Source organism: Bacillus sp. MSP13, assembly GCF_000815295.1.
GTDB lineage: Bacteria > Bacillota > Bacilli > Bacillales > Bacillaceae > Bacillus > Bacillus vallismortis.
The window spans coordinates 1-56,442 of sequence record NZ_JXAQ01000003.1 but is presented as its reverse complement, the minus strand read 5'-3'; the positions used below and the strand labels follow the sequence as shown (position 1 = coordinate 56,442).

Below are 56,442 nucleotides of genomic sequence, written 5' to 3'. Positions count from 1 at the left end.
TCAAACAAATATGAAATAGATCCGATGGGGGGAATTAATGCAGAGGGTTATTTGAATGGTAACAAAGAAAAAGAGTTTTGGGGAATTTATGATAATTCAAATGACACTATAACTTCATCGTATGTTGATGCTAAAGAAAAGCCAGAGTGGAAGGATAAACCATGTGAGTATTAAAACATACCCCCTCACAAATAATGTGAAGGGGTTATGTTCTTGGTCTTTCTTCTCTCCACTTTTTATGCCTTCTCATACCTCATCAAAAATCAACATAACAATAATCAAAACAAGTGAAAGAAAAAATTTTCTCTTACACTAACAGTTTATTGCTTTTCAAAACTCATTAGTATTTTCAAAGGTTCGTATCTTTCTTAATTCTATTCAATAAATTTAAAAAACTATATGTTATTCCAACCACAGTTTAATAAAAAAGGATGGTTTTATGAAAAAGTCCATAATTGTCCTAATAATAACAATTTTTATTTTAACATTTGGGGGGCTATTTATGAAACATAAATATGATGAAAATCGGGAAGCCGGAGCAAAAAAGAAGAATTGTATTCTTTGGCTAAAAAAAGAATGAATGATTTTATTGAAACAAACTATAAAGATATCCAGTCAATTGAATACACCAATGATTATGAAATAAATTCAATGGGTGGTATTTCAATTAATGGCTATTTAAACGGGAACATAGACAAAAAAATTTGGGGAATATACGATAAGGCAAATGATGAAGTTGGAGTATTCAAAGTAAATGCTACCCGAAAACCCGAATGCAAAGATAAGGTATGCGAGTATTAAGTAAAAAAATGCTCTATCCAGTTAAGCATTCAGCTTGTAGAGAAAACTTTGTTTTGTACTGTTTCTTTGGGTTTTCAGCTGATTTCAAAAACTGAAAAAGAGCTCCACAGACCTAGCCCTGCTTGTCTAGGTAAACTCATTTATGGCGTCCTGATCTTGTAGAGCTTCTTTCCGTTTTGTATTGCTGCGATCTTTAATGAATTCATCTAATGCTTCCTGTTGTTCTTGGAGCTATTTCTTCAGGTCTTTGAATTGAGCTTTCGCTTCGTCAGAATCATCCATTGAAAGCTTATTAATTTTATCTTTGGTTTCCTGGATGGCTTGATTCTTTTAGTTACTTCTGATACTCAGCCTTCATCTTCTTTGTCGATTTCATGTCGCTTTCCAGTAATCAAACTACATTCGATAGATATGGCCATGTAACAAAAAATCAGCTGATGAGACAGCTGAACTATTCAACAATGTTGACCCTAAAAAGAGATATGGTCAATGAATTTTGAAGCCGCTTTATCAAGTTCGCCTACAGTTTGCCAACAACTCGCGAATTTGATAAACCGGCTTTATTAAAGCAAAGTAAAAAACCCTTGCTGCGCAAGGGTTTAAGCTATGATTCCGACTGGGCTCGAACCAGCGACCTCTACCCTGTCAAGGTAGCGCTCTCCCAGCTGAGCTACGGAATCATGATATGTAAGTGTTGCTGGGTATGTTATTGTCTTTCTGACAAGTTCTATTATATAACCTCCTCCCCTATTCGTCAACAGCTTTTTTAGAAAAACTTTTTTTCGGACTTGCTGTTCTGTTCATCGGCTATTATAATATGTCTTAATTTTCTAATAATAGAGGTGATAGAGGATTGCATTTTTTGATTTCTTCTGATGATGTTTGGGTTTTGTGGGGATTTATTGCGGTGTGGGCAGCAGTGAGCATCGGGCTGGAGCAGCGCTTTAAGTGGGCGTCCGCTGTGTCTGGCGCTATCATTGCGCTTTTAGGTGCTATGGTGTTTACAAATATAGGAGTTCTTCCTGTTGAATCGCCTGTATATGATACTGTTTGGTCTTATGTGGTGCCGCTGGCGATTCCCCTTTTGCTGTTTCAGATCAATGTGCGGCAGATTTTCAAGGAAAGCAGGCGTTTGCTGTTTATTTTTCTGATTAGCTCCGTCGGAACTGTGCTTGGGAGCGTCCTTGCTTTTTTTCTGTTCAATCAGCATATTCCTTACCTCGATAAAATCGGCGGAATGATCAGCGCTTCTTATATCGGCGGCGGGATCAATTTTGCGGCGATGGCGGCGAAATTTGAGACGCCGGGGGAATATGTGTCGGCTGCCGTTGTGGCTGATAATATTATGATGGCGCTTTTGTTTTTGATCTTAATCAGCATTCCTGCAGTGAAATGGTTTCAGCGGCATTATGCTATGCCGTTTGAAGAAAAAGTGAAAGCCGATGGAAAGAGCGGAAACAGTGCAGAAAGCTATTGGAAACGGAAGGACATTTCTTTAAAGGATATCGCTTTTAATACCGGTGCTGCTTTTGCGCTTGTTGCGGCTAGTGTGAAGATTTCCGGCTATTTTAAGAGCCTTTTTTCTCATCCCCTGTTAACCGGAACGCTTGGCGATCAATATCTAATGCTTACGTCTTTAACGGTTCTTATCATTTTTCTTTTCCCGCGTTTTTTTGAAAGGCTGAATGGATCTCAGGAGCTTGGAACCTTTTTGATTTATTTGTTTTTTGTGGTGATTGGCATTCCTGCAGATTTGCGCTTAATCGTCACCAATGCGCCTCTTATTCTATTATTTGTCTTAGTTGTTGCGATCAGCAATTTAACTGTTTCCTTAGCCGTCGGAAAATTATTCCGCGTGCGGTTTGAGGAAATTCTGCTCGCTGTCAACGCTGCTGTCGGGGGGCCTACGACCGCAGCTGCGATGGCAATTGCCAAGGGATGGCGGGAACTTGTCGCCCCGATCATGCTTGTTGGTACGCTCGGCTACTTAATTGGGAACTATGTCGGCACCTTTATGGGAAACTGGTTTTCTTCTTTTTTATAAAAAGGATAATTGCAGTTTCCTTAGAATAATGTAAGAAGATTGGGGAGATTACTGTATGCTAAAAGGAAAAAACATCTATGTAAGACCTTTAGAAGTAAAGGATGCGGAAGAAAATCTGCGACTGCAAAGCGAAAATCAGGATTTCTTTGAACAGTTCTCCATGATACGCGCAGACGATTACTATACGGTTGAGGGGCAAAGAAAAAGAATAGCAGAGTATCAGCAAAGACTGGAGAAAGATGAAGAGTATCATTTCGGCATTTTCACTGCGTCAGACAATACATTAATCGGCACGGTTTCGCTCTTTCAAATCATCCGCGGGGCGCTGCAAACGGCGTTCATCGGGTATTTTTTAGACAAAGCCCATAATGGAAAGGGCCTGATGACAGAGGCCGTCAAATTGATTGTTGATTTTGCGTTTCACGAATTGAAACTGCACCGTATTGAAGCCGGTGTGATGCCCCGCAACCTCGGGTCCATGCGTGTATTGGAAAAAGCAGGATTTCATAAAGAGGGCATCGCCCGAAAAAATGTGAAAATCAACGGCGTTTGGGAGGATCATCAAGTCCTCGCGATTCTTAATCCTGATGATGAATAACAAAAGAAGCCGGGGCCATCCCCGGCTTCTTTTTATCGAACCGCCACTGGCGCAATTTCTTTCAGCGCTTGTGCGAAATCACGTTCTAAATCGTCTGCATGTTCGACTCCCACGCTAAGACGGAGCAGGCCGTCTGTGATGCCGCGTTTTTCACGCTCTTCCTTAGGCATTGCCGCGTGAGACATCGTTGCCGGATAAGACAAAATCGATTCCACGGCGCCGAGGCTTACAGCAAAGACCGGAAGTGATACATTCTCTACTAATTTCTTAACGGCATCTTTGCTTTCAAGCTCAAATGATAGCACGGCGCCCGCTCCCGCCGACTGGCCTTGATGAATGTCAGCGCCCGGATGATCAGCCAGCCCCGGATAATACACGCGTTTCACCGCCGGATGCTCCTGGAAAAATTCCGCAAGCCGCTGCGCTGTTTGGCTTGCTTTTTCTAAGCGGACCTGCAATGTTTTTAATCCGCGCAGCACAAGCCAGCAATCTTGCACGCCAAGGACGGCGCCGAATGCGTTTTGCAGCTTATACAGCTGCTTTCCAAGCTCTTCATCCTTGACAGCAGCCAGGCCTGAGAGCACATCGCTGTGTCCGCTCAAGAACTTTGTTGCGCTGTGAAGCACAATATCCACGCCGAGATCAAGCGGCCGCTGCAGTGCCGGTGTCATGAAGGTATTGTCCAGAAAGGTCAAACAGCCGTTTTCTTTTGCGAGCTGAACCACCGCTTTTATATCAGTAATCCCAAGTGTCGGATTTGACGGTGTTTCCATATAAATGACCTTCGTGTTTGGTTTGATATTCCGCGCCACTTCATTAATGTCCGTCATGTCGACAAACGTATGCTCAATGCCAAACCGTGTCAGCACCTCTGTCACCATGCGGAAGGTTCCGCCGTATACATCTTCTGTCACAAGAACGTGATCGCCCTGTGACAGAAGTAAAAATGCTGTCGAGATCGCAGCCATGCCTGAGCTAAAAGCCAATCCTCTCGTTCCGCCTTCCAGTGCGGCAATGGTTTCTTCGAGAGCTGTTCTTGTCGGCGTGCCTGAGCGGCTGTAGTCATATGCGCCAAACTCTTCAAATGAAGATTGATGAAATGTTGATGCATGCTGGATCGGCACACTGACGGCCCCTGTTGAACCGTCTGTTTTAAATGGATTGTGCACGAGCTGGGTTTCCAGCGTCCAATTGTGATTACTCAAATGAAACAGCTCCCTCTTTGACCTGACATAACGCCTGTTTTAGGTCTTCTTTTAAATCTTCCGCATGTTCAATTCCGACCGAAAAGCGCAGCAGACGATTGCAGACCCCGTTTGCGATACGGATGTCTTCAGGAATATCCATGTGCGTCTGTGTGGCTGGATATGTAATAAAGCTCTCCACCCCGCCGAGGCTTTCCGCAAAACAAATGGTCTTCAGCGCTTTTAAAAACGGGTTCACCCACTCTTCTTTTTGCAGACGGAAGGACAGCATGCCGCCTTTTCCGGGATACAGCACATCCGCAATTTCTTCCTGCTCTTCTAAAAACGCCGCAAGCTCCTGCGCGTTTGCCTGATGCTGGCGCATTCTGAGGCTCAGCGTCTTCATTCCTCTCATGAGAAGCCATGAATCAAATGGAGGCAGGACAGCGCCGATGGCATTTTGGTGTTGAAACATTTCTTCTCCAAGCTGTTCATCTTTCACAACGACAAGCCCCGCAAGCAGGTCGTTATGCCCGCCTAAATACTTGGTTGCACTGTGTATCACAATGTCGGCTCCCAGCTCAAGCGGCTGCTGCAAGACCGGTGTGTAAAATGTATTATCAACGATCAGCAGAAGACCGTGCTCTTTTGTGATCTGGGCGATCTTTTCAATGTCCGCCTCCTGCATGAGCGGATTTGTCGGTGTTTCCACAAATACCGCTTTTGTATTCGGCGTTATCTTGGAGCGTAAACAGTCTTCGTCGCTGAAATCATCATAATGAAAGGTCAAGCCGTATTTTTTCCATTCATTTTCAAACAAGCGGTACGTGCCGCCATATAGGTCGGATGAAACGATCAGTTCGTCTCCGCTTTTAAATAGCGCCATAATTGTTTGGATGGCCGCCATTCCCGAACTGAAGGCAAGCCCTCTCGCTCCGTTCTCTAAGCTGGCGATCGCGTCCTCCACAAGCTGGCGTGTCGGGTTTTTTGTGCGGACATAATCAAATCCGGTTGATTCACCGATCCCTCTGTGGCGGTATGCTGTTGATAAATAAATAGGAGGACTCACTGTCCCCGTTACTTCGTCGCTTCGGTTCCCGATTTGGGCTAATTTCGTTTCAACATGCTGTGACATATAGCTGACACCTTCCCTTTTCAAAATAAAAAACCCCTTCTTCATAAGAAGAAGGGGTTTAAACGCTTCCTCTTATCTTCCAAGCATAAAACGCTTGCTGGATTTAGCACCTTGGCACTTTGCACATATGCAAAACAGGCCGGTTGCTGAGGTTTCTAAGGGCCAGTCCCTCCACCTCTCACGATAAGAAATATCGATTTCAATTTTCTGATTGTTTTATATTAACTTAATTCGCAGTATATTTCAATACTTTTTTCTTCGAGTTCCGAACGGTTTAAAGAGAGAAATTTCTAATAATTCATGGTACAATAATGGAAAATGCGAGAAAGTCTAGTTGTCCTGGAGGAATGTATTATGACACCGAAAAACGGCACCGTGCAAGAAAAGACATTGTTTTCGAAAGAGCTTAACGAGGAAATGACATTGCTCGTTTATCTGCCGTCTAACTACTCCCCACTTTATAAATACCATGTCATAATCGCGCAGGACGGCCACGATTATTTCAGGCTGGGGAGAATTGGCAGGCAAGTCGAGGAATTGCTGTCCAAACGTGAAATTGACCGGAGTATTATTATCGGCGTGCCTTATAAGGATGTTGATGAACGCAGAAAAACCTATCATCCGGAAGGCTCCAAATTTTCGGCGTATAAACGGTTCATCGCCCATGAGCTCGTACCGTTTGCGGATGATGAGTATCCTACTTATCATGTCGGCTACGGACGCACGCTGATCGGCGATTCGCTGGGAGCGACCATATCGCTCATGACAGCACTCGATTATCCGAATATGTTCGGAAACATTATTATGCAGTCTCCCTATGTTGACAAGCATGTATTGGAGGCCGTGAAGCAATCGGACAATATCGAACACCTCTCTATTTATCACCAAATCGGCACGAAAGAAACTGACGTCCACACGACTGACGGGAACATTCTGGACTTTACAGAACCGAACCGTGAGCTGAAACAGTTGCTGGAGAAGAAGCTTTCAGATTATGAGTATGAGCCATTTGAAGGAGACCACAAATGGACATACTGGCAGCCGCTTATCACGCCGGCTCTGAAAAAAATGCTTTAATACTCAATCATACTTTATTTCCAGGAGGGACATAATATGAAATACGGAATCGTTTTATTTCCATCAAAAAAACTCCAAGACCTTGCGAACTCATACAGAAAGCGCTATGATCCGAGCTATTCCTTGATCCCGCCCCATATGACGCTGAGATCATCGTTTGAATTGGCGGAGGAGAAAGCCGATCAGCTAGTATCACATCTGAGAGCCATCGCAAGGGAGTCCCATCCGGTCGTTCTGAAATTGACAAAATACAGCTCATTTGCGCCTGTCAATAATGTCATTTACATCAAAGCAGAACCGACGGAAGAATTAAAAACACTCAATGAAAAACTATACACCGGTGTGCTGGCTGGTGAACAGGAATACGCTTTTGTCCCGCATGTGACGGTCGGCCAAAATCTTTCCGACGATGAGCATTCGGATGTTCTGGGACAATTAAAAATGCAGGAAGTGTCGCATGAAGAAATCATTGATCGTTTTCACTTACTTTACCAGCTTGAAAACGGATCATGGACCGTATATGAAACCTTTTTGCTAGGCAAAGGAGAATAATATTTGGAAGCAGTTATCGCAAAAAATGAACAACAAATGAAAGACGCATTTTATGTAAGAGAAGAAGTCTTTGTCAAAGAACAAAACGTGCCTGTTGAAGAAGAAATTGACGAACTTGAAAATGAGTCGGAGCATATCGTCGTATATGACGGCGAAAAGCCTGTCGGTGCCGGAAGATGGCGTATGAAGGACGGCTGCGGAAAGTTAGAGCGGATTTGCGTATTGAAAAGCCACCGCTCCTCCGGTGTCGGCGGCATCATTATGAAAGCGCTCGAAAAAGCGGCTGCGGACGGCGGCGCTTCCGGCTTCATGTTAAACGCGCAAACGCATGCTGTGCCGTTTTACAAAAAACACGGGTATCGTGTGATTTCTGAAAAAGAATTCCTCGATGCCGGCATTCCCCACGTACAAATGATGAAAGACTAAACAGCATCCGGGTCTATTAAGATCCGGATTTTTTCAAGCACTTAAAAAACCGTTCTTTGGATGCGAACGGTTTTTTATACATATCGATTAATATATGTGCCCATCCCTTTTTCTCGCAACATCTTATAAAGAGAGCGCTTACGTTTCATCTCGTTCACTTTTCTTTCAGCGGCCGTTTGATTCTCCTGCTGTTTCTCCAGTTCCTTGTATACCCGCTGAAATGGAACATAGTTGATTTTTTCGGTTCCGGCGTAATCCTGCTTATGACCGATCGTTCGATTTGCATATTGAGCGTATTGCTGGTTTTGAATGTGACCTGCATATATCATACGATACCCACCCTTCTGCTATCTCTTTTCCCTTAAACATACTTTTTGAAACACGTTTCTTTTGTTATGATAGTCTTTGTCTGTATTGAACACCTTTTTTTGATTGGGAGGACCCCTTTTTGAAATGCGCCCGACTGAATGATCGAACGATACATTTACATACATATTCGAGAGAACACTATCAATTCCTCTTTGAAGAAGGAATAAAAGGACATTTAGTTTGTTCTCATTGCGGAAAACCCGTTTTGTTAAGACTCAACATCGTTGATCCTCCGGAGTTTATCCACCGCCAGCCAGGCCACTTTCCGGCATGTGAAGAGGCCTGCGGAACGCAACCCGCTCAAGAGGAGAAAACAGAAGAGTATCAGGAATCCGGTGTCTTTCGTTTGCCCAAGGGAAAAGCGATTGCCGCTGACTCGTCTCCAGCTGTCACAGAATGGCAGCGGCCAAGAAGCATTAAACCCGGAACAGCATTTGTCCAAAAAACAATAGAACCTGATACGAGCCTTTTTCCGTCTGTCGGTTTGAACACGGATCAGTTGAAAGCTGTCACGGAAACAGAAGGCCCGCTGCTTGTGCTTGCAGGTGCGGGAAGCGGAAAAACACGCGTGCTGACGGCTCGTGCCGCCCATATGATCGAACATTTAGGCATAGCGCCGGAAAATATGCTGCTTGTCACCTTTACGACAAAAGCCGTCGCCGAAATGAAAGAGCGCATGGCGAAGCAGTACGGATTACAGCCGGCAAAAGTCAGAAGACTTGTCACCGGAACATTCCACAGCTTCTTTTATAAAATCTTGTATCACTATGATTCTGCCAAATGGAACGGCGAGCATTTGCTGAAAATGGAGTGGCAGCGGGAACAATATATCAAAAAAGCCCTCTATGAAGAAGGCATAGATGAAAAAGAGTTCCCCGTTGATCAGGCGCTGCAGCAGATCGGCTTTTGGAAAAACACTTATGTGCCGAATGAACGTATCCCTTTACAAGATGAGTGGGAAAAACAAGTCTATCGATTATATGAACATTATGAACGCCAGAAAAAAGAAAACAACCAATTTGACTTTGATGACATGGCTTCTGCCTGCTACGAATTGTTTATCAATCAGCCGGATCTTCTGGAACAATATCAATCTCGGTTTACTTATATATTGATTGATGAGTTTCAGGACATTAACCCGGTTCAATATAAAATCATGCAGATGCTCGCCAGCCCTGAGCAAAACCTGTGCTGCGTCGGTGATGACGATCAGTCTATCTACGCGTTTCGCGGAAGCAATCCATCTTTTATTCTTGATTTTCAGAAGGATTTTCCCGGAGCGAAAACGATTTATTTAACCGCAAACTACCGGTCAACACACCCAATCGTTTCCAGTGCTGATATCGTTGTGAAAAAGAACAAAAACAGATATGCCAAAATGCTTGAAGCCGCGCGCGATGACGTCCAGGTCCCTATGCTGTTTTATCCTTATGACGAAGAAGAAGAGGCCACAATGGTCGTATCCGATATCAAAGAAAAAATTCAAAACGGAGCAGCCCCTGAAGACTTTGCGGTTCTCTACCGCACAAACAGCGGAGGCCGCGCCATATATGAAAGGCTTCATCATTCGTCAATTCCTTATACAGCTGACCGCGGTGTCCAATCGTTTTACAGCAGACGCATTGTCCGCCAGATTCTCGCATACTTGTACGCCAGCCAAAATGAGGATGACACTGAGGCGGTTAAGCACTTGCTGCCTGCCTTGTTCTTAAAGCAATCCGCTTTGAACACACTGAAGGCGCTCTCGATTACCGAGGACTGCTCGATGATTAAAGCGCTGGCCAAGCTCCCTGATCTGAAGCCGTTCCAGCTCAATAAAATCAAGAAGATCGTGCCATTTTTCGCAAGCCTCCGCACGATGAAGCCGGTTGAGGCAATTACCTTCGCCGAAGGAAAAATGGGCTTCTCCGAGTATTTAAAAAAACGGGGAAACGAAGGCAACAAGCTGGAAAAAGGCTCCGATGACCTGCGTGACATTAAAGTCGTCGCCAAAAAATTCAAAACCATTCCTGACTTTCTCGCCCACGTAGACCATATGAGGGCCGCCGAGAAAAACAAGACGGATGAAAACGGCGTTCAGCTGATGACCATTCACCGCTCAAAAGGCCTTGAATTCAAAACGGTTTACGTGTTAGGCGCGGTTGACGGCTCGATACCGCACGATTTCTCACTAGAAACAGCGAGAAAAGGCGATGAAGCGGCTCTTGAGGAAGAAAGACGACTATTATATGTAGCCATGACCCGGGCCGAACAGCATTTATATTTGTCTTGTCCCGCCAACAGACGCGGCAAAACAGCCCACCGCTCAAGATTTTTGTATCCTCTTTTACAGCAAGTAAGACAGCCCTTGCATAACTAACAGCCCGGCAGTGATCTGCCGGGTCTTTTCTGTAAAAAAAGCCCGCTGAAAAGTCAGCCAGGCCATCCGCTTATTTGTTATCCAGCATTTTAGAAATAGTTCCAAAATCAAGCTTTTCTTTACCGCTTGTAATCGATTGAACAATTTTATCTTCTAATTCTTTTGGCACGCGTCTGTTTGCCAGCTGTGCGACACGGCTAATCACGCTGCGCACTGTGTTTTCATCTTTAAAATTGGCGTTTTGAAGAGAGCCGGCAAGATTCATGACATCCTTCATATTGACGCCTGTTTTCTTTTCAATGTTCTTAAAAAATTGATTATCCATAATGCGCCTCCTTTTGGCGGAGTGATACGGTATTATATGAACACCAATGAGTGATGTGCTTTTCCATTCCAGTTGTTTCCTAGAATCATTTACAGACTGCAAGGAAGCGCGGCTTTCCCGCACTTCCTCTAATGTTTTAGCAGAAATAAGATGCACCTACGATGATAAGGAGAATGAACAATACGACTAGAAGAACAAATGTTGAACCGTAGCCGCCGCCGTAGCCGCCAGCATAACCGCCATAACAGCCGCCGCCGTAGCCGCCGTAGCCGCCGCCAAATCCGTATCCAAAGCCCATAGTTAAGCACCTCCTTTACTCTCTCTATACACTATGTGAGCCGCTTCAATCGGTTTGGATATACGCATAGGGCGATTGCGGATTTATGATTGTCCGTACTGGTCCTGGCGTTTTTTAAGGAGGGATTCGGTTTTTTCTGCCAGCTCTTCAATTTCCTCTTCAAACGCCAAACCAGCTTCGTCAAATGCATCCAAGTCTTTTCTGATGCGGCTCATGATGCCTTCATGCTCTTTTTGCTTTTGTTCGTGAGGTTCATATTTGCCTTCAATCCATTTTTCGAACTCATTCACTAATATCCCCCCGCTTATGATATATGCTGAATGGGACCGCTCCGTTAAAAAACAAAAAACCGGAGACCCCCGGTTTTCGTTGTCAGGCTATTGAGGCTTTTTCTTTTTATTTCCGCACCCGCAGCCTTTCTTTTTGATCTTTTTTGTTTGATGCAACGAATTTTTATGTGGAGTTTTTTGGGAAGGTTTATTGGCTTGATTCATGTCGTTCCCTTCCTTTCCTTATGTCATATATGCTACTTTATGCGTATTCTTGAAGAAAGTTGCTGGTGGCAACGCCTCATTCTTGCAGCCATTTTGATACGAGTGTTTCTATAATGCCGGCAAGACCGGCGATCGCCAGCAGCAAAATCAGCCACTGTGCCACTTGCGGGATCAAAGCATGGCACAAAATCAAAAAACCGGCGCACCACACGCCTGTACACCAGTAGCAGCTCAGCAATTCACCAACAAAGGCCCTGATGCCAGTCCCCTTGATGACAATATACGTTTCCACGTTCCCGTCCGCATCCTTTTCTTCCTTCTCTTCATGAAACAGGCTGCGAAGCGGCGCCATAATCGTGTCAAACACCAGCAAGCGCGCGAGCCGGAAGACCGCAAGCGAAAGAAGAGCAATTGTCAGCCCGTTGATAACCACTTGTTCACTCCTTTGCCAATCATGATCCCTTCACATATATGCAAAAACCCTATTCTTCATGAATTGTATCTTGTCCGGCGCAAAATTGGTTGTTTTTCTTATTCCGCTCTGCACCCCATTTGCATTATATAGAGTATGGATAAGAAAGGAGTGAAGGTTATGTCGATTGAAGAAAAAGTTGAATCCCTGCATCCTGCAATATATGAAAAATTGACAAATGAATTTATTCAGCAGATTGAAATCATTGATTGCGAAAATATAATCATTGACACGACTCATCTTACATCCGCCCTTTCTATACAAGCAACACTATCAGCAATGCTCTTTTTGGCTATACAACTTGTCGTCACTGATGAAGACTTGGCTGATACAATTGCCAGCGAACTTCTCATTTTTGATAAAAATCAAATCAAAAAAAGAACAACAATAAAAATTATAAACAGCCGGAATATCAGAGTCACTCTGCTTTCTGATCAAACAATAACCTTTATTCAAATGTTAACCCAGGTAATCGACAATTTTCTCATTGCATCCGGCATCCTTTAACTCTTTCTTTTTCCAAAACTACAAATCGAGGTGAAAACAAATGTCAGATAATGAAAAACTGAAAGAAGAACTATCAAAACTTCCTGCAGTTGATCCTATGACAAAGATGCTTGTAGACAATGTTCTAAAAAAACATGGTGTAACAAAAGATAAAATGAAAAAATTATCAGATGAAGAAAAAGAAACATTTTTAAAAATGCTTAATGATGTAAAAGAAAAGGCTCAAGCTTTAGTAGATAACCAAAATAAAAATAACAATAAAACAATAACTGAGAAGAATATCCAAAGAACTGAAAAACAAAACACCCGTAGAGAGCAATTACTCCAACAACTAAAACAGAAACGACAAAATAAAAAAGAACAATAAAAATGGTGAAAAGAACCAAGATGAATGCCTCAATCAAAAAGGAATGAACTCTCATTTAATAAAAGTAAACGAAAAGGAGGAATAAACATGGAAAGCAGACCTTATTCATGGGTAGCTCTGGATCCTGATTGTGATCACCCAAGAGAAATAAAGGAAGAGAAAAAATGTGATGGTTGCTGCAACCTAAAGAATTTCGGTTTTAACGATGCCTTTGTTGATCAAGATTCCATTCAAGCTCATCTGAACAAACAAATCTCCGAAGAAATGATTATTATTAGAGATTCTTGCGATGTCAATGTCCAATCAGTTGATACTCAAGCCGTAACATCAGTATTTGTTTCCATTAATGCCTTAGTTGTAATCGTTACATTAGCAGTCATTACAGATGAAACTCTTGCCGAACTTGTTGCACAAGATTTATTACAGCTCACAGAAAATAAACAAATCAATAAACAAAAAGTGCTTATCGATAACTCAAGATGCGTTAATGTCTCTACATTAGATCAAGACACAGCAACTTTAGTAACAGTCTTAGTCAATGCTCTTGTTGCAGTTTTTGCAACACTAATTGTTCTCTAGAACCTAAAAGCAGAGCTAAAAACGCTCTGCTTTTTCTTATTTTCCAAGCATATGATGAATATATAGACGTTCACCCACACCAAGTGGGGCACGGGTACATATGTTGTTAAGGACTAAAGTCAAATACCCTATAAAGAAGGAGCTGAAATCAATGAGCTGCGGAAAAACCCATGGCCGGCATGAGAACTGTGTATGCGATGCAGTGGAAAAGATTTTAGCAGAGCAGGAGGCAGTTGAGGAACAGTGTCCTACTGGCTGCTATACAAACCTTTTGAATCCGACAATTGCAGGTAAAGACACAATTCCGTTTCTCTTGTTTGATAAAAAAGGCGGATTGTTCTCCACTTTCGGAAACGTGGGGGGATTTGTGGATGATATGCAATGCTTTGAGTCCATTTTCTTCCGCGTTGAAAAATTATGTGATTGCTGTGCAACACTGTCTATTTTACGCCCGGTCGATGTCAAAGGCGATACCTTAAGTGTTTGCCATCCTTGCGACCCGGATTTCTTTGGGCTTGAAAAAACAGATTTTTGCATCGAAGTGGATCTCGGATGCTTCTGTGCCATTCAGTGCCTGTCACCGGAGCTAGTTGACAGAACATCCCCTAACAGAGACAAAAAGCATCATCACAATGGATAAACACTTGTAAAGAGGAATCCCCTTCCAAACTCTATTACAGGTGCAAATCATTCAGCTGCTTCCGGCGTGAGGCAGCTGACTCTCCATCATTTCGCCAGTCTCAAGAAATTTATAAGGCAGGAGGGATAATATGAGCCAGAAAACATCAAGCTGCGTGCGTGAAGCTGTAGAAAATATTGAAGATCTGCAAAACGCTGTTGAAGAGGACTGCCCGACAAGCTGCCATTCAAAGCTTTTATCACCAACCCATTCGCTGGGCGATACAGTGCCTTTCGTGCTGTTTACATCAAAATCAAATCCTCTGGTCGCTTTCGGAAATGTTGGCGAACTGGAAAACGGACCTTGCTTTAATACTGTATTTTTCAGAGTGGAAAAAGTTCATGGCAGCTGTGCGACACTGTCATTATTAATCGCATTTGACGAACACAAACACATTTTGGACTTCACCGATAAAGATACGGTTTGTGAAGTGTTCCGACTTGAAAAAACGAACTACTGCATTGAGGTGGACTTAGACTGCTTCTGCGCAATCAATTGCTTAAATCCTCGACTAATTAATCGCACGCACCATTAATAAAAGACTGAAAAGCTTGCAGCTCTGCAGGCTTTTCTCTATGAAAATAAGCTGCCGGGAACATCTGCCGGGCAGCTTTTTTCGTTTCCATTAAAAACCGAGCGGGTGCAAGGAGGTGATTTCATCAATCGCCAGTTCAGTCGGCGCGCCGTTTCCAGTCGTGCGGAGCAGGACGGAATCATTTCTTCTACCGACAATCACGCCTCTGTACGTTCTTCCGTTGGCTTCAATCAAACAAAGCGCTCTCGGCATGTTATGGGGCAGCTTTGTTAAAAAATCAATTTTTTCGTGGATCGTCATCTTGCTCATCGGTTTTTTCACTTTTCTTGCCGGCGGTGCTTTTTCCTCCGCTTTGGCAGCATTATGGACAGCCTCCGGTTCTTTTTCAGGCTTCCGGTCCTCAAGTTCAAGTGCAGGCTCTTGCTTTTTTTCAGCTTTAGGAGGCTCGTGTTCAACGGTTTTTTCAACGGCTTGCGGCTCTGCTTTCTGTTCCTGCTGGTTCTTTTTATTCTCTGGCGCTCTCACCTCTTGTATTTGCTGGCTCACTGGCTCAGCAGCAGGCTTTTCCTCTGCTTGTTTGATATCCGTTGGCACGGCTTCCTCCTGCTGTTTCTCATGGTAGGCAGGCTTTTCCTCTGCTTTTGGCGGATCGGGTTTGTCGGTCTTTTTTTTGATGACGATCTCCTGCATGGATGACCTTGTTGTTTCTGCATAATCCGGCTGAACAATATACATGAGCGGTTTTTTATCCGCGTTTCGTTTCTTATTAGACATCTTCATCCCTCCGATTGTGTCATATTCTATCTATATGACAGAAAGCTGAAAATCAGAAGAAATAAAAAAGCAATCCCTGTTTGGGATTGCTTGCCATGATCCTGCCTTAGCGGGCAGTGATATGGAAACCTGAATCAACGTGAAGATTTTCACCTGTAATGCCTCGGGACATATCGCTGAATAAGAACGCAGCTGTATCGCCTACTTCTTCAGGTGTTGTCGTGCGGCGAAGCGGCGCGCGCTCTTCGATGTCTTTTAAGATCGAGTTGAAATCGCTGATGCCTTTAGCAGACAATGTTCTGATCGGGCCTGCGGAAATGCTGTTGACGCGGATATTTTCTTTTCCTAAGTCGGCAGCTAAATATTTCACACTTGCATCAAGAGAAGCTTTCGCTACACCCATGACGTTGTAGTTTGGCATCACAAGCTCTCCGCCAAGGTAAGTCAAAGTGACAATGCTTCCGCCTTCAGTCATCATCGGACGAGCCGCTTTGACAACAGCTGTCAGAGAGTATGAGCTGATGTTATGTGCCAAAAGGAAACCGTCACGATTTGTGTTTAAGTATTCGCCGACAAGCTCTTCTTTGTTGGCAAACGCGATACAATGCGCGATACCGTGGACCACACCGACCTGCTCCTTAATGCTTGCGAAGCAAGTTTCGATTTCCGCGTCGTTTGTGACGTCGCAAGGAAGGATAATGGAGTCATTGCGTTCTAATGTTCCGGCAAGCTCTTGAACTGATTTCTCCAGGCGTTCTCCTGCGTATGTGAAAATCAAGCGTGCTCCCGCTTCATGCAGAGAGCGCGCGATTCCCCATGCGATACTGCGTTTGTTGGCAACTCCCATCACGACAATGTTGCGGCCTTCAAGTGAAACATTCATATGTATAAGCCTCCTATATTTTATAAAGACATAGTATTAGTACCTGATCTTAATTCTTATCATATCATAACCTTGTCCAGATGAAAAGCGCATACAACGACAAACATGAAAGAGACCACCATCAGCTGGTGATCTCATTGGCTTGTTTTTAAGCTGTTTCGTTTAAAGGCGAAATGGTTTGTCGGTCCGTGGCCCGATCCGATGCCAAGCGTATGTTCCACCGCTTCGCGGACAAAGTTGGCCGCAACCTCGAAAGCCTGATGGATGCTGTCTCCTTTAGCGGTTTGAGCTGTTAATGCCGCAGCAAAGGTGCAGCCTGTGCCATGCGTATGTTTCGTATCGATATAAGGATGGCTGATTTGCATAAACATGCTCCCATCGAAAAGAAGGTCAGTAATGTGATTGTCCTCAGGCTGGTGCCCGCCTTTGATAATCACGTTCTGCGCCCCCATCTCGACGAGCTGCTCCGCTGCTTTTTTCCGGTCATCCAGTGAGCGGATTGTCATTCCAGTCAGCGTTTCTGCTTCCGGCACATTCGGCGTAATCGTGTAGCTTCTCGGAATGAGCAGCTCTTTTAAGGTGGCAACTGATTCATCATGCAGCAAGGATGCCCCGCCCTTTGCAATCATAACCGGATCAACAATCACACGGTTAAACCCGTACTCGTCAATTTTTCTCGCCACTTCTTCAATCATTTCCGCATTCCAGAGCATTCCCGTTTTTACGGCGTCTGGTTTCAAATCCTCGGCAACAGCGTCAATTTGCTGTCTCAGCGCCTCCACAGTCAGCGGATACACCCCATGCACGCCAAGCGTATTTTGAGCGGTTACCGCCGTAATGGCAGACATGCCGAAAACATCAAGCTCCTGAAAGGTTTTAATATCGGCCTGTATCCCTGCGCCGCCGCCTGAATCAGAACCGGCGATTGTCATTGCTTTATAAATCGTCATTACACTACACTCCTTACTTACCCGACCCATTTATGATAAATGGATTTAGCCCGGGCAATATCATTCGTTCCATGGATCAATGCTCTGCCGTCCCGGAACAGCACCATTTTCATATCATCCGAGCGGCAGGAAATTAAATACGGGTTCGCGGCTACATGAAGCCCTGCTTGCTTCAACTGGCCGGCCAGCACTTCAAGATCCGCTTCTTTTGTGAAGGATGATCTGATTTGCACCGTGTTCCTGCCGCACAATACAGCCGCTTTTGTTTGGTTCTCATATGACAAAAACGGAAATTCCTTTGTGCCGCAGCTTGGGCATGCGTCATGTTTGAGACCCGCCACTCTCACCTCTGACCGTTCGTTTTTCCACAAGTCAAAAGAACGCAGCAGTGGCTCGCACTCCTCTCCTGTCAGCAGCTTCAGGGCGTCTGTCACCTGAAAGACCGCTACCTGCATAACAGCCGGGCTGATGATGCCGGCTGTGTCACATGTCGCTCCGCCAATCGGAAGTGTATCAAGCAAGCAGTGCAGGCAAGGGGTCGATCCCGGCACTACAGTAAAGGTAAGACCGTAGCTCCCTACACAGGCACCGTAAAGAAAAGGAATGCCTTCTTTTACCGCGGCGTCATTTACGATCAGGCGGGTTTCAAAATTATCGGCCGCATCCACTATGATGGAAGCATCCTTAATCAGCTCGAAGATATTTTCAGCTGTCACATCCATGACAAGGCCCGTCACATCGACATCGCTGTTAATCGAACGGAGGCGATGCTCAGCAGCGGCCGCTTTCGGCATTTCTTTTTTGACATCAGCTTCTGTATACAGCTGCTGGCGCTGCAGGTTGCTCCATTCCACATAATCTCTGTCGGCAATCTTCACAGAGCCGACACCCGCTCTGACCAGCATTTCAGCACTCGCTGTTCCAAGCGCGCCGGCGCCGATGATCACGGCGCGCGCTTCTTTCAATTTCTTCTGGCCGGCTGGGCCGATCGGAGCAAACAGCTCCTGTCTGGAGTACCTGTCCGTCATACAGGAAGACCTTCTCCCGGACTGCTTGCCGTTCCGTATTGCTTAAGCGGAATGCGTCCCGCCTCATAAGAAAGGCGTCCCGCTTCCACCGCGAGCTTCATCGCACGCGCCATTTTCACAGGATCATTCGCGCCAGATACAGCCGTATTGAGGAGTACGCCGTCCGCTCCAAGCTCCATTGCGTATGCCGCGTCTTTAGGCGATCCGATGCCGGCGTCCACAATGACCGGCACTTTCGCTTGTTCAATAATAAATGACAGATTCAAAGGATTTAAGATTCCTTGTCCAGAGCCGATCGGAGATGCACCAGGCATGATGGCATGAACGCCAAGCTCTTCCAGCTTTCTTGCGAGCACAACATCATCCGACGTGTACGGGAGCACGATAAACCCTTCTTCAAGAAGCTGTTCGGACGCTTTTAATGTCTCAACAGGATCAGGCAGCAAGGAACGTCCGCACCCGATGACTTCCACTTTAATCATGTCACAAAGTCCTGACGCTTTCGACAGCCTCGCGATCCGTACCGCTTCTTCAGCGGTGCTGGCGCCCGCTGTATTCGGCAGAAGTGTATATTTGGATAAATCAAGCTGTTCCAGAAAATTAAGCTGGGACGCTTCAAAAATGTTCATTCTCCGTACAGCAAATGTTAAAATATCAGACTCGGAAACGGCCACCGCTTCCTTTTGGATGTCAAACGATGGGTATTTTCCCGTCCCCAGCAGCAATCTTGATTGAAATGATTTCCCGCCAATGGTTAACATGCTCATCCGCCTCCTACAAAATGGACAATTTCAATGACATCGCGATCACAAAGCTCAACTTCGTGATAATGTTCTTTGCCAATAATTTCTTTATTTCTTTCAACGATAACGATTTTATGTTCAAGCTGATAGGACGCCAGCAGGTCTTGAATTGTACCTTTGTCTTTTTCCCACTTCACGTCTTTCCCGTTCAGCTGTAGCATCATATCTGAACCGCCTCCTTGCGATCAATTCGGAATGCGTGCAGCCAGTCTGGATTGACCTCTTTATTCATGATGAGATCACTGACCAAAGCGCCCGTTGCCGGAGCAAGCAGAATCCCATTTCTGAAATGGCCCGCTGCAAATACAATACGGCTGTCCTCAGGGTGTCTGCCGATGTACGGTTTTCCGTCCTTTGTTCCCGGACGCAATCCAGCCCAAAAACGATCCACCTTCATATTCTGAATGGCCGGGAGCATCGTTTTTGCTTTTTTCATAACCGATTCCAGCCCGCCAAGATCCGGTGTTTCACTCCAGTCACCCGGCTTCATAGTCGCGCCGACAACCAGTCTGCCGCTTTTTCTAGGCACGATATAGCAATGGTCATGATAAAGTGTTTTTGTCAGCGGCATCTCATCATTCCAAACAGACAGGCACTCCCCTTTTACAGGGAAAAATGAGTGATTCAGCCCAAGCTGTCTAAAAAACATTCCGCTCCACACCCCGCTGGCAATCGCGACATGATTCGCCCATACATTCCCATTTGGCGTCTCGATGGACAGCGCTTCACCGTCATGTTCAACGTGCAGGACGGGCGTATGCTCAAAAATCTCCGCCCCAAGCGCTTTTGCCGCTTTCGCATATGCCTTGCAAACAAAATAAGGCTCTACATGTACATCATCTTGAATAAAGGCTGCCCCGAAAATGTCACCAGACGTATAAGGCTCTTTTTCTAAAACTTCTTCTTTTGTATGCCAGCTGACAGAATCCAAGCCATCCATCTTCCTCAGCCGCAGCATGTCTTCTTCAGAAAACGCAAGCTTAAACATCCCGCCGTTATGCTGCATGATATCAATACCCGATATGGTGTAAAGCTCTTCCCCAAGACCTTTGTACAGACGCTGGCTGTGCATGGCGAAATCAAAAAACGCGTCACGTTCCTCGCACTCGGCATGGGCGCCCAGCATTCCAGCAGCAGCGCTTGTTGTTCTGCCGCCCATTGTCCCGCTTTCAAACAATGCGATTGTTTTGTTTTCCTTTGCTAAATGATAAGCAATCGCGGAACCGATAATCCCGCCTCCAATGACTACTGCATCATAATGCCTTTTCATAGCGCATCTCCTTTAGCTTACGGGAATATCGTCTGGCAGCTTCCAAAGGGTCAGCGGAAGAGAAAATTCCTGACATGACAGCGATGCCGTCTGCTCCCGCTTGTTTTACGTCTCTTAATCTGCCCGGTGCCATCCCGCCAATCGCAATAACCGGGACGGACACCCGCTGCTTGATAGTTGACAGCAAAGACAAGCCTCTGCCTTCAAGGCCTTTTTTACAATCCGTTTCAAACACATGGCCGAACAACACACAGTCCGCATCTTCCTTTTCTGCTTGAATCGCTTCCTCCAGTGAATGCACCGACCGTCCGATATGAAGGTGCGGAAATCTGGCTCTGACCTGCTTGGGTGAAAAGCTGCTGCTCGGCAGCTGCACACGATGAATCGTTGAAAAAAGCGCAATATCCACTCGCCCGTTCATGACCAATTTCCGCTTATCAACACCGCCTTCAGATATAAGCTCAATCAGTTTCAAAATGTCAGCCGCCGATTTAGACCGCTCCCGAATGTGTATGCAATCCACTTCATTCTGAATGGCTATGATGACTTCCGCTAACGCTTCAACCGGCTTGCGGTCATCAGTTATGGCGTGAAGCTCCAAGTTCCTCCACCTCTTTTACGCCGTGGTCGGACCAGTCTTCTTTTCGATTGGCCATCCCCCAAAATTGATACTCATAAAAGCTTGAAATAACAAAATTCTCTTTCATCTTGGCACGCACTTCCTCCGTGCTGTTTTCCGCCAGCTCATCAAAGCGGTTGATTTGTTCTTCGACCTGCTGTCTGAACCAGTCACCGCCGTATGTGCTGATCCACTTCTGATAAATCGGATGCCCCGGATCACATGTCAGCAATTTCTCGCCAACCTCGTAATACAGCCAGTAGCATGGCAGAAGGGCTGCTAAGATCTCAGCAAAATTCCCGCTCAAAACCGAACGGTACATATGGGATGTATAAGAGTACGCCGTTGGAGACGGCTTAAAGGCCTTACGTTCTTCCTCACTGATCTCCAACAGCTCCGCAAACTCGCGGTGAAGCGCCATTTCCGCCTCATATGTACCTTGGGCGTGGCTTGCCATCCGTCCCGTTGTATAAAGGTCCTTCGCATAAGCGGCGCCAAACGATTGCACCTTCGCAAAATGCGTTAAATAATAAGAATCCTGGAGCACGTAGTATTTAAAACGGTCAATCGGAAGCGTTCCATCACCGATGCCCTGAACGAACGGATGGACAAAGCTCCCTTCCCACCATTCTGCGGCTGCACTGCGGCATTCTTCTGAAAATTTCATACGTCATTCCCCCTGTCTGATAAATAAAAAAACCACTTTCCCGCAAGGAAAAGTGGTTTGGAATTGGCATAGTAAACGAACACAAATACCGCTCCACTTCCCTACGCAGGTCTGAACCTGTTCAAGTTATGAGGGTCTAAAAGTCACACTTTTATCTCAGCCCTTATGAAGGACACCCCTAGTGGTTATACAAATACATATTGAATTGTTCTGCATCTCTATATTAACACGAATCCTTATTTGGTCAAGGTTTATCCTTCCAACGATTTCTTAAGTTCCGTTACATACCCCCGAGATCCGGTGACAATTAAGCGGTCACCCAATTTCAGCCTTGTATCCCCATGAGGAACGATGCTGTCCACACCTCTGAAAATCCTGACAAAGATGACATCGCCTGTAAAAGGGAATTCCCGCAGAATCACACCGTCGTATGTGCTGTTTTCCATATTAATTTGATACAGCGAAGACTCTTCGTTCGTGAGCAGCTTCATGACACCAGGCGCTTCTATTAGCGCGCGAAGCAGTGTTTTTGTCGACAGCAGCATAGAAAAGATGTTGATTCCCTGCTCCTTCAAAGTTGCTTCATTTTCGGGTGATCCGACGCTGGCAATCACTCTTTCTGTTCCTTTTTCTTTTGCAAGTAGTGCAATCTCCGCATTCATGTCTTCATTCCCGGTCGCAACAACCAGGATATCCGTATCAAAAATGCCGAGTGATTCAAGCGTCCCGTGTTCATAATCAGAAATCGTTTCAACAGAAAATACTGATTCCGACAGCTTTTCCTCCGCGTTCTCTTGATAGACATGCACAACACGCACGTCATACTCCTCTTCCGGCAGTTCAAGAGTAACAGGCAATGTCATTTGGTTTGCGCCGATAAACGTAATGGTCTTTTTCTCCTCCGGCTGCTCCTCCCGTTTGTATAATTTTTTAAAGAAGACCGGCGAAAAAATACTGGCAATGACGGCTACTAACGTCAGCGCTCCTGACATATTTGCGCTAATCACGTGAAGCTGCTGGCCGATTGTCGCAGCGGCAATCACGAGAGAAAGCGTTGACGTCAGCAGAAAACCAGACGCCAAAATGGTGCGGTTATCATACCACTTTTTCAAGTACAGGACGGGAATAATTTTGCTGACCAACAGCGCCAAAAGCAGAAGCGGGATCATGATCAAAATTTTCGGATCTTGGAAAAGGGTCCAAATATCCAGCTTCACTCCGACCATCACAAAGAAAATCGGAATCAAGAACCCATAGCCGAATGAATCCAGCTGCTGAACAAGTTCTTTATTTGGCGAAAGAAGGGAAACGAGAACCCCCGCTAAGAAAGCGCCGAGAATATTTTCCGCCCCAAGTGATTCAGACAGGGCAACGAGTACGATAATTAACGTAAAAATGGCACGCGTCCCAATCTGAATCGTCCCTTTTGACATAGACTCAACAAATGAACGATGTTTAAAGACCCGGCCGAAAAAGTAAAGCACCACTCCGGCTGCAAACAGGATCATCAAGAGCCACATGTTTCCGCTGTCTTCTCCGTATAGAGAAGAAAACACAGCAAGAAGAATCATCGTGACCAAATCAGCAATAACGGCAACAAGCAAAATAATCTGCCCGATATTTGAATTCATGATCCGTTCTTCTTTTAACGTTGGAACGACAACGCCTAACGAAATCGTTGAGATAATAAGCGTCATTAAAAACGCATTTTCGATAAATCCTGCCAAGACGAACCCATAGGACAGCAGCAATGATAAAATAAATATACCTGCAAAAATAACGGACGCCGCAGCAAACGTATTGGGCACCGCTTTACCGTTTGGCAGGAGCTGCTTTTTCTTTCCTTTCTCAAACGATGAAAAATCAATTTCAAGCCCGCTTAAAAACATTAAAAAGATAAATCCGAGCAGAGAAAGCGTCTCAAGCCATGTATCGCCCTCGACAACTAAATTAAGACCGCTTTTTCCGATAATCAGCCCCATAATGATTTCTGCAACAACAACCGGGATGGTCAGTTTAAAGCGATGCAAAAGGATGGGTGTCAAAAATGCAACGATAAGTACAACAACTAAAGATGCGACAGATGAATGCGCCATAAGCAGAACCTCCTTTTTAAGTCAGGGTTATTTCAGTTCTTAATTAAAGAACAAAACCTCATTTTTAAAAAAACATAACGCGATTTTAACAAGGATGATGATAAAAAATAAAGTGAAAAGGTCTTATTTCTTGTTTAGAAAATAATTCTTCTATATTTTGCACATAAAAGCCTGTGATGACTCACAGCACTTTGCTCCATAATAAATAAAACAATCGGCAAGGAGGATCACACATGGCTTACGATATCATCAGCGATATTCATGGCTGCTATGATGAAATGATGGCATTAATTCAAGAGCTTGGCTATTCAATAAAAAATGGAGTACCCGTCCACGAAGAAGGAAGGATGCTCATTTTTGCCGGAGATTTAACTGACAGAGGACCGAAATCGATAGAGGTCATCCGCTTTGTAGCCGGCGCTTACGAAAAAGGCGCTGTGCGTTATGTTCCTGGAAATCATTGCAATAAGCTATACCGCTACTTAAAAGGAAATCCCGTGAAAGTCATGCATGGCCTAGAAACTACAGCCGCAGAGCTTGAGGAACGATCTAAAGAAGAAAGAAAAACAATCAGCGATCAGTTTATGAAGCTGTATGAAAAGGCGCCGCTTTACGACATCTTACATAACGGAGAATTAGTTGTCGCCCATGCTGGCATAAAGGCTGACGATATTGGCAAATATACCCGCAGAGTGAAAGACTTTGTGCTTTACGGCGATGTAACGGGTGAAACGTACCCGGACGGCAGACCTGTCAGACGTGATTGGGCTGCATCCTATAGCGGAAGCGCTTGGGTGGTATACGGACATACACCTGTGAAAGAGCCTCTAAAAGTCAATCGCACCATCAACATCGATACAGGCTGCGTGTTCGGAAATAAATTGACAGGCTTTCGCTTCCCAGAAATAGAAACCATCTCTGTTCCAAGCTCCCTGCCTTATGACGAATCGAGATTTCGTCCTATATAAAAAAGGAGAGAATCAATGATCCTCTCCTTTTATCAGGTCTTTCATATCTTGAGGCCATGTAGCATGAAACGTCATGCTCTCCTGCGTCAGCGGATGGATAAATGAAAGCCGCTCGCTGTGAAGGGCCTGCCGGCCAATTCCCCGTCTCGTTCCGCCGTACAGTGTATCGCCGCACAGCGGATGTCCGAGGTAGTTCATATGTACACGTATTTGATGGGTTCGGCCTGTCTCAAGCTGCAATGTCACCGTTGTGATCTCATCAGTGGCATGTGTGACATGAAAATGGGTAACAGCCTTCTGGCCTTCCGGTGTGACCACCCGTTCAATAATACTGTCAGGATGTCTGCCAATCGGAGCATCGACAGTTCCTTCCATCTGTGTCATCCGCCCGTGAACCACTGCCATGTACCGGCGTTTCACAAGCCCGCTTTTTTGCGCTGACGATAAAATCGAGTGGGCAAAGCGATGCTTGGCAACAAGCATGAGACCTGATGTATCCCGGTCTAGCCGGGTGACAAGATGAACTGTCGCCCGCACTCCGTTAATTTGATAATGATGGATGATGCCATTTGCAATGCTGCCGGATGGGTGCTCTCTCGAGGGAATTGATGATACATACGGCTGCTTGTTCATCACAAGCACGTGCTCATCCTCATACAGGATATCGAGCGGAACAGGTTCTGCCAATAACGTGTCGCTCACCTGTTCCTCAGGAAACTTCACGACAAGAAAATCTCCTTCTCTCAAAACGTATTTGACCGTTACATGTTCACCATTGATCAGCAGGTCACCCCCGGAAAACTTGATATCGGTTAACAGACGTTTCGAAATTCCCAGTTTGCCGGCGTATTCTTTTACAGTCATTCCGTCTTCAGCAGAAGTGATGTTCTTTCTGATAATAAATGGTTCCACGATACGTCCTCTTTCTATTCACCTTTTCCGATAAACGAATCCTGGACTCTTTTCCAAAATGGAAACGGACGAAATCTCGCAAACCTCACATTTTCGGATGCAACTTGGCAGCGTATCGACTTCACGTCCTTATGAAGAAGGGTTAAATGGTCAATCGTCACTTGAAAGTCGACTTCGTTTCTCGGTTTAATCATGCAATCATGATGGGAAGGCAGAAGCAGCGGCGATCCGACCGTCCGGAATACACGGTTATTAATAGAAGCCATTTCCGCGAGTTGGATCGCTCTGATAGACGGATGGATAATTGCTCCGCCCAGCGCCTTATTGTAGGCTGTGCTGCCGGATGGCGTTGACAAGCAAAGGCCGTCGCCCCGGAAGGTTTCAAAGAGCTGTCCCTTGATTTCCACATCAGCCACAAGGCTTCCTTCTATGCTTTTAATCGTACATTCGTTCAATGCTAAATATCTCTCTTCCCGATCGTTTTCGTGATAGGTCACAATCACTTCGAGAAGCGGATATTCGACTGTATGATAAGGCGTTTTCGCAATCGCGAGAACAAGCTTTTCAATTTCATGAGGAACCCAGTCGGCATAAAACCCCAGATGACCCGTGTGAACGCCGACAAATGCCGTTTTGTCTAAGCGGTCGCTATATCTGTGAAAAGCATACAAAAGCGTTCCGTCGCCTCCGACTGAAATGACAATTTCCGGTTCATTTTCATCCAGTTCCATATCAAAATCCAATAAATACGCCTGTATTTTGCTCTTCAGCGTATCAGAAACTTGATCTCCTTTTGATGATACGGCAAATTTCATGCTTTTCTTCCCCTTTACTATTGTTGCTCGCTTCCTTTTTTCTTTCTTGAAAAGGCAGCTTGAGCCTCCTGTATTTCACCCCTGATCTCCGACATCTCTTCATCTAGCCGGGAAGCAGCTTCAGATGCGCGCTGAAGCCTTAGTTTCACTTTTTCAGGAATGTTTCCGCTGTATTTATAATTCAATGAATGCTCAATGGTCGCCCAAAAATTCATCGCCAGCGTACGGATCTGTATTTCCACGAGAACATGCTTTTCTCCGGACACCGTCTGTAAAGGATAAAGCACGACAAGATGATATGACCGGTATCCGCTCTCTTTATGTTCCGCAATATAATCCCTCTGATCCACAACGGTGAAATCTTTTCTGGCGAAAAGCATCTCTTTTACGATTTGGATGTCATCGACAAATTGGCACATGATTCTAAGGCCCGCGATATCCTGCATGGTTTCAATTTCATGCAGCGGTATGCTTTTCTTTCTCGCTTTTTCAAGTATGCTCGCCACAGGCTTGACGCGTCCGGTCACAAATTCGATCGGCGAATGTTCGTCCTCGTATTCATATAGTGTGCGAATCCCCTTGAGCTTCACTTTCAACTCTTCGACAGCCTGGCGGTACGGCACTAAAAAACGCTCCCATTGTTTGTCATCCATCATACATCCCCCAATTCCGAACCGGTTTCTATAAAAATACGCTCTTCACTTTGTCTTCCATTTCTTCTCCATAGTTTACATTATCTTTAATATTTTCTAAAAGATACTCCAATTCCTCATGCAGGCCGGCCAGTTCTATTGATTTGTCTCCCGCCTCTAAAACAACCGGAATTCTTTGTGCATGCGCCTGCTTGAGTTCCGGCCACACATGTTCCTTTATAATGGCATATTCAAAAGAATCAGCTAATTCAAGTATGTATACAAAAGCAAAGTTGTCAGAATCAACAAGCATTTGACCTGACGGCTTGCGTTCCGCTTCATTGCCTTCTGTCTCACAGACAAGGCGAAGCTGATCATCCGATAATGTTGCGTTCAAGATTTCGATTCTGTTTTGCATAATGCTCTCCTTTTCCAACAAAAGTACAGTTTCATTTTATCATATCAAGCTTGATATTGATAAACGTAACATCTAAAGAGATAATAGTAAAAATAAGATTTACGGGGCGGAAAGGAAGAAAAACATGAGCCAAGAAATTGAGATAGAATTCAAAAACATGCTGACCAAACAGGAATTTGACAACCTAACAGCGGCACTCCAGCTGACCGAAAAAGATTTTACAGACCAAAACAATCACTATTTTGACACAGACAGCTTTTCACTGAAACAAAAAAACGCTGCGCTTCGGATCCGCAGGAAAAACGGCGAGTATGTCCTGACTTTAAAAGAGCCGGCAGATGTGGGGCTTCTGGAAACGCACCAGCGGCTATCAGAGGTATCAGATCTTGCTGGCTTTTCAATTCCCGAAGGCCCTGTGAAAGACCAGCTGCTTCAGCTTGAGATTGATACAGACGCCATTCAATACTTTGGATCTTTAACAACAAACCGTGCTGAAAAAGAAACAGAAAAAGGCTTAATAGTTTTAGACCACAGCCGATATTTAAAGAAAGAGGACTTTGAAATCGAATTTGAGGCGGCAGACTGGCATGAAGGCCAACAAGCCTTTGAGAAGCTGCTTCAGCAATACAGCATTCCTCAGCGAGAAACCAAAAATAAAATTTTGCGTTTTTATGAAGAAAAACGAAAGTCTATATAAGGTGGAATGACATCGTGAACGTAACGAATTGGGCAGCTTTACTTCAGCTTCAGGCATTACAGTCCATATCTAATGCGCGCAGCACCGGCACTCAAAATGATGCGGAAAGCCCGCTCTCAAGCTTCAGCTCTTTACTCAGCCAATACACAAACGGCTTGACGATACAGCAGCAAGCAACACAACTTTCTGCACAGTCAATCCCGCTCAACCTGCAGAACAACGCTAGTTCAACAGCGCCGTCACTGCTTTCAGCATATGGGCTTCAATCATATACAAGCAGCCATTCAGGCTATATCACAAAAGCGGCAGAAAGCACCAAAACAGCTGCTGCTGATGTATCTACAAACAAACAAGAAACAAAACGGATCAGTTCGGGAGACTTCTCCATAGACAGCGCGATTAAAAAAGCCGCTGATCAATATGGCGTCGATGAAAAACTAATCCGCGCCGTCATTAAGCAGGAATCAGGCTTCAATCCAAAAGCTGTCAGCGGAGCAGGCGCGCTTGGCTTAATGCAGCTGATGCCGTCAACAGCACGCTCACTTGGCGTTTCCAATCCACTGGACCCGCGGCAAAATGTGGAAGGCGGAACGAAATATTTAAAACAAATGCTGAATAAATACGGCGGCAATGTGTCTATGGCATTAGCGGCTTACAACGCCGGACCGGGAAATGTTGACAGATACGGCGGCATTCCTCCTTTCAAAGAAACGCAAAACTATGTAAAAAAAATAACTTCAGCCTATTACGCGTAACCAGAGCGGCTTTTGCCCTCTGGTTTTTTTGCGAAGTGAAATCCTACGCATTCCTGATTTTTATGTGATATGATATGAAATACAAACCTCGGCTCTCAGCCGAAACTAGCCATCAAACGCATAAAAGGCAGTTTGTTTGTAGAAATGATGCCTTGTTGCTAAAATAAATCATAGATGAAATGCAGTACTATATAAAATTACTTTTTGCAATAGGATTTATGATTCCTATTAGCCATATTTAAAGGAGTAGTCAACATGGGACAATCGTTTAACGCACCTTATGAAGCGATTGGAGAGGAACTTCTATCGCAACTTGTTGATACTTTTTATGAGCGTGTCGCGTGTCATCCTTTGCTGAAGCCGATTTTTCCAAGCGATTTAACAGAAACCGCCAGGAAACAGAAGCAATTTTTGACTCAGTATTTAGGCGGGCCTCCGCTTTATACTGAGGAACACGGCCATCCTATGCTCAGAGCAAGACATCTTCCCTTTCCAATTACAAACGAGAGAGCTGATGCGTGGCTCAGCTGTATGAACGACGCAATGGACCATGTAGGGCTTGAGGGCGATATTCGTGAGTTTTTGTTTGGCCGGCTGGAATTGACAGCAAGACATATGGTGAATCAAACGGAAGCGGGGGATCGATCATCTTGACAAACTATCAGCATGAGCAATACTTCGCCCATTGTCACGGCCATCCAAAAAAACCGCTTGAAATTTATATGTTTGTAGACCCTTTATGTCCTGAATGCTGGTCCTTAGAGCCCGTCATGAAAAAACTGAAAATCAGATACGGACGTTTTTTCACTTTGCGCATTATCGCTTCAGCGAGCCTTACCGCGTTAAATAAAAACGAAAAAAGCATCTTCTTGCAGAGGCATGGGAAAAGATCGCAAGCCGCTCCGGCATGTCGTGTGACGGCAATGTCTGGCTTGAGCAAGATCCCCCGCTTTCATCGCCTTATATGGCTGCTCTCGCTTTTAAAGCAGCCGAACTGCAAGGAAGAAAAGCCGGCATGCAATTTCTCAGAAATATGCAAGAAAGCCTGTTTGTTTCAAAGAAAAATATTACGGACGAAAATGTGCTTTTGGAAATTGCGGAAAAAACGAGTCTCGATCTTGAAGAATTCAAAAAAGATTTGCATTCTCAAAGCGCGGTCAAGGCGCTTCAATGTGACATGAAAATTGCCGCTGAGATGGATGTGTCCGCGAATCCGACGCTGACATTTTTCAATACACAGCATGAGGACGAAGGACTTAAAGTACCCGGCAGCTATTCATATGATGTATATGAAGAAATCCTATTTGAGATGCTTGGCGACGAGCCGAAGCCATCGGAAACACCGCCTCTGGAATGTTTTATTGAATATTTCCGCTTCGTTGCCTCGAAGGAAATCGCTCTCGTATATGACCTGAGCCTTGAAGAGGTAGAAAAAGAAATGAAAAAATTGGCATTCGCTAAAAAGGTTGCCAAAGTGGAAGCCAAACACGGCATGTTTTGGAAGTCTCTCAGCACTTATACAGATGAATATCAATCATGTGAAAAATAGCCGCAGGCGTATATATGCTTGAGGCTGTTTTTTTGCGCCCTTAACAAACATACGTTCTGTTCAAAAACACTAAAGAAACCGCGCCGGGATAAGCGCGGTTTCATATGTCTTAACGACAACAAAGGGGATGGGAGAAATTTTTCACGGTCAAACAAAGGGGTAATGTTTGTTTGTGATCAATTTCACATCCTTATGATAACAAAAGATGTCGACTTTTGACAACCTCTATGCTTAATGTTCATATTTTTGTCACAAAACATAACGGAGCCTATTCACTCATATCCTATAAGGAAAAAGGACGAGGAGGAACGCTATGGTGCGTATTGTCATCTCAATTGTATGCATTGCCGTTTTTTTCTGTTTGAATATACTTGGCATGATGCAGATGCTGCCGCTTTATATTACCTCTCCTCTGCTGTTTCTGTCTATTTTGTTTACCCTCTACCGCCTGAACCACCGAAAAACCTTCAAGGGGTTTTAAAAAGCCTGTGCAGATGTCTGCACAGGCTTTCTTTTTTTAAGACTGCTTGACTTTCATCAGCAGCTCTTCCATTTCATCAAGTTTTTCTTCAAACATTTTGCACGCAGCTTCGATCGGCTCTGGAGACGTCATATCAACGCCCGCTTTTTTCAGGACATCAATCGGGTATTGTGAGCTTCCCGCTTTCAGGAAGTCAATATAACGGTCAACCGCCGGCTTTCCTTCCTTCAGTATCTGGCTGCTTAACGCTTGGGCGGCGCTGTACCCTGTCGCATACTGATACACATAGTAATTGTAATAGAAGTGAGGAATCCGCGACCATTCAAGGCCGATTTCCTTATCAATCACCATGCCGTCTCCGAAATACTTTTTATTCAGGTCGTAATAGACATTCGTCAGAAGCTCAGGTGTGAGCGGCTCCCCTTCTTGCGCCTTTGTATGGATCAGATGTTCAAATTCAGCAAACATCGTTTGTCTGAAGACCGTTCCTCTAAAGCCCTCAAGCATATGGTTGAGAATATATAAGCGCTGTTTTTCATCATCTAAATTGTTCAGCAGGTATTCGCCAAGTAGCGCTTCGTTTGTCGTAGATGCAACTTCCGCGACAAAGATGCTGTAATTGCCGTATGGATATGGTTGATGCTTTCTCGTATAGTAGCTGTGTACGGAATGGCCAAACTCGTGCACGAGCGTAAAGAGATTATTGACGTTATCATGCCAGTTCATCAAAATATACGGATTCGTGCCGTAAGATCCTGATGAATAAGCGCCATTGCGTTTGCCTTTATTTTCATACACATCGACCCAGCGGTTTTCCAGCCCTTCTTTTAAAATAGAGGCGTATTCTTCTCCTAAAGGCGCCAGGCCTTTCAGCATGTAATCTTTGGCCTCCTCATACGTGACCTTCATCCCCGCATCCTTCACAAGCGGCGTATACAGATCATAGATATGCACTTCATCAAGCTCAAGCACTTTTTTTCTCAGGGCGATATAGCGGTGCAGGAGCGGCAAATGCTTATTTATCGTTTTGACGAGGTTGTCGTATACTTCCTCAGGAATACTGTTGTTAGAAAGCGCGGCTTCACGCGCTGACTTGTACTTTTTCACTCTCGCGTAGAAGTTGTCCTTTTTCACAGTGCCGCTTAGGGTCGTGGCCATTGTGTTTTTATATTGTCCATATGTTTGATATACTGCGTCAAAGGCATTTTTGCGGACTTCACGGTTTTCACTTTCTAAGAAATTAATAAAATTGCCGTGAGTAATTTGTTTTTCATTTCCCTCTTCATCTTGAATCGACGGGAATGTAATCTCGGCATTATTTAACACGCTAAACGTGTTGGAAGATGACCCCAGCACATCGGAGGCTTCAGCAAGCAGCGCTTCTTCCTTCTCGCTCAGCACGTGCGGGCGTTCCTTTGTAATCTCTTCAATCGCATGAGAGTACAATTTCAGTTCTTCTTTTTCAAGAATAAACTGCTGCAGTTTGTCTTCTTCTATGGATAAAATTTCCGGAACCAAATAAGCGGTTGCGCTTGCGGCCTGTGTATACAAGTTTCCGGCCTTGTCGTTCAGCCCCTGGTAAAAGGAATTCCCGGTATCTTGGTCAGAACGCATATGCGCATATGTGTACAGCCTGCCCAGCCGCTCCATCACTTTATCTTGAAACGTAAGCGCTTCGTATAAATGATCGGCTGAATCTGCCAGCTTTCCTTTATACTTAGATAAATCCGGAATTAATTCTTTTACAGCTTGAAATTCTTTATTCCAGGCCTCATCATTAGGAAAAATATCCTCTAGTCTCCATGTGTCTTCTGCCTTTACCTCACTTCTGTCAGGCAGTTGGTTTGCTTTTTTTTCCTCAGCCATGGTGATCCCCCTCGTTTTCTTTGATTCAAGCCAATTGAAAAAACCGCTGTTTCCCAATAAACTTGTGTTGTGAATATCTTCCGGTTTTTCACTGCCTTTTGTCAAATCATATGCAGTAATGAAGAGAACGAATGCCAAAAAAGCAGTAAAAACTCGAAAAACCTTTCCTTTTGTGCCTCTCAAAGCCAGCCCACCACCTTTTGTCTTAGGGTGAGCCAAATAGGACAAACTCATTCTATAAAACAGCTGCGGTCACTTTCTATGAGTTCCTGTAATGAGCGTACACCCTCTGCAGGCTGGTTCAGCACATATACTTCTTTCTGAGTCTCCCTTAAAAATCCCTTCTTGCACAAGAAATCAATGTACTGTTTAACAGCTTCAGATAGACAGTCTTCGCTGCATTCGTATCTGAGTGAAATGTTCTTTTCATGAATGTGCAATTTGACCTGCTGTAAAACGGCTGAAAAGCGAATTGGCGCGCGTTTACGCCCAAGACGTGTTATAAACAGATAAAGAAACCCCTGCCACACAAAAACAGGACTCTTAAAAACAGCCCCTTTTTTCACAGGGACAAACACTTCAGTCGGGAGAAAAGAAAGGGGCGTCTGCCGCTTCTCATAAAACAGCTGCCTGAGGCGATTGGTCTCCTTGGAGATGAAGCGATGGGGTTTATGGCGAAAACGGTGAATGGCTTTTATCCAGGCGGAATATTGAAATGGGGGCATCTGTTCACTGAAAAAAAGATCGTTGGCAGTTGCCCGATGGATAGGGATGGTTTGAACAGAGGAATAAGAATGGTTCGTGTAAAACGGAATGATGCAGCTGAGCCGGCTAAACGAACGCGTTTCCGGGCAATAACATATCAGGGATTTATAAGGACTGGCACTGATAAATTGCCAATGGAAAGCTGAAAACTGATAAAAGGATGGAGCAGTTCGTTTTAAGCGGCTTTGTCCCATAATCCATTGCACGAAGATTTCTTCTCGTGTGAAGCCCTCTGTCCGCTTTTGAAAGACATCTGGAGCGAGAGTGGCACATTGATATTCAACCGCAAGCATGCGCCCCTTCATCTTTGCCATGATGTCAGGTCTTTGTTTGATTTTCTTGATATATGGTTCTAATACAGGAGAGGCATGTTGCGTTTTCAGCCATACATACAGCTGTCTTTTTCCTTCTAAGTGGTAGGCGCTTTCCGGTTCTACGTCTATCGAACAAGACTTGTTCTGTTTATGGGCGAAATGAGGCGCTTTTTGAAGTCCCAGCTTCACATCAAGCTCTCCCCCGCACACAGGGCAGAAGAATCGTTCCCGCTTTAATTTTCGGCTTTGCTGAGCGCCTAGAAGGTGAAACATTTGGCCGTCTTCAGTCACAGCACTAAACATTGTCATCTCTCCTTTCCAGATGAGGTATACTTTCTGGAAAAATGGATGAACTCCTGTTCGCTGTATGTTCCGTGTATATGTATATTTTTGATTTTAGTTCTCAAAAGTGGCATTTCATTGCATAAAAAAAACCGATTTCCGGAAAGAAATCGGTTTGTTATGACGCAAAGTGTTTTTTTATCGTTTCCAGAGCTTGCTCAGAAATAATCAGCTTGCCGTATTCTTCGAGACGGTGTATGCTGATTGAGGATTCATTTGCATACTCCAACAGGATGCTTAGCTGATTTTCAACCTCTTCATCAGTCATATTGCCAAAATCCACATATAAATAATATCGGTTCTCAAACGAATATAAAGTCGTTTTGCTTCCGTTAACGTTTAATTTAGATAGAGAAATAACATCCTCAAAATCGTCAAACCGCAAGACAAATTGAAGCTTTTGCTCCTTCTCTTCCTGATTGACGTCTTGCTCTTCTTTTTGGAAGTCATCCAGCAAGGCGTCAAGATCTTCAGATGCTGGTTCTTGCTTTTTATCCTCAGGAATCGGCAGTTCGAGCTTTTGTCCGTCTTTGGAAAGCTGGGCTTTTGTGACGATAATTTCCAAACCTTTGTCCAGTGCCTGAACTTGAATCCAAAGAGGGCCTTCCACAGCGAATTCCTCTTCCTCATGAACTTCATCCATGACTTCCCAGAAAAGTTCTTCACTGCGCTCACGGTTATACCAAATTTCTTCTCTGTCAAAACCGCGATCTTCAATATCTCCGTAAGACATATAAAATTTTACTGTATGCTCGTTAATTCTTTCAATTTCCATTTGCCAACCTTCCCTTCTATATAAGATGTTGAAGGGACATCTAAGCTCCCGATTAATAGTACTTTACTACACTTTACCCATTCCGTCCACATCTTAACCTTGAAGAAAGGCCAGTGTGAATTCCTTTGTATTTCTATTTTATGATAAAACAGTCACAAAAGAAATAAAAATGCACCTTTGCCCAAAAAACGGCAGTTGCGCGGCTGATATCATAAAATACGACCCGTCTCATATAGTAGTAGTACAAGCGATGGAACGAAAGCGAGGTGCCGATTCATGGAGCATGACTATCTGATTTCTCTGCTTATGATTGTGGGGATCGACCTGCTCCTCGGCGGGGATAATGCGGTCGTCATTGCCATGGCCAGCAGAAATTTGCCGGACAAGCAAAGACAGCAAGCCATTCTTCTCGGAACTTTTATCGCCGTTGCCATGAGAATCGGGTTAACAAGCGCAGCGGTATATCTTTTGAACATTCCTTTCTTGCAGTGCGCCGGCGGCATTTTCCTGCTGTATTTAGGATATCAGCTGCTGATTGAAAAAAAAGACACGCAGCACATCAAAAGCAGCACCTCTCTGTGGAGAGCGATACGAACGATTGTGCTTGCAGATCTCTTTATGTCGCTGGACAACGTCATAGCAGTCGCCGGAGCGTCACACGGTGAATTTTCTCTCGTTATCATCGGTTTGTGTGTATCGGTGCCGGTTATTATTTGGGGCAGCAAACTCATCCACATTGCACTTGAGAAAATCCCGCTCCTGATTTACGCGGGAAGCGGGCTGCTTGCTTATACAGGCGGGGAAATGATTGTCAGGGACAAAAAGCTGTCTTTTTTTATGGCCCAGCACGGCGCAATTGAAACGCTCCTCCCCATTTTAACGGTCGCGTTTGTCATCCTGGCGAGTATTTATTATCAGCAGGTAGAAAAATAAAAGAAGGCTGATGACTCAGCCTTCTTTTGATGATACGATCTATTAGTTTGCCAAACGCTGTGCTTCTCTTAATTGGAAAGAGCGGACTTTTCTTGGCAGGAAACGTCTGATTTCGTCTTCGTTATATCCAACTTGCAAACGTTTTTCGTCGATAATGATCGGACGGCGAAGCAAACCTGGGTGCTCGTTGATCAAGCTGTATAAATCTTGCAGCGGCATAGATTCAACGTTCACGTTCAGTTTTTGGAATACTTTTGAACGGGTTGAGATGATCTCATCTGTTCCGTCCTCAGTCATTCGAAGAATTTGTTTGATTTCATCAATTGATAAAGGTTCAGAGAAGATATTTCTTTCTTCAAATGGAATCTCGTGCTCCTCCAGCCACGCTCTCGCTTTTCTGCATGAAGTACAGCTTGGTGATGTGTATAGTGTAACCATTCATCTTCACTCCTCTAATTAGTAGGATGAACATCTATTTTATTCTTAAATTGAAATTACTCTAAAAAAGGAATCTTTACAGGTATTATACTATAAAAAAGTAAGTGTGAACAGTATCCTAAGAAAAAAATGTGTCAATCCAGCAAATTTTTGATTTTAATGATATGTTCTGATTCTCAATTAGTCTAACTGATCGAAAATATTTTTTTGTTTTTCATCATCAATGAATTTCAGGACCTCATCCGTCTTTTCGTATGATTCCCCATACCATTTCTCATCTTTATAAGTATGAATGTTTTCATATGTCTGTTTCATGGCTTCAAGAATTTCTTCTTCTGATTCTGTTTTCGGTGACCAGTACAGAATCTCCATCTTGTTTACTTCATTCGTAGCCAATGACCGGCGCCGGTACCCAATTGACTGAGCATGCTTGAAATGCTCTCTTTGATAAAATCTCAGGCGCTTTTCTGTATCAGCATCATCTTCATCCACAGGCTCCACCTCGAGCAATATCGGCTTATTTTTCTTTTTCAGCTTCGCGATCAATTTACCGCCAAGCCCCTGCCCTCTTGCATCCTTAGACACATACAGATAATCAACGAAGATAAAAGACTCGAATTCCGCAAACATTAGAATATGATGTTCGCCTTCATCTTTGTGATAAATATCGCCCTGTTCTTTTAATAGAGCTTCCATATGCGCTTTTGATTTCATTTCTTCAATTGGAAAGTACTCGCTAAGCTTTTCATACCAGTTCATTGATTTGCTCCTTATGAGTTCATTGTCTTCATACTTTTAGATATACCCCATTTCATCTTGTTTAAACAGCTTTACATCTATAAAGACGTACGAACTTCCGCCATGGTTTCATTTTTTTTCAGCCTGGCGCTCGGTTCATTGTGAAGGGTATGTGCGAAAAGGCATCATTGAGTGCTGCTTTCTCTTCTATAATGAAGCAGCCGCGGCTGTGCCAGTGCGATAAAAAAAGTTATGCCATATAATGCGGCAGCCGCGATAAAAACCGTTTTCGCACCAGCCGTATCAGCCACAAGCCCCATGATGGAGTAGGTGACGCCGGACCAAGGAGTCAAAATCGCATTTTTGGCAGCCATGATCCCGATACGCTTCTGTTTCGGAATAACCTCCTGCAGCACGGTTTCCTGGCAAATATCACGCACTTGATAAAAAGGCCCCATTGCAGCACAAGCAAGAGCACATAAAAACGGAATTGGAGAAAATGAGAACAAAAGAGTCAGCATCGACATGACTAGCGAGCTAAACATAATGGCAAATCCCATTTTCCGCTCAAAAAAAGCAGAAAAACGAATGGCAATCACACTGCCGACAATGGCACCTACAAAATAAGAAGCGTTAAACATCCCCCACCACACCTCTGTTTCATGCAAAACAGCCACCGTAAATGCGAGAAGAATCGCAGACGACCAAACAGAACCTGCCAAAGCTTCTATCATGTCCATTAGCGTAATGTCTCTTACAATAGGGATGACCATGACATCCTTCCATATATTTCGGATAGACGCTGATTCAGCTGTGCCATCAGCCACTTCTTCATTTACCTGAAGCAAACAAATCGAAGCCCCCGAAAGGACAAACAGGAAAAAGGCTGCACCGACAACGAGTTCAAAAGGTACAGCATACGTCAAAAGGCCTCCTAGTCCCCAGCCTGCAGTCAGAAACAATTGGTTCGAGAGGGAGATGACGCCATTCGCTTTCACATATTGTTCTTTTGAAACGATCATCGGCAGCAGCGCGAATCTTGCCGGCTGAAAAAAGGCGCCTGTGAAAGAAAAACAGAACACAAACAGCAGCGTTACCCAAAAGAAAATCTGTCCGTGATGGGTGACGCTAAAAGCCATCAGGATTGTAAAGGCCGCTCTCAGCAGATTTGCGCCCGCAAGCACCTTTTTAAAACCGAGATTGCGAAGCACAGCAGAAATACAAAAGCTCGCCGCTATACTCGCAAACGACATGAACGATAAAACAAGACCCGCCAAAAAGACGGAATCGGTCATTTGATAGACCCGGACCATTAAAACGATTGTGACAAGGACTCCTGCTAAAGATTGAAGGGATTGAGACAGCAGCAGTGCAAAAACATGTTTGTTATGCAGAAATTGTATCGTATTTCGCCTCCGTTTTTTCCTCTAACTGCAAATATTATCATTCTCACTTTCTATGATTGCGCAAAAAAATCCTTCAAGACGTTTCTCTTGAAGGATTGAAGAATCATGAGTAAGCTTTAAATTCAGCTTCCGTGCACATCACAAAATGTCCCGGTGTAACTTCACGGAATTCCATCGTTTCCCCATCTTTTAATTGATGGACAGATGGATCGTATTTCTGGCGGACGCGATTTCTCTCGTAATCCGGATCAGGAAGCGGAATCGCCGAAAGCAATGACTTTGTATATGGGTGAAGCGGATTTTCATAAAGCTCATCTGCTGGCGCAAGCTCAACAAGTTTACCGAAATACATCACTCCGATGCGGTCGCTGATGTATTTGACCATCGATAAATCATGGGCGATAAACAGATAGGTGAGCCCTTTTTCTTTTTGCAGGTCTTTCATTAAATTCACGACCTGCGCTTGAATAGATACATCCAAAGCAGAAATCGGCTCATCCGCGATAATGAACTCTGGATCAACAGCAAGAGCTCTGGCAATCCCGATTCTTTGGCGCTGGCCGCCGGAAAATTCATGCGGGTAGCGATTCGCGTGCTCCTTGTTTAAACCGACTGTTTCCAAGAGCTCGTGAACCCGCGCCATTCGCTCTTTTTTCGTTTTCGCCAGCTTATGAATATCGAGGCCTTCAGCAATAATATCAGCAACTGTCATTCTCGGATTCAGGGATGCATATGGGTCTTGGAAAATCATCTGCATTTTGCGGTTGAATTCCAGCAGCTTTTTCCGTGATTTTTTCCCGTGCACATTTTCGCCGTTGAAGAGCACCTCACCATCGGTTGCTTCATACAATCGAATGATGCTTCGGCCTGTTGTCGATTTACCGCAGCCAGATTCACCAACCAGCCCTAACGTTTCACCTTTATAGATATCAAATGACAAATCGTCTACAGCCTTAACCGTTCCTTTTGGCGTGACAAAGTGCTGTTTTAAATGTTTGATTTCTAATAGTTTCTCAGTCAATTTATTCACCTTCTCTCACTAAGACAGGTTGTTCATACGCATTTGCCAGCTTACGCATTTTCGCTTTTACCGCTTCAGGCGGCTCTACTTTTGGCGCGTCGGGATGAAGCAGCCACGATTTGACATAATGAGTATCGGACACCTTAAACATTGGCGGCTCCTGTTCAAAATCAATTTTCATCGCGTAAGAGCTCCGCAGCGCAAAAGCATCTCCTTTTGGCGGGTTTGTCAAATCAGGCGGCGTGCCCGGGATTGCAGTCAGCTGTTCTTCTCCTGAACTATCCAGTGTCGGCATCGATGCAAGAAGCCCCCACGTATACGGATGTCTCGGATCGTAGAAAATCTCGTCGACCGTACCGGTTTCTACAATCTGTCCCGCGTACATGACAGCAACCCGGTCAGCAACGTTGGCCACAACACCAAGATCGTGTGTGATAAAGATGATGGATGTGTCAATTTTCTTTTGCAGGTCCTTCATCAATTCAAGAATTTGCGCTTGTATCGTTACATCAAGAGCAGTTGTCGGCTCATCGGCGATCAAAAGCTTCGGATTCGCCGCAAGGGCCATGGCAATGACAACCCGCTGTCTCATTCCGCCTGAAAATTCGTGGGGAAATTGATTGACCCGTTTCTCCGGCATCGGGATACCGACTAACTCCAGCAGTTCGATTGCGCGTTTTTTCGCCGCTTCCTTGGAAATTTTATCGTGTTTAAACAGCACTTCGGTAATTTGTTTGCCAACTTTCATCGTCGGATTTAAAGAGGTCATCGGATCCTGGAATATCATCCCGATATCTTTTCCACGGACATTTTGCATCTCTTTTTCGGAAAGCGGCACCAGATCCTTGCCGTCAAACAAGATCTCACCGCGCTTAAAATAACCCGGAGGCATTGGAATCAGCTTCATGATCGCTTGAGAGGTCACACTTTTTCCGGAACCTGATTCTCCGACGATAGCCAGTGTCTCCCCCTTATCCAGATGGAAATTCACCCCGCGGATCGCCTGAACCTCTCCGCCATATGTTTTAAATGAAATCGCTAAATCTTTTACTTCTAATAGGCGTGTCACCCGTATCACTCCCTTATTTACGTAACTTAGGATCCAATGCGTCTCTTAATCCGTCGCCGATCACGTTAAAGCCAAACATCGTAATGCAGATGAAACCGGCAGGGAAGAATAAACGCCACGGATAATAGGTCAAAGCAGGCAATCCGTCAGAAGCCATCGTTCCCCAGCTTGCCAGCGGAGCCGGAACACCAAGTCCCAAATAGCTTAAAAAGGCTTCTGTAAAAATTGCAGTCGGAACTGTCAATGTCATCGTAACCAAAATGGAACCCATTGCGTTTGGCACGATATGTTTAAACAGCAGACGGGATGTTTTTGCACCAAGTGTCTGTGAAGCGAGCACATACTCCTGATTTTTCAGCTGCAGCACTTGCCCGCGGACGATTCTGGCCATATTAATCCAGCCCGTAATGGTCATGGCGATAATGATCGTTAACAGTCCTTTGGGCAGCACAACCATCAATAGGATGACCATTAATAATGAAGGAACAGCCCAAAGGATATCGGCGATACGCATCATAACTTCATCCGTTCTGCCTCCGCGGAAGCCTGAAATGCTTCCCCAAATCACGCCGATCAGCAAATCAAGAACCGCGGCCGCTACACCGATAAAGATTGAGATTCGCGCACCTACCCATGTGCGGACGAAAATGTCCCTTCCAAGGTCATCTGTTCCGAACCAATGATCTTTTGAAGGCGGCTTATCCGCATTTAAAAGATTCGTAGTCGAATAATCATACTTTGAGAACAGCGGCGCAAAGATCGCCATAAGGATAATAAGCACAATGATGACAAGCCCGACCATCGCAAGCTTATTGCTGCGGAAACGAAGCATCGCATCTTTCCAGAGGGAGAGGCTCTTTTTACTGATTTTTTCGGCATCGCCGGCATTCGCTGCCGCTGGTTCAAACAGGTTTTTTGGAATGTTTTGCATGGCCTAGGCTCCTTTCTTTGCTTTGGAAAGCTTGATTCTTGGATCAATAATGCCGTATAAAACGTCTACGATTAATACACACAATAGCAGGATGACACTGAAGAACACTGTTACACCCATAATGACTGTATAATCACGGTTTGTAATACTGTTTACGAAGTGCGAACCAAGCCCCGGGATCCCAAAAATCGTTTCAATAATAAAGCTTCCCGTTAAAACCTGCGCGGCCATTGGCCCCATATATGTAACGACTGGCAATAATGCGTTTCGGATGGCGTGCCGCACTGTAACTGCTGGACGGGACAGCCCTTTTGCTTTCGCTGTGCGAATATAATCACTGTTTAACACTTCGATCATGCTTGAACGGGAAAGTCTGGCAATAAACGCCATCGGCATGGAAGCAAGTGCGATTGAAGGCAAAAAGGTGTATGCCCAGGACTCCCAACCCGCGACGGGAAACAGATCAAGCTTCATGGAGAACACATATTGCAAAACAGCCGCCATGATAAAGCTCGGAACTGAAATACCAAATATCGTTAAAATCGCGACGGTATAATCCTGCCACTTGTTATGGTAAAGGGCTGCTATAACCCCAAACAATACACCAAACGCTAAAGCGAGGAGAATAGCTTCTGCTCCAAGAGTGAATGAAACGGGGAAACCTGAACTGATCAGGTCGTTAACACTCTGACCTTTATATTTAAATGACGGTCCGAAATCCCACATTGCAACTGATTTTAAATAACTGGCGTATTGTACAAACAGCGGCTTGTCCAAGCCATAATGCGTATTTAAGTTTGCTTCAATTTCAGGCGGAAGTTTTTTCTCACCTGAAAATGGCCCGCCCGGTGCTGCTTGCATTAAGAAGAATGTCACGGTTACAATCACAAATAATGTGATAATCATATAGACTAAGCGTCTTCCGATATATTTTAGCAAGGGGGAACACCTCCATAATTTTTACATTTTTGTACTTTTCAGCAAGAAAGGTATATGGGAAATAACTCCCCATATACCTTGAGGTTTTTGTTTTCACAAATCTGACTTATTGAAAGTACGCGTTTCTGAAATAAATTTCTCCGGTCCCAGTAAGGATGGTTCCTTTCAGATTTTCGTCCTGCACCCAAGGAATCGTATAAAAATAAATTGGCGCTACCGGCATTTCATCAATGAAAATACCTTCTGCTTTTTTCAGCAGCTCCGCACGTTTTGTTGGATCTGTTTCAGTTTGTGACTGATTCAGAAGCTTTTTGAATTCTGGATTTTCCCAGCCAGTATCGTTATTTCCTCCGTTTTTGTCACGGAACAATTCAAGGAAATTAATAGGGTCGTTGAAGTCGCCAAGCCAGCCCATACGGCCGATTTGATAATCTTGGCTGTGAAGCTTATCAATATAAACATTCCATTCTGAGTTATCAAGTTCAACATTCACGCCTAAATCTTTCTTCCACATTTCTTGGACAGCTTGAGCGATTTTCGCGTGTGCGTCATCAGTGTTATAAGACAATTTGATTTTCGGCAGGTCAGACGCCTTGCTTAAGCCCATTTCTTTCAGGCCTTTTTCAAGATATTCTTTTGCCGTTTTGATATCGTTGTCTTTGAAATAGCCTTCTTTGTTATCTTCAAATCCCTTCATTGTCGGCGGCACCGCAGCCATTGCCGGGATTTGCTCTCCTTGTGTAACGTTTTTAACAATCGATTGACGGTCAATAGAATATGTTAAAGCCTTACGGATATTGACGTTGTCTAACGGCTTCGCTTCAGTGTTGAATTTGTACCAATACACACCTGCGATCGGCTCAACATGTAAAGAACCGTCTTTTTTCAGGGTAGGGAGCGATTCAGTCGGAAGCTGTCCGAGCGGCATACCGGCCCAATCAAGTTCGCCAGCTTGGTATTTTTTCAATTCTGTATTGTTATTGTTGATCATCACCATTTTAATTTTCTTCAGTTTGACTTTGTCTTCTTCCCAATACTGGTCATTTTTCTCAAGAGTAATAGATCCACTGTGTTTCCATGCCGTCATTTTGAACGGCCCGTTTGAAACATAATCGTCTCCGGCATTTGTATTCCACTTATTATTTTTCTCTGCAATTTTCTTGTTAATCGGCATATACGTATAGAACGCAGTTAATTCAGTGAAATATGGAGTCGGATTATTTAATTCAACCTTTAGCGTTTTATCATTTACAGCTTTTACAGCCACATCATCAAGGCTGCCTTTTCCTTTATTCGCCGCTTCAGCACCTTTTATGTAGTAAAACTGATAAGCGTATTGCGATTCATTATTAGGGTCAAGCGCCCATTTCCAGGCATATTCAAAGTCTTCCGCTGTTACCGGGTCTCCATTAGACCATTTCACACCATCACGAATAGTGAATGTATAGGTTTTGCCGTCCTTGCTTGTTTCAATTTTAGATGCCATGCCTTCTTCTGGCTCACCATCAGCGTTCATGCGTGTCAGTCCTTCAAAAGCCTGGCGGATGACACCGCCTGAAACTGTATCATTTGCCAATCCCGGATGTAAGGAGAACGGCTCAGTTTTAATATTAATGTTAAGTGTCGTCTTTCCTTTGCTGTCCTTTTTCCCCTCACCGTTTGATCCGCCGCCGCCAAAGCCGCACGCGCTCAATACGAGAGTGAAAATGAGCATCAACGTGACAATCGACCAACGTTTTTTCATATTCGCAAACCCCCTAAATAATAATTTTTCAGCTCCTTACGGCTAAATCCTCAGAAATATCAGACAAATGAACCTGTGTTTCCATAACTTTTATTCTGTTCCGTCTTTTCTGATTATTTTTGTAAAAAAGCTGTAACAATAGAGTGAACAAGTTCATTATAATGAAACAAATAATTTATTGCAATATTATTTTATCAATTTAAAATATTAGAACTTCGTTAGTTTTTCTTCCACGAACATAATATCCTTCTACCGATTAAAGCATAAATTGATTAAAATCTATTTTACCAGTTTTCTTCCCATATTGCTTTTTACATATAATATCTAGCTATTTTCATGCTGATAGAAGTTATCATTTAGGCGGTTTTACAGTACCCGTGGGTATTGATATCATTACAATGTTACTCGGAAAAAGAATGTTTTTTCATGATGACAATTGGTTATAATTGATTTATAATGAAGCAATCAAAAGAAAAGCGTGCTATGAAAAAGAGTAGTACACATTTCACCTGTTTGAAGAGAGTCTGCGGTGCTGGGAGCAGATAACGGGCAATGTGGAATGGACTTTGGAGCAGCTGACCGAATCCGAAAAGTAGGCTCAGCCGGAGCAGTCTCCGTTAAAAACGTCAGAGTGATTCCATTTTAATGGAATAATCAGGGTGGTACCACGGTTCATTCGTCCCTTTTTTATAGGGGAAGAGTGAGCCTTTTTTATTATGTTTTAAGAAATGAGGTTGATTTTGATGAAACAAACGATTTTTTCAGGCATTCAGCCAAGCGGCTCTGTTACGCTCGGCAACTATATCGGTGCAATGAAGCAATTTGTCGAACTGCAAAATGATTATAACAGCTACTTTTGCATCGTGGACCAGCATGCGATTACCGTGCCTCAAGACCGGCTTCAGCTAAGAAAGAATATCCGCAGTCTGGCTGCGCTTTACTTAGCAATCGGACTTGATCCAGAAAAAGCCACATTATTTATTCAGTCAGAGGTTCCCGCACATGCGCAAGCCGGATGGATGATGCAGTGTATCGCGTATATCGGCGAGCTTGAACGGATGACTCAATTTAAAGACAAGTCCAAAGGCAATGAAGCTGTTGTCTCCGGCTTGTTAACGTACCCGCCGCTGATGGCCGCTGATATTTTGCTGTATGGAACGGATCTTGTGCCTGTCGGTGAGGACCAAAAGCAGCATCTCGAGCTGACACGGAATCTCGCAGAACGCTTCAACAAAAAATATAACGACATCTTTACGGTCCCGGAAGTGAAAATTCCAAAAGTCGGCGCACGCATTATGTCTCTTAATGATCCGCTGAAGAAAATGAGCAAATCTGATCCGAACCAGAAATCTTATATTACCTTGCTGGATGAGCCAAAGCTTCTTGAAAAGAAAATCAAAAGCGCTGTGACAGATTCTGAGGGGATCGTGACATTTGATAAGGAAAACAAACCAGGCGTTTCCAACCTTCTTACGATTTATTCAATCCTCGGCAATACGACGATTGAAAAGCTTGAAGCAAAGTACGAAGGGAAAGGCTACGGCGAGTTTAAAGGTGATTTGGCAGAAGTCGTGGTTAACGCATTAAAACCGATTCAGGACCGCTATCATGAACTCATTGAATCTGATGAATTAGACCGGGTTCTTGATGAAGGCGCGGAACGTGCGAACCGGACAGCAAACAAAATGCTGAAAAAAATGGAGAACGCCATGGGTCTTGGCCGAAAAAGACGCTGATCAAAAAACCGCTCTTGGCAAAGAGCGGTTTTTTTCAGTTTACCTTTGATTCGTTTTCCATTTCCCATAGCTTTTCAAAAAAAGGCTGTCCTTTTATTAAGTTTTCGCAAAAAGCCAGATGCTTGTCCGACCAGCCTTCAATTGTTTCGTTATACAGCATGTCCCAAATCTCTTCAAAACTCATCCGTTTGATTTGTTCATACATATGCGGGTTCCATTCTGTATACCAGTAGCCAATTTCAGCGCGGTTATTCAGCCCTTTTAATTGATCCAGCGCCATAAACATCAGCTGCTTGATTTGCCGTTCTTTTCTTGTCAGCCCTCTAACGTGCTCTGGTGCTAATGATAAAATGTGATATTCTTTGGAGGATTCGAGCTTCTTTGCTTCAAATTCATATGTTTCAGGCTCTACATCTTTTACCATTTCATAAACGAGCTGCTCCTGTCTTGGGATCAAGCGGCTTTTTCTGACAGGGATTGTGTAGCCGATTGTGTCGACAGCCAAAATGCCGATTCCGTCTGTTACGACAAAACAATACTCAAGCTTTGTCCGCTCATGATTTTTCCGAATGTACGATTTTTGATGTACGTCGTCAAGCAACCCTTTCGGAAGCTCAGACAAATCGTTCTCTATGTAATGAAACAGAACCGACGGCACCCTTAACAGCGGCACCTGATCCAAAAGCTCAACCGTATCTTCTTTGCGCCATTCATGAAAGTGGCATACATTGTAGCCATTTTCTTCCCCTTCAAACCAATTGACCCACACATCATGAAGAAATAACATCTCTAACCCCTCACTTTTATAAAAACTGTTGTCCACAGTATAGGCAAGGCACACAGAAATTATTCCAAAGAGATTGAGGAAATCTGGAATCGCTGGGTTTATATCAGAATCACAAAAAGCAGATCTCTTTGTAGATTTTCTAACAAAAAGAGATCTGCTTTTCTTCTGATTTCGTTATATTTCATAACAAATATTGTTTTCATTTTTATTTCATATTTTTTGGGTCCAATGCATCCCGCAGGCCATCACCGACAAAGTTGAAGCATAAAACAGTCAATAAAATTAATAGCCCGGGAAATAATGGGTACCACCATGCTTGAATCATTAATGTAAAGTTTTGAGCATCCTGAAGCATGTTTCCCCAGCTTGCGATTGGCGGCTGGATACCGAAGCCCAAATAGCTTAAGGTTGATTCAGCTAATATGACACTGCCTACTTTTAAAGTAGCGGAGACAATAATCGGCCCGATACAATTCGGTAAAATATGCGAAAAAATAATTTTATAATTTTTGGTGCCGATTGTTTTAGCAGCCAATACAAATTCTCTTGACCTAAGAGATAGGAACTCACTTCTGACAAGCCTAGCTGTTGTGGTCCAACCTGTCAGAGAAAAAATTAAAATTAATTTATCCATCCCCGGTTGAAAAATTGTCACCAAGGTAATAAGAAGAAAAATATCCGGAATAGATAAGACTACATCGACTACCCTCATCAATACAGCATCTACTATCCCTTTAAAGTACCCCGCTAAGGCGCCCACAACGGTACCTATCGTAATGGCACCAATTACTGAAACAAAACCGACCAATAAAGACACACGAGCTCCGTATAACACCCTTGTAAATATATCGCGCCCAAACTTATCTGTCCCCATTAGATTTTTAGAACTTGGAGGCTTCAGTTTATTTAAAAGAGATTGACTCTCAGGTGAATAAGGCGCAATAAAAGGGGCGAAGACCGCCATTAAAATAATAACTGTTAATATGATACCTCCAACAACAGCAAGTTTATTTTTGAAGAACTTCTCAAAAAAGATCCTAGTCATTGTCTCTGGTTTTTTTCTAATATTTTCTTTTAGCTTTACCTCATTAGAGGGAGCTACAGTGTTTGGATGTGTCATATGCGTCTCCCCCTTTTAATATTCAATACGCGGATCAACTAAAGCATACAAAATATCCGCAATCAAGTTACCCAGTACAACCAAAACAGCAGAAATAACAGTCATGGCCATAATAACCGGATAATCTCGCGAGAATGCCGAATCAATAAATAACTTGCCTAATCCCGGCCAAGTAAAAATCTGCTCAACCACGACAGCACCACCAATAAATGATGGAATCATCAATCCAAAAATTGTAATAACAGGCAGAAGTCCATTTCTCAAGCCATGTTTGAAAATTACTTTATTTTCTTTAAATCCTTTTGACCGAGCTGTTCTTATGTAATCTTGCTTTAATACATCGAGCATACTTGAACGTGTATATCGAGTAATACCGGCCATATCAGCAGTTGCTAAAACAAATGCAGGCAAAATTAAATGATGGAGCCTGTCAAAAATGCTAAAGTCAGCGTTTAATGTGCTGACGCCCCCTGTAGGAAACCAGCCGAGATTTACAGAAAGAACCATGATAAGAATTAATCCGAACCAGAAATTTGGTATTGCCAGCCCTAAAAATGATGTGACAGTAATCCCATAATCAAGTTTAGAATAAGGGCGTTTCGCGGAAAGAACTCCGAAAGGAATTGAAATCAGAAGAGCAACAAGAGTTGAAAACACCATAAGCACCAAAGTATTCGGTAAACGTGAAAGGATTAGATCAGAAACTGGTGTACCCTTTTTCACAATAGATGTCCCAAAGTCGCCTTGGAGCATATTTCCTAGCCATTTTAAGTATTGAACAGGTTCCGGGTCATTGAGTCCATACTTTTCAATAAATTTCGCTCTGTCAGCCTGACTGATTGTTGGATCCATCATTAGTGACATCGGGTCACCTGGTGCCGCTTTCATTATCGCAAATGATAATATTGTAATGCCTAAAAGAATTGGCAGAGACATTAATGTTCGACGAACAATATATGTAACCATATTCTTGTCCCCTTTTCTAAAATAGGATAAAGAGGAAAGGATGCTGGATCCTCACCTCTCTAGGGATTTCATTATTATTGTTCAAGCCACCATTTTTCAATATGATATAAGTCATTTTTGGGATGGAATACATATCCATGCATGTTTGTCGGAATTGCCCTGTGATAATTGTAATAAAACAGGAATGAATAAGGCTGATCCTCAGCAATCAATTTATAGATTTCTTCGTATTTTTTCTGATATTCTTTTCTGTCTGTAATTGATTTAGCTTCTTCTAAAAGTTTATCGACTTTAGGATTCTTATACCATATGTTGTTTAATCCGTTCTTAGATTGACTGGAGTGGAAAATCGAAAATTGATCTGGGAATGTAGCCAAGCTCCATCCTAGAAGTAATGCATCATAATCCCAATTCGGTGCACTTGTTTGTTCAATAAGAGCACTAAATTCTACTATTTGTGGTTTTGCTTCAATTCCTACTTCTTTAAGTTGCTGCTGAACGACAACTGCTAAATCTTCCCGCATCTTATTACCTTGGTTCGTTTTAATCGTAAATGAGAATTTCTTTCCATCCTTATCAAGGTAACCGTCTCCGTCTGTATCTTTCCATCCCGCTTCTTTCAATAGTTTCTTAGCTTTTTTAGGATTGTAATCAAATGTAGGCACATCACTTTTCGGGTAATTCCAAGAAAGCGGACTTTCAGGAACGTTTGCAACTTCACCATCACCGTTTAATACCTGATCTACCATTGCTTTTCGATCAAGTGCATGCGTAAGAGCTTGGCGGACTTTTTTGTCTTTAAATAATTCATTTTTCTCATTCCAACCAATGTAACTGTAGTTCAACCCAAGATCTGATTTCACTTCTACATTATCAAATGTCTTGACTGTCTCGAAATCAGTACCCGGAACAACAAAGAAATCAATATCTCCAGCCTTTAACTGGGCAACAGCTGCATTTGAATCCGGGATTGTTTTTACTGTAACTGTATCTAAATATGGTCTTCCGCCGTAATAATCTTCATTGGCTTCAAGTTTTACATAATTTCCTTTTTTCCATTCAGCAAACTTGAATGGACCCGAGCCAATCGGATTCTTCCTATTAAACTCATTTTCGCCTAATTCTGAAACTGGCACTTTCCCTAAAATGTGTTTAGGCAGGATACCGTAACTATCTAAAACAACATTGTAAAAATACGCATCCTTTTTCTTTAGTTTAAATTCAACTTCATAATCACCTTTTTTCTTCACTGACTCAAGTGACTCAAAACCCGATCCGCGTTCCCCATTATAATCTTTATTTAAAGGGATGCTGTATGTGAATACAACATCATCTGCCGTAAGTTCTTTTCCATCATGAAATTTTACACCTTTTCTAATCTTGACATTATAAGTCAATCCATCCTTGGATTCCGTCACTTTCTCGGCTAGCGCAGGCTTCACATTTAATTTTTCATCTGTTTCTAATAATGTGCTATAGATCATCCCTTCAATATCTGAACTGGCAACATCTGTTGAATAAAGTGGATTAAACAAAGTTGGCTCCCCAGTTACACCCACAACCAAATCCCCGCCTTGCTGCGGTTTTCCGTTTGATTTTTTCTCGCTGCTGCTGCTCGATTTTGATCCAGAGCAGGCCGATAAAAAGATGGCCAGAACCATCAATACACTTAGCATCATCAGTGCGGTTTTCCGTCTTTTCATTCAATATTCCCCCTCTTGAAATGTTCGTTCTTCTAAGCTGTTGTTTATGTAGTGTGCATACCCCCTCTCAAAGCTGTGCGGACAACATTAGCTATAAAGGTGACAAGCCACAAAGTGGCTGGGAGCAGCTTCTTTGAATGCTGGTATTTGTTCCTTGCATATCGGCTTTGCAACAGGGCATCTCGTATGGAAAACGCAGCCTTTTGGCGGATTGGCCGGACTTGGCAGTTCTCCCTTCAGGACGATGCGTTCGCGTTTGACAGATCCTATTCTTCTTGTAACCGGAACGGACGATAGAAGAGCTTGCGTGTAAGGATGAAGCGGATTGTCATATAACTCGTGCTTTCCGGTCAGTTCCATCATTTTGCCGAGATACATGACTCCGACTCTGTCGCTGATATGGCGGACAACACTTAGGTCATGAGAGATAAATAGATACGTTAGATTAAATTCTTCCTGTAATTCCTCCATTAAGTTAATCACTTGGGCCTGAATGGATACATCAAGTGCGGAAACCGGTTCATCTGCGATGATCAGCTCCGGATTCAATGTAAGCGCTCTGGCGATCCCGATCCGCTGACGCTGGCCGCCGGAAAATTCATGGGGGTAACGGTTGGCAAACGACGGGTGAAGGCCTACTCTCGCAAGCAGTTCTTCGACTTTCTCGTTTCGTTCCCGCATCGTGTACATGTGGTGCGTATGTAACGGCTCCTTGATGATAGAACGCAGCGTTTTTCTTGGATTCAAAGAAGCAAACGGATCTTGGAAAACCATTTGAATATTTTTGCGGACACTTTTTCTCAGCTTTTCTTCTGACAGGTTGGAAATATCCTGCCCCTTAAAAAGAATTTGGCCTTCTGTCGGTTTGTACAGCCTGATCATTGTTCTTCCGGCAGTTGATTTACCGCAGCCTGATTCTCCAACGATTCCGAGAGTTTCTCCTTTTTTCAACGAAAAGGAAACACCGTCCACCGCTTTTACATCGCCGACTTTTCTTTGAAAAAAGCCTGAGCGGATCGGGAAGTATTTTTTTACGTCACGAAGCTCTAAGATTGTTTCTTGATTAGCTGCTGTCATGATTGTTCGGCACCCTCTTCCTCATATAAAAAACATCTCACCGTTCTTCCGCTTTTGTGCGTCAAAAGCGAAGGCTGATTTGACCAGCATTTATCCATGGCTTTCGGACACCTTGGGGCAAATCGGCACCCCGGCGGAAGGTTATCTGGTGTCGGCACGCTGCCTTTAATCGCGTTTAATTTATCAATCTCTCCATCTATGACGGGAATCGACGTCAGCAGGCCTTCTGTGTAAGGATGAAGCGGTTCTAAAAATAAGTCGTCGACAGCGGCATTTTCTACGACTTGTCCGCAGTACATGACAATGACTCTGTCGGCTGCTTCCGACACGACACCTAAGTCGTGTGTGATGAGAAGGATCGACGTGTTGAACTTCTGACAGAGATCTTTCATGAGCTCGAGAACTTGGGCTTGTATTGTCACATCCAGCGCTGTCGTCGGCTCATCGGCAATGAGCAGTTTAGGATTGCAGCTGAGTGCGATGGCAATCATCACCCTCTGCCTCATTCCGCCGGACAGCCGATGCGGATACTCCTTCATCATTTGCTCGGCCCTGGAGAAACCGACCATCTGTAAGAGCTCAATAGCTTTTTGGCGCGCTTCTTTTTTCTTCATGTTTTTATGGTAAACCAGCACTTCGGTAATTTGTTCTCCGATTGTTAACACCGGATTAAGGGAGGTCATTGGCTCCTGAAAAATCATGGATACTTCGTTTCCGCGGATTTTGCAAAAGTCATTTTCAGTGAATGAGGTGAGGTCTTTGTCTTCTAGTTTAATAGAGCCGTCCATGATTTTTCCGCCGGCGCTTTGGACGAGGCCCATAATGGATAAAGAAGTAATGCTTTTTCCGGAGCCCGATTCACCTACAAGCGCGACGGTTTCGCCTTTGCTGATGTGAAAATCGACTCCGTCAACCGCAGGGATCGGCTCCTTTTTCCTAAAAAAATAAGTCTTTAAATTATTCACTTCTAAAAGTGTGCTCATGCTAGCTCCCCTTTCCCCCTCTTGTTGTCAAACATTTTCAAGAGAAAGTAATCCCTTTATTCAGAAATAATAAATAATATCGAATTATCGAAAAATTTTATAGTTGTATATTATTACAATCATTTTGCAAAATCAAGAATTTTTTAGGATAAATGTAATATTATTAACGAAATTCCATTATTTTATTCTTTTAAAGCGTTGCATTCAAAAAGGTTTTGGCGGGTATGGACAGCCCGTCTGCCGTGTTTGCTTTGTTTGCGGTTAAATATTTTTTTACAATATTGAATCCGACTGCGTATCCAAGCATTTTAGGATGATATCCTTTTCCGAATAACAGCTGTGAGAATAAGCGGTTTTCCCGTTTGATATCCAAGTTGGGTGCGATTTTTTTCTCGTATAAAGCCTGCAGCTGTTTTTCAGTATACCAAGATGTCCATTCAGCCGTTTGACTTCGGCCGAACCTCTCATAAACAGCATATTCTGCCAGCCCCTCCATGATGATTGTATCAAGTAATGTGACATCCTTTTCCTCTTTTGTCAGATGATCTAACCGGCAAACATGATGATATTCATGTGTCATTAGGGCAGAGACTGACGCAAAATCCAACTCTGACGAGAGAAAGAGGAACATCTTATCTTGAAAGGCGAGTCCTGATTTTGAGCCGAATTCTAAACGGATTGTTCTGTTTCGCACGTCAACCGGAAGCGGGACAATTGGTACATCAGGACCTTTCCATTTGTTTTTCAGATACTGTTCTTCATTTTGAATATGCTCGTAAAACCCTTTTTCTTTCAGCTTGGAAGCTGTATCGCTGCCTTCTTTTATGTTTTTAAACATTCCATAATGCTGAAGGTGTCCCAAAATGCCTTTCCAGTCCTTTTTTTCCACCCCTGAAAAAAGCGGGACAATGTAATGCGCCAAATCATTTATTGAAGCAGCCTGGCTAAGCCAGCTATATGTTTGTTCCACACTCATGTGATCGCCTCCTCTTTTTATTCTATGCGCGCAAAAAAAACCGGCTACCCTTTAAGGGCAGCCGGTTTGGCGTAGTTATGATTGGTATTTCTTAAAGATCAATGTGGCATTATGTCCGCCGAATCCCAATGAGTTGCTGAGAACATAATTGAGATCCTGTCTGCGGGCTTCATCAGGCACATAATCTAAATCGCATTCTTCGTCAGGTGTTTCAATATTGATTGTCGGCGGGATCACACTTTCTTTAATGGCAAGCACAGAGAAAATCGCTTCAATACCGCCAGCTGCTCCTAAGAGGTGGCCTGTCATCGATTTTGTAGAGCTTACCGCAAGTTTATGCGCATGCTCGCCGAAAACGGTTTTGATTGCCATTGTTTCGTATTTGTCATTGTAATACGTGCTTGTTCCGTGAGCATTGATATAATCAATGTCTTCAGGAGAAATGTCCGCATCTTTAATAGCTTCTTGCATCGCTCTCGCTCCGCCTTCACCGTCTTGGGCCGGAGCTGTGATATGATAAGCGTCTCCCGTTGAGCCATAGCCTACAATTTCTCCGTAAATCTTAGCGCCGCGGGCCAGAGCGTGGTCAAGCTCTTCAAGAACAACAATCCCTGCGCCTTCACCCATGACAAAGCCATCACGGTTTTTGTCGAACGGACGGCTTGCTGTTTTCGGATCTGGATTAGTAGACAGCGCTTTGTTTGCGCTGAATCCCGCGAATGACATTCTTGTCAGCGGCGCTTCTGTTCCGCCTGTGACCATTACGTCAGCATCGCCGCGCTGAATGACTTTAAACGCGTCACCGATAGAGTTTGTTCCTGTAGCACATGCTGTAACCGTACATGAGTTGACCCCTTTTGCTCCTAATGCAATAGAAATCTGGCCTGTCGCCATATCAGGAATCATCATTGGCACGAAAAACGGGCTGACCCGTCTTGGGCCTTTCGTTAAGAAGATTTCAAATTGTGACTCTAGTGTTTCAAGCCCTCCGATTCCGGATCCTACCCAAACACCGACTCTCGGCGCGATCTCATCGGTAATGTTAAGATCCGCGTCTTCAACCGCCATTTTCGCAGCTACGACCGCATATTGTGTGAAGCGGTCCATTTTTCTGGCTTCTTTTTTATCCATATACTCTTCAACATTGAAGTCTTTTAATTCAGCGGCTACTTTCGCCGGATATTCTTCAGCATCAACACGAGTGATCGGACCGATTCCGGACACACCGTTGATTGCGTTATTCCAACTTGTATCAACATCGTTGCCAAGCGGAGACAATGCTCCAAGTCCTGTAACAACTACTCTTTTTTTACTCATCTTGTGTGCACCTCACCTTTTTTTAGCGGCCCCAGCGGATTGCAATGGCGCCCCATGTTAATCCTCCGCCGAACCCTACCATGACGATCACATCGCCGTCTTTGATTTTACCGGCTTCCAATTCTTCTACAAGAGAGATCGGAATGGATGCGGCAGAAGTATTTCCATATTTATGAACCGTTTTGGACATCTTTTCGACAGGAAGCTCTAAACGCTCGCGAGCGGCTTCCATGATACGGATATTCGCCTGATGCGGAATCAAAAAGTCGACGTCCTCTTTTGAGAGTCCGGCTTTTTCAATCACATTTACACATGATTCTCCCATTTGGCGGACTGCAAATTTGAACACTTCTCGTCCATTCATGATTGTATGTCCTTTTTCATTAAGATACAAGTGCTGACCGCCTGTGCCGTCTGCTCCTAGCTCAAATGAAAGGATCCCTCTGTCATCGCTGACCGGCCCGACAACCGCAGCGCCTGCTCCATCTCCAAACAGAACGGCTGTATTGCGGTCTTCCCAGTCTGTAATGCTTGAGAGCTTTTCTACACCAACAACAAGAACATGCTTGTAAGTTCCGGATTCAATAAATTGTTTACCGGTTACAACCCCGTACATGAAGCCCGCACAAGCCGCGCTAATATCCATAGCACACGCTTTTTTCGCGCCGAGCTCTTCTTGAATCATACAAGAAACCGTAGGGAATGACTGATCAGGTGTAACAGTCGCAACCAGAATCATATCCAGATCCTCTGCTGCCACTTCGGCTTGTTCCAGCGCTTTTTTCGCCGCTGCAACGGCCATATGTGATGAATACACATCATCTGCGGCAATTCTTCTTTCTTCTATTCCTGTTCTGGTACGAATCCACTCGTCAGAAGTTTCAACCATTTGTTCAAGATCATGATTTGTTAAAACTTTCTCGGGAATATAACGTCCAACACCAAGTATTCCAGCTTTCATAAGGGAAGACTCCTTTATATTGTAAATTTAGAAGATCAATCAGGTTGTGATCAATTATTAGTATCAGGTACTAATTCTATCCTATTTTTTTTCACATGGCAATATATTCGTCTAAACTATCAGTTCATCTTATTCATAGAGTATTGTATATAGAAAGGAGGCGTACGCAGTTGGATGTGTTTTCAAAGATGATGTTCGGCGATTCCGCAAAACAAACAGAAGAGAAGGAAGAACAGCAAGAGGAAGCATCCCAGACAAACGAAGAAGAGACGTTTCATGATATGCATATTATGGACCAAATCGGATCAATTATGAACTCTATTGATCAAATCAAGCCCGCTTTAAAGGAGCTTGCGCCAATGATTTCGGCTATTAAAAAGAAAATCATGTGAAAAGCCACTTTCGAAAAAGTGGCTT

The 56,442-nt window shown here is 43.9% G+C and carries 62 protein-coding genes, 1 tRNA gene, 3 pseudogenes, 2 riboswitches and 1 other annotated feature (1 of these 69 only partly in view); of the genes and pseudogenes, 22 read left to right on the top strand and 44 right to left on the bottom strand.

The window, feature by feature from the left end; genetic code table 11:
• On the top strand, positions 1-174 hold the final stretch of the coding sequence (locus tag SC79_RS01625; protein ID WP_039073589.1) for a DUF1433 domain-containing protein. 189 nt of this gene lie to the left of the window's left edge; the window shows 174 of its 363 coding nt (coding positions 190-363); the start codon falls outside the window, past its left edge; its stop codon occupies positions 172-174.
• A 265-nt stretch (positions 175-439) separates the two neighbouring features.
• A pseudogene (locus SC79_RS20860) lies at positions 440-801 on the top strand (DUF1433 domain-containing protein).
• 150 nt (positions 802-951) lie between these two features.
• Here SC79_RS20860 and SC79_RS21635 read toward each other — a convergent pair.
• Both SC79_RS21635 and SC79_RS01615 read right to left on the bottom strand, forming a co-directional pair.
• Positions 952-1,131, bottom strand: a pseudogene (locus SC79_RS21635) (hypothetical protein); the annotation flags it as partial.
• Positions 1,132-1,408: 277 nt separating this feature from the next.
• A tRNA-Val gene (locus SC79_RS01615) sits at positions 1,409-1,481 on the bottom strand.
• A 173-nt stretch (positions 1,482-1,654) separates the two neighbouring features.
• Between SC79_RS01615 and SC79_RS01610 the strand changes: the two genes are divergently transcribed.
• Both SC79_RS01610 and SC79_RS01605 read left to right on the top strand, forming a co-directional pair.
• Entirely contained in the window at positions 1,655-2,845 is a 1,191-nt protein-coding gene (locus SC79_RS01610) for a DUF819 family protein (protein ID WP_039073588.1), read from the top strand.
• Between the two features lie 55 nt (positions 2,846-2,900).
• Complete coding sequence (locus SC79_RS01605; RefSeq protein WP_039073587.1) at positions 2,901-3,443, top strand: GNAT family N-acetyltransferase; 543 nt, start codon at positions 2,901-2,903, stop codon at positions 3,441-3,443.
• A gap of 32 nt (positions 3,444-3,475) precedes the next feature.
• Here the strand turns inward: SC79_RS01605 and metC are convergent, their stop codons facing one another.
• Positions 3,476-4,648, bottom strand: coding sequence for a cystathionine beta-lyase (gene metC, locus SC79_RS01600; protein WP_039073586.1), 1,173 nt, complete (start codon positions 4,646-4,648; stop codon positions 3,476-3,478).
• Entirely contained in the window at positions 4,641-5,762 is a 1,122-nt protein-coding gene (gene metI, locus SC79_RS01595) for a cystathionine gamma-synthase/O-acetylhomoserine thiolyase (RefSeq protein ID WP_039073883.1), read from the bottom strand. The genes metC and metI overlap by 8 nt, the downstream gene beginning before the upstream one ends.
• 69 nt (positions 5,763-5,831) lie before the next feature.
• Positions 5,832-5,952: riboswitch (SAM riboswitch) on the bottom strand.
• Positions 5,953-6,116: 164 nt separating this feature from the next.
• On the opposite strand from metI, the gene SC79_RS01590 reads away from it, so the two are divergent.
• The 3 genes from SC79_RS01590 to SC79_RS01580 are packed head-to-tail and all read left to right on the top strand — an operon-like array spanning position 6,117 to position 7,817.
• Complete coding sequence (locus SC79_RS01590) at positions 6,117-6,839, top strand: esterase family protein (RefSeq protein WP_039073585.1); 723 nt, start codon at positions 6,117-6,119, stop codon at positions 6,837-6,839.
• A 36-nt stretch (positions 6,840-6,875) separates the two neighbouring features.
• Positions 6,876-7,391, top strand: coding sequence for a YjcG family protein (locus tag SC79_RS01585; protein ID WP_039073584.1), 516 nt, complete (start codon positions 6,876-6,878; stop codon positions 7,389-7,391).
• Positions 7,392-7,394: 3 nt separating this feature from the next.
• Positions 7,395-7,817, top strand: a complete 423-nt coding sequence (locus SC79_RS01580; RefSeq protein WP_039073583.1) for a GNAT family N-acetyltransferase — start codon at positions 7,395-7,397, stop codon at positions 7,815-7,817.
• Between the two features lie 74 nt (positions 7,818-7,891).
• On the opposite strand, the gene SC79_RS01575 is transcribed toward SC79_RS01580, so the two are convergent.
• A complete protein-coding gene (locus SC79_RS01575; protein ID WP_010329415.1) occupies positions 7,892-8,146 on the bottom strand; it encodes a hypothetical protein in 255 nt (84 codons plus the stop codon).
• Between the two features lie 119 nt (positions 8,147-8,265).
• Between SC79_RS01575 and SC79_RS01570 the strand changes: the two genes are divergently transcribed.
• Positions 8,266-10,545: an ATP-dependent helicase gene (locus tag SC79_RS01570; RefSeq protein WP_039073582.1), complete on the top strand. Its 2,280-nt coding sequence runs from the start codon at positions 8,266-8,268 to the stop codon at positions 10,543-10,545.
• Positions 10,546-10,615: 70 nt separating this feature from the next.
• Here SC79_RS01570 and SC79_RS01565 read toward each other — a convergent pair whose 3' ends face one another.
• The 4 genes from SC79_RS01565 to yjcA form a co-directional block, all read right to left on the bottom strand.
• Entirely contained in the window at positions 10,616-10,870 is a 255-nt protein-coding gene (locus SC79_RS01565) for a stage VI sporulation protein F (RefSeq protein WP_010329414.1), read from the bottom strand.
• Between the two features lie 136 nt (positions 10,871-11,006).
• The gene (locus SC79_RS01560) at positions 11,007-11,168 is read right to left on the bottom strand and encodes a YjcZ family sporulation protein (protein ID WP_039073581.1); all 162 of its coding nucleotides are present in this window, start codon (positions 11,166-11,168) and stop codon (positions 11,007-11,009) included.
• A gap of 83 nt (positions 11,169-11,251) precedes the next feature.
• Complete coding sequence (locus tag SC79_RS01555; protein ID WP_039073580.1) at positions 11,252-11,458, bottom strand: hypothetical protein; 207 nt, start codon at positions 11,456-11,458, stop codon at positions 11,252-11,254.
• 280 nt (positions 11,459-11,738) lie between these two features.
• Positions 11,739-12,095, bottom strand: a complete 357-nt coding sequence (yjcA, locus tag SC79_RS01550; RefSeq protein ID WP_039073579.1) for a sporulation protein YjcA — start codon at positions 12,093-12,095, stop codon at positions 11,739-11,741.
• 159 nt (positions 12,096-12,254) lie between these two features.
• On the opposite strand from yjcA, the gene SC79_RS01545 reads away from it, so the two are divergent.
• The 5 genes from SC79_RS01545 to cotZ all read left to right on the top strand — a co-directional run bounded on the left by SC79_RS01545 (position 12,255) and on the right by cotZ (position 14,801).
• Positions 12,255-12,641, top strand: coding sequence for a spore coat protein (locus tag SC79_RS01545; RefSeq protein WP_039073578.1), 387 nt, complete (start codon positions 12,255-12,257; stop codon positions 12,639-12,641).
• 40 nt (positions 12,642-12,681) lie between these two features.
• Entirely contained in the window at positions 12,682-13,008 is a 327-nt protein-coding gene (locus SC79_RS01540; RefSeq protein WP_039073577.1) for a hypothetical protein, read from the top strand.
• Positions 13,009-13,095: 87 nt separating this feature from the next.
• The gene (locus tag SC79_RS01535) at positions 13,096-13,587 is read left to right on the top strand and encodes a spore coat protein (protein WP_039073576.1); all 492 of its coding nucleotides are present in this window, start codon (positions 13,096-13,098) and stop codon (positions 13,585-13,587) included.
• Positions 13,588-13,738: 151 nt separating this feature from the next.
• The gene (cotY, locus tag SC79_RS01530) at positions 13,739-14,227 is read left to right on the top strand and encodes a spore coat protein CotY (RefSeq protein ID WP_010329406.1); all 489 of its coding nucleotides are present in this window, start codon (positions 13,739-13,741) and stop codon (positions 14,225-14,227) included.
• A 130-nt stretch (positions 14,228-14,357) separates the two neighbouring features.
• Complete coding sequence (cotZ, locus tag SC79_RS01525; RefSeq protein WP_010329405.1) at positions 14,358-14,801, top strand: spore coat protein CotZ; 444 nt, start codon at positions 14,358-14,360, stop codon at positions 14,799-14,801.
• Between the two features lie 90 nt (positions 14,802-14,891).
• Here the strand turns inward: cotZ and cotO are convergent, their stop codons facing one another.
• The 10 genes from cotO to SC79_RS01475 all read right to left on the bottom strand — a co-directional run bounded on the left by cotO (position 14,892) and on the right by SC79_RS01475 (position 23,891).
• A complete protein-coding gene (gene cotO, locus SC79_RS01520; protein ID WP_082022499.1) occupies positions 14,892-15,581 on the bottom strand; it encodes a spore coat protein CotO in 690 nt (229 codons plus the stop codon).
• A gap of 100 nt (positions 15,582-15,681) precedes the next feature.
• A complete protein-coding gene (fabI, locus tag SC79_RS01515) occupies positions 15,682-16,458 on the bottom strand; it encodes an enoyl-ACP reductase FabI (RefSeq protein WP_010329404.1) in 777 nt (258 codons plus the stop codon).
• Positions 16,459-16,592: 134 nt separating this feature from the next.
• Positions 16,593-17,408 carry a bifunctional hydroxymethylpyrimidine kinase/phosphomethylpyrimidine kinase gene (thiD, locus tag SC79_RS01510; RefSeq protein ID WP_039073574.1) on the bottom strand — a complete coding sequence of 272 codons (816 nt, stop codon included), beginning with the start codon at positions 17,406-17,408 and terminating at the stop codon, positions 16,593-16,595.
• A 17-nt stretch (positions 17,409-17,425) separates the two neighbouring features.
• Entirely contained in the window at positions 17,426-18,436 is a 1,011-nt protein-coding gene (gene thiF, locus SC79_RS01505) for a thiazole biosynthesis adenylyltransferase ThiF (protein ID WP_039073573.1), read from the bottom strand.
• Positions 18,433-19,203: a thiazole synthase gene (thiG, locus tag SC79_RS01500; protein WP_082022498.1), complete on the bottom strand. Its 771-nt coding sequence runs from the start codon at positions 19,201-19,203 to the stop codon at positions 18,433-18,435. Before thiG ends, thiF begins: the two co-directional genes overlap by 4 nt.
• Positions 19,200-19,400: a sulfur carrier protein ThiS gene (gene thiS, locus SC79_RS01495; RefSeq protein WP_082022521.1), complete on the bottom strand. Its 201-nt coding sequence runs from the start codon at positions 19,398-19,400 to the stop codon at positions 19,200-19,202. The genes thiG and thiS overlap by 4 nt, the downstream gene beginning before the upstream one ends.
• A complete protein-coding gene (gene thiO, locus SC79_RS01490; RefSeq protein ID WP_039073570.1) occupies positions 19,400-20,509 on the bottom strand; it encodes a glycine oxidase ThiO in 1,110 nt (369 codons plus the stop codon). Before thiO ends, thiS begins: the two co-directional genes overlap by 1 nt.
• Positions 20,493-21,110, bottom strand: a complete 618-nt coding sequence (gene tenI, locus SC79_RS01485) for a thiazole tautomerase TenI (RefSeq protein ID WP_039073882.1) — start codon at positions 21,108-21,110, stop codon at positions 20,493-20,495. The genes thiO and tenI overlap by 17 nt, the downstream gene beginning before the upstream one ends.
• Positions 21,088-21,795: a thiaminase II gene (gene tenA / locus SC79_RS01480; protein WP_039073569.1), complete on the bottom strand. Its 708-nt coding sequence runs from the start codon at positions 21,793-21,795 to the stop codon at positions 21,088-21,090. The genes tenI and tenA overlap by 23 nt, the downstream gene beginning before the upstream one ends.
• A gap of 81 nt (positions 21,796-21,876) precedes the next feature.
• Positions 21,877-21,985: riboswitch (TPP riboswitch) on the bottom strand.
• A gap of 61 nt (positions 21,986-22,046) precedes the next feature.
• Positions 22,047-23,891, bottom strand: coding sequence for a monovalent cation:proton antiporter family protein (locus SC79_RS01475; protein WP_039073568.1), 1,845 nt, complete (start codon positions 23,889-23,891; stop codon positions 22,047-22,049).
• Between the two features lie 233 nt (positions 23,892-24,124).
• Between SC79_RS01475 and prpE the strand changes: the two genes are divergently transcribed.
• Positions 24,125-24,859: a bis(5'-nucleosyl)-tetraphosphatase PrpE gene (gene prpE, locus SC79_RS01470; RefSeq protein ID WP_039073567.1), complete on the top strand. Its 735-nt coding sequence runs from the start codon at positions 24,125-24,127 to the stop codon at positions 24,857-24,859.
• A gap of 12 nt (positions 24,860-24,871) precedes the next feature.
• Here the strand turns inward: prpE and SC79_RS01465 are convergent, their stop codons facing one another.
• The 4 genes from SC79_RS01465 to SC79_RS01450 are packed head-to-tail and all read right to left on the bottom strand — an operon-like array spanning position 24,872 to position 27,636.
• Complete coding sequence (locus SC79_RS01465; protein ID WP_039073566.1) at positions 24,872-25,771, bottom strand: RluA family pseudouridine synthase; 900 nt, start codon at positions 25,769-25,771, stop codon at positions 24,872-24,874.
• Between the two features lie 14 nt (positions 25,772-25,785).
• Positions 25,786-26,586 carry an NAD kinase gene (locus SC79_RS01460; protein WP_010329393.1) on the bottom strand — a complete coding sequence of 267 codons (801 nt, stop codon included), beginning with the start codon at positions 26,584-26,586 and terminating at the stop codon, positions 25,786-25,788.
• A gap of 17 nt (positions 26,587-26,603) precedes the next feature.
• Entirely contained in the window at positions 26,604-27,239 is a 636-nt protein-coding gene (gene yjbM / locus SC79_RS01455; protein ID WP_010329392.1) for a GTP diphosphokinase, read from the bottom strand.
• A 28-nt stretch (positions 27,240-27,267) separates the two neighbouring features.
• Positions 27,268-27,636, bottom strand: coding sequence for a hypothetical protein (locus tag SC79_RS01450; RefSeq protein ID WP_039073565.1), 369 nt, complete (start codon positions 27,634-27,636; stop codon positions 27,268-27,270).
• 124 nt (positions 27,637-27,760) lie between these two features.
• Here SC79_RS01450 and SC79_RS01445 point away from each other — a divergent pair, with 124 nt between their 5' ends.
• The 5 genes and pseudogenes from SC79_RS01445 (at position 27,761) to SC79_RS01425 (ending at position 31,118) form a co-directional block, all read left to right on the top strand.
• Complete coding sequence (locus tag SC79_RS01445) at positions 27,761-28,333, top strand: CYTH domain-containing protein (RefSeq protein ID WP_039073564.1); 573 nt, start codon at positions 27,761-27,763, stop codon at positions 28,331-28,333.
• A gap of 14 nt (positions 28,334-28,347) precedes the next feature.
• Positions 28,348-29,088: a lytic transglycosylase domain-containing protein gene (locus SC79_RS01440; RefSeq protein WP_039073563.1), complete on the top strand. Its 741-nt coding sequence runs from the start codon at positions 28,348-28,350 to the stop codon at positions 29,086-29,088.
• Positions 29,089-29,343: 255 nt separating this feature from the next.
• Positions 29,344-29,742: a globin domain-containing protein gene (locus tag SC79_RS01435; protein ID WP_010329388.1), complete on the top strand. Its 399-nt coding sequence runs from the start codon at positions 29,344-29,346 to the stop codon at positions 29,740-29,742.
• Positions 29,739-30,637 (top strand): annotated as a pseudogene (gene spxH, locus SC79_RS01430) (protease adaptor protein SpxH). The gene SC79_RS01435 and the pseudogene spxH overlap by 4 nt, the downstream one beginning before the upstream one ends.
• 313 nt (positions 30,638-30,950) lie before the next feature.
• A complete protein-coding gene (locus tag SC79_RS01425; RefSeq protein ID WP_010329386.1) occupies positions 30,951-31,118 on the top strand; it encodes a hypothetical protein in 168 nt (55 codons plus the stop codon).
• 36 nt (positions 31,119-31,154) lie between these two features.
• Here SC79_RS01425 and pepF read toward each other — a convergent pair whose 3' ends face one another.
• The 4 genes from pepF to SC79_RS20855 all read right to left on the bottom strand — a co-directional run bounded on the left by pepF (position 31,155) and on the right by SC79_RS20855 (position 35,272).
• Entirely contained in the window at positions 31,155-32,984 is a 1,830-nt protein-coding gene (gene pepF, locus SC79_RS01420; protein WP_180298680.1) for an oligoendopeptidase F, read from the bottom strand.
• A 230-nt stretch (positions 32,985-33,214) separates the two neighbouring features.
• A complete protein-coding gene (locus SC79_RS01415) occupies positions 33,215-34,366 on the bottom strand; it encodes a competence protein CoiA family protein (RefSeq protein ID WP_039073561.1) in 1,152 nt (383 codons plus the stop codon).
• Between the two features lie 157 nt (positions 34,367-34,523).
• Positions 34,524-35,180, bottom strand: coding sequence for an adaptor protein MecA (gene mecA, locus SC79_RS01410; protein ID WP_010329384.1), 657 nt, complete (start codon positions 35,178-35,180; stop codon positions 34,524-34,526).
• Positions 35,147-35,272: a hypothetical protein gene (locus SC79_RS20855; RefSeq protein ID WP_120698858.1), complete on the bottom strand. Its 126-nt coding sequence runs from the start codon at positions 35,270-35,272 to the stop codon at positions 35,147-35,149. Before SC79_RS20855 ends, mecA begins: the two co-directional genes overlap by 34 nt.
• A gap of 184 nt (positions 35,273-35,456) precedes the next feature.
• Here SC79_RS20855 and SC79_RS01405 point away from each other — a divergent pair, with 184 nt between their 5' ends.
• Entirely contained in the window at positions 35,457-36,113 is a 657-nt protein-coding gene (locus SC79_RS01405; protein ID WP_039073560.1) for a TerC family protein, read from the top strand.
• Between the two features lie 42 nt (positions 36,114-36,155).
• On the opposite strand, the gene spx is transcribed toward SC79_RS01405, so the two are convergent.
• The 8 genes from spx to oppA form a co-directional block, all read right to left on the bottom strand.
• Positions 36,156-36,551, bottom strand: a complete 396-nt coding sequence (gene spx / locus SC79_RS01400) for a transcriptional regulator Spx (RefSeq protein WP_039073559.1) — start codon at positions 36,549-36,551, stop codon at positions 36,156-36,158.
• A 180-nt stretch (positions 36,552-36,731) separates the two neighbouring features.
• Positions 36,732-37,310, bottom strand: coding sequence for a GNAT family N-acetyltransferase (locus SC79_RS01395; protein WP_039073558.1), 579 nt, complete (start codon positions 37,308-37,310; stop codon positions 36,732-36,734).
• A gap of 164 nt (positions 37,311-37,474) precedes the next feature.
• Complete coding sequence (locus SC79_RS01390) at positions 37,475-38,692, bottom strand: MFS transporter (protein ID WP_082022497.1); 1,218 nt, start codon at positions 38,690-38,692, stop codon at positions 37,475-37,477.
• Positions 38,693-38,798: 106 nt separating this feature from the next.
• Positions 38,799-39,716, bottom strand: coding sequence for an oligopeptide ABC transporter ATP-binding protein OppF (gene oppF, locus SC79_RS01385; protein ID WP_039073556.1), 918 nt, complete (start codon positions 39,714-39,716; stop codon positions 38,799-38,801).
• Position 39,717: 1 nt separating this feature from the next.
• Positions 39,718-40,794 carry an oligopeptide ABC transporter ATP-binding protein OppD gene (gene oppD, locus SC79_RS01380; protein WP_082022496.1) on the bottom strand — a complete coding sequence of 359 codons (1,077 nt, stop codon included), beginning with the start codon at positions 40,792-40,794 and terminating at the stop codon, positions 39,718-39,720.
• Between the two features lie 4 nt (positions 40,795-40,798).
• The gene (gene oppC / locus SC79_RS01375; protein ID WP_010329377.1) at positions 40,799-41,716 is read right to left on the bottom strand and encodes an oligopeptide ABC transporter permease OppC; all 918 of its coding nucleotides are present in this window, start codon (positions 41,714-41,716) and stop codon (positions 40,799-40,801) included.
• Between the two features lie 3 nt (positions 41,717-41,719).
• Positions 41,720-42,655, bottom strand: coding sequence for an oligopeptide ABC transporter permease OppB (gene oppB / locus SC79_RS01370; protein WP_010329376.1), 936 nt, complete (start codon positions 42,653-42,655; stop codon positions 41,720-41,722).
• A gap of 106 nt (positions 42,656-42,761) precedes the next feature.
• The gene (gene oppA, locus SC79_RS01365; RefSeq protein ID WP_039073554.1) at positions 42,762-44,399 is read right to left on the bottom strand and encodes an oligopeptide ABC transporter substrate-binding protein OppA; all 1,638 of its coding nucleotides are present in this window, start codon (positions 44,397-44,399) and stop codon (positions 42,762-42,764) included.
• Between the two features lie 474 nt (positions 44,400-44,873).
• Positions 44,874-45,086: a binding site (T-box leader), on the top strand.
• Positions 45,087-45,142: 56 nt separating this feature from the next.
• Between oppA and trpS the strand changes: the two genes are divergently transcribed.
• Complete coding sequence (gene trpS / locus SC79_RS01360) at positions 45,143-46,135, top strand: tryptophan--tRNA ligase (RefSeq protein ID WP_039073553.1); 993 nt, start codon at positions 45,143-45,145, stop codon at positions 46,133-46,135.
• A gap of 34 nt (positions 46,136-46,169) precedes the next feature.
• Here trpS and SC79_RS01355 read toward each other — a convergent pair whose 3' ends face one another.
• From SC79_RS01355 to fabH, 9 genes are all read right to left on the bottom strand, one after another.
• On the bottom strand, positions 46,170-46,922 hold the full coding sequence (locus SC79_RS01355; RefSeq protein ID WP_010329373.1) for a YjbA family protein: 753 nt from the start codon (positions 46,920-46,922) through the stop codon (positions 46,170-46,172).
• 205 nt (positions 46,923-47,127) lie between these two features.
• Positions 47,128-48,042 carry an oligopeptide ABC transporter permease gene (opp4C, locus tag SC79_RS01350; protein ID WP_039073552.1) on the bottom strand — a complete coding sequence of 305 codons (915 nt, stop codon included), beginning with the start codon at positions 48,040-48,042 and terminating at the stop codon, positions 47,128-47,130.
• Between the two features lie 15 nt (positions 48,043-48,057).
• The gene (locus SC79_RS01345) at positions 48,058-49,008 is read right to left on the bottom strand and encodes an ABC transporter permease (RefSeq protein WP_039073551.1); all 951 of its coding nucleotides are present in this window, start codon (positions 49,006-49,008) and stop codon (positions 48,058-48,060) included.
• Between the two features lie 74 nt (positions 49,009-49,082).
• Positions 49,083-50,711, bottom strand: a complete 1,629-nt coding sequence (locus SC79_RS01340; protein ID WP_039073550.1) for a peptide-binding protein — start codon at positions 50,709-50,711, stop codon at positions 49,083-49,085.
• Between the two features lie 87 nt (positions 50,712-50,798).
• On the bottom strand, positions 50,799-51,788 hold the full coding sequence (gene appF, locus SC79_RS01335; protein WP_039073549.1) for an oligopeptide ABC transporter ATP-binding protein AppF: 990 nt from the start codon (positions 51,786-51,788) through the stop codon (positions 50,799-50,801).
• Positions 51,785-52,771, bottom strand: a complete 987-nt coding sequence (gene appD, locus SC79_RS01330) for an oligopeptide ABC transporter ATP-binding protein AppD (protein WP_039073548.1) — start codon at positions 52,769-52,771, stop codon at positions 51,785-51,787. The genes appF and appD overlap by 4 nt, the downstream gene beginning before the upstream one ends.
• A 190-nt stretch (positions 52,772-52,961) precedes the next feature.
• Positions 52,962-53,747 (bottom strand): DUF2268 domain-containing protein, encoded by a 786-nt coding sequence (locus SC79_RS01325; protein WP_039073547.1) that lies wholly within the window; start codon positions 53,745-53,747, stop codon positions 52,962-52,964.
• A gap of 75 nt (positions 53,748-53,822) precedes the next feature.
• Positions 53,823-55,064, bottom strand: coding sequence for a beta-ketoacyl-ACP synthase II (gene fabF / locus SC79_RS01320; RefSeq protein ID WP_039073546.1), 1,242 nt, complete (start codon positions 55,062-55,064; stop codon positions 53,823-53,825).
• Between the two features lie 22 nt (positions 55,065-55,086).
• Positions 55,087-56,025 carry a beta-ketoacyl-ACP synthase III gene (fabH, locus tag SC79_RS01315; RefSeq protein ID WP_039073545.1) on the bottom strand — a complete coding sequence of 313 codons (939 nt, stop codon included), beginning with the start codon at positions 56,023-56,025 and terminating at the stop codon, positions 55,087-55,089.
• Positions 56,026-56,213: 188 nt separating this feature from the next.
• Here fabH and SC79_RS01310 point away from each other — a divergent pair, with 188 nt between their 5' ends.
• On the top strand, positions 56,214-56,417 hold the full coding sequence (locus SC79_RS01310; protein WP_082022518.1) for a hypothetical protein: 204 nt from the start codon (positions 56,214-56,216) through the stop codon (positions 56,415-56,417).
• The last annotated feature ends 25 nt before the right edge of the window (positions 56,418-56,442 follow it).

What these genes read in the sequence shown, in the direction of transcription:
- SC79_RS01460 (WP_010329393.1), bottom strand. Translation starts at nt 26,586, where the DNA reads ATGAAATTTGCCGTATCATCAAAAGGAGATCAAGTTTCTGATACGCTG.
- tenA (WP_039073569.1), bottom strand. Translation starts at nt 21,795, where the DNA reads ATGAAATTTTCAGAAGAATGCCGCAGTGCAGCCGCAGAATGGTGGGAA.
- SC79_RS01605 (WP_039073587.1), top strand. Translation starts at nt 2,901, where the DNA reads ATGCTAAAAGGAAAAAACATCTATGTAAGACCTTTAGAAGTAAAGGAT.
- oppA (WP_039073554.1), bottom strand. Translation starts at nt 44,399, where the DNA reads ATGAAAAAACGTTGGTCGATTGTCACGTTGATGCTCATTTTCACTCTC.
- pepF (WP_180298680.1), bottom strand. Translation starts at nt 32,984, where the DNA reads ATGGCTGAGGAAAAAAAAGCAAACCAACTGCCTGACAGAAGTGAGGTA.
- SC79_RS01540 (WP_039073577.1), top strand. Translation starts at nt 12,682, where the DNA reads ATGTCAGATAATGAAAAACTGAAAGAAGAACTATCAAAACTTCCTGCA.
- trpS (WP_039073553.1), top strand. Translation starts at nt 45,143, where the DNA reads ATGAAACAAACGATTTTTTCAGGCATTCAGCCAAGCGGCTCTGTTACG.
- SC79_RS01310 (WP_082022518.1), top strand. Translation starts at nt 56,214, where the DNA reads ATGATGTTCGGCGATTCCGCAAAACAAACAGAAGAGAAGGAAGAACAG.
- cotY (WP_010329406.1), top strand. Translation starts at nt 13,739, where the DNA reads ATGAGCTGCGGAAAAACCCATGGCCGGCATGAGAACTGTGTATGCGAT.
- yjbM (WP_010329392.1), bottom strand. Translation starts at nt 27,239, where the DNA reads ATGGATGACAAACAATGGGAGCGTTTTTTAGTGCCGTACCGCCAGGCT.
- thiF (WP_039073573.1), bottom strand. Translation starts at nt 18,436, where the DNA reads ATGACGGACAGGTACTCCAGACAGGAGCTGTTTGCTCCGATCGGCCCA.
- SC79_RS01445 (WP_039073564.1), top strand. Translation starts at nt 27,761, where the DNA reads ATGAGCCAAGAAATTGAGATAGAATTCAAAAACATGCTGACCAAACAG.
- thiS (WP_082022521.1), bottom strand. Translation starts at nt 19,400, where the DNA reads ATGCTACAGCTGAACGGGAAAGACGTGAAGTGGGAAAAAGACAAAGGT.
- cotO (WP_082022499.1), bottom strand. Translation starts at nt 15,581, where the DNA reads ATGAAGATGTCTAATAAGAAACGAAACGCGGATAAAAAACCGCTCATG.
- SC79_RS01590 (WP_039073585.1), top strand. Translation starts at nt 6,117, where the DNA reads ATGACACCGAAAAACGGCACCGTGCAAGAAAAGACATTGTTTTCGAAA.
- spx (WP_039073559.1), bottom strand. Translation starts at nt 36,551, where the DNA reads ATGGTTACACTATACACATCACCAAGCTGTACTTCATGCAGAAAAGCG.
- prpE (WP_039073567.1), top strand. Translation starts at nt 24,125, where the DNA reads ATGGCTTACGATATCATCAGCGATATTCATGGCTGCTATGATGAAATG.
- SC79_RS01340 (WP_039073550.1), bottom strand. Translation starts at nt 50,711, where the DNA reads ATGAAAAGACGGAAAACCGCACTGATGATGCTAAGTGTATTGATGGTT.
- metI (WP_039073883.1), bottom strand. Translation starts at nt 5,762, where the DNA reads ATGTCACAGCATGTTGAAACGAAATTAGCCCAAATCGGGAACCGAAGC.
- opp4C (WP_039073552.1), bottom strand. Translation starts at nt 48,042, where the DNA reads ATGACACATCCAAACACTGTAGCTCCCTCTAATGAGGTAAAGCTAAAA.
- thiO (WP_039073570.1), bottom strand. Translation starts at nt 20,509, where the DNA reads ATGAAAAGGCATTATGATGCAGTAGTCATTGGAGGCGGGATTATCGGT.
- SC79_RS01415 (WP_039073561.1), bottom strand. Translation starts at nt 34,366, where the DNA reads ATGTTTAGTGCTGTGACTGAAGACGGCCAAATGTTTCACCTTCTAGGC.
- SC79_RS01395 (WP_039073558.1), bottom strand. Translation starts at nt 37,310, where the DNA reads ATGAACTGGTATGAAAAGCTTAGCGAGTACTTTCCAATTGAAGAAATG.
- thiG (WP_082022498.1), bottom strand. Translation starts at nt 19,203, where the DNA reads ATGAGCATGTTAACCATTGGCGGGAAATCATTTCAATCAAGATTGCTG.
- SC79_RS01450 (WP_039073565.1), bottom strand. Translation starts at nt 27,636, where the DNA reads ATGCAAAACAGAATCGAAATCTTGAACGCAACATTATCGGATGATCAG.
- thiD (WP_039073574.1), bottom strand. Translation starts at nt 17,408, where the DNA reads ATGACGATTTATAAAGCAATGACAATCGCCGGTTCTGATTCAGGCGGC.
- SC79_RS01535 (WP_039073576.1), top strand. Translation starts at nt 13,096, where the DNA reads ATGGAAAGCAGACCTTATTCATGGGTAGCTCTGGATCCTGATTGTGAT.
- SC79_RS01545 (WP_039073578.1), top strand. Translation starts at nt 12,255, where the DNA reads ATGTCGATTGAAGAAAAAGTTGAATCCCTGCATCCTGCAATATATGAA.
- SC79_RS01565 (WP_010329414.1), bottom strand. Translation starts at nt 10,870, where the DNA reads ATGGATAATCAATTTTTTAAGAACATTGAAAAGAAAACAGGCGTCAAT.
- SC79_RS01560 (WP_039073581.1), bottom strand. Translation starts at nt 11,168, where the DNA reads ATGGGCTTTGGATACGGATTTGGCGGCGGCTACGGCGGCTACGGCGGC.
- fabH (WP_039073545.1), bottom strand. Translation starts at nt 56,025, where the DNA reads ATGAAAGCTGGAATACTTGGTGTTGGACGTTATATTCCCGAGAAAGTT.
- SC79_RS01405 (WP_039073560.1), top strand. Translation starts at nt 35,457, where the DNA reads ATGGAGCATGACTATCTGATTTCTCTGCTTATGATTGTGGGGATCGAC.
- mecA (WP_010329384.1), bottom strand. Translation starts at nt 35,180, where the DNA reads ATGGAAATTGAAAGAATTAACGAGCATACAGTAAAATTTTATATGTCT.
- SC79_RS01585 (WP_039073584.1), top strand. Translation starts at nt 6,876, where the DNA reads ATGAAATACGGAATCGTTTTATTTCCATCAAAAAAACTCCAAGACCTT.
- SC79_RS01425 (WP_010329386.1), top strand. Translation starts at nt 30,951, where the DNA reads ATGGTGCGTATTGTCATCTCAATTGTATGCATTGCCGTTTTTTTCTGT.
- SC79_RS01475 (WP_039073568.1), bottom strand. Translation starts at nt 23,891, where the DNA reads ATGGCGCATTCATCTGTCGCATCTTTAGTTGTTGTACTTATCGTTGCA.
- SC79_RS01345 (WP_039073551.1), bottom strand. Translation starts at nt 49,008, where the DNA reads ATGGTTACATATATTGTTCGTCGAACATTAATGTCTCTGCCAATTCTT.
- cotZ (WP_010329405.1), top strand. Translation starts at nt 14,358, where the DNA reads ATGAGCCAGAAAACATCAAGCTGCGTGCGTGAAGCTGTAGAAAATATT.
- SC79_RS01575 (WP_010329415.1), bottom strand. Translation starts at nt 8,146, where the DNA reads ATGATATATGCAGGTCACATTCAAAACCAGCAATACGCTCAATATGCA.
- fabF (WP_039073546.1), bottom strand. Translation starts at nt 55,064, where the DNA reads ATGAGTAAAAAAAGAGTAGTTGTTACAGGACTTGGAGCATTGTCTCCG.
- appF (WP_039073549.1), bottom strand. Translation starts at nt 51,788, where the DNA reads ATGACAGCAGCTAATCAAGAAACAATCTTAGAGCTTCGTGACGTAAAA.
- oppC (WP_010329377.1), bottom strand. Translation starts at nt 41,716, where the DNA reads ATGCAAAACATTCCAAAAAACCTGTTTGAACCAGCGGCAGCGAATGCC.
- appD (WP_039073548.1), bottom strand. Translation starts at nt 52,771, where the DNA reads ATGAGCACACTTTTAGAAGTGAATAATTTAAAGACTTATTTTTTTAGG.
- SC79_RS20855 (WP_120698858.1), bottom strand. Translation starts at nt 35,272, where the DNA reads ATGTGGACGGAATGGGTAAAGTGTAGTAAAGTACTATTAATCGGGAGC.
- fabI (WP_010329404.1), bottom strand. Translation starts at nt 16,458, where the DNA reads ATGAATGTTTCACTTGAAGGCCGCAACATTGTCGTGATGGGAGTTGCC.
- SC79_RS01435 (WP_010329388.1), top strand. Translation starts at nt 29,344, where the DNA reads ATGGGACAATCGTTTAACGCACCTTATGAAGCGATTGGAGAGGAACTT.
- SC79_RS01355 (WP_010329373.1), bottom strand. Translation starts at nt 46,922, where the DNA reads ATGTTATTTCTTCATGATGTGTGGGTCAATTGGTTTGAAGGGGAAGAA.
- SC79_RS01325 (WP_039073547.1), bottom strand. Translation starts at nt 53,747, where the DNA reads ATGAGTGTGGAACAAACATATAGCTGGCTTAGCCAGGCTGCTTCAATA.